The following is a 57,671-nucleotide window of genomic DNA, read 5'->3' as shown; positions in this document are numbered from 1 at the left end:
CCACTTTGCCGCCCCCGTTGATGCTAATGAACCACCGCGCCGTGCGGCGACTGTGGTGTCATATGGTACGCAGCAATTCCCAGCGACCCCGTTTCTAATCGGGGACACACGCGGATTTGAGGCCGAGGGGAAAGGCGGAACAACAACACTTTTTGTGATGCAACCGAATGGCGATGCTGTGGTCAGCAACAGCCTTGCCGGCACGCGGATCACAGGAAAATGCACCATCCGAAAGGATGAGAAATGACGACGAAGGGTCTGATTTAATGGACTATTTAAACGCGCTAGTCGCATTGGCGAATTTTGTGATCGTACCTGGTCTAGCCTATGGTGCCCAGCTTGCGATCGGCGCTTTGGGCGTCACGATGATCTACGGCATTTTGCGATTTTCGAACTTTGCCCACGGCGATACGATGGCTTTCGGGACTGCGATCACCATCTTGTTCACATGGCTGTTCCAGTCTTGGGGCATCTCATTGGGGCCGTTGCCGACCGCCCTTCTCGCTTTGCCGTTCGGGATCGCGGGTTGCGCGTTGTTGCTGCTTGGCACTGACAAAGTGGTCTACAAGTTCTACCGCGCTCAGAAAGCCAAGCCTGTGATCCTTGTGATCGTGTCGCTTGGCGTGATGTTTGTGATGAACGGCATCGTCCGCTTTGTGATCGGTGTCCGCGATATTCGGTTTGCAGATGGCGAACGTTTCATCATTTCCGCCCGTGATTTCAAAGAAATGACGGGTCTGCGCGAAGGTTTGGCGATTAAGTCCACGCAAGCCATCACGCTTGTCGTTGCGATCATCGTCATGGCGCTGTTGTTCTACTTCCTCAACAAAACGCGCACAGGCAAATCCATGCGTGCGTTTTCTGATAACGAAGACCTCGCGCTGCTGTCCGGCATCAATCCAGAACGGGTTGTGATGGTTACGTGGTTGATCGTTGCCGCCTTGGCCACGACTGCGGGTGTGTTGTACGGTTTGGATAAGTCTTTCAAAGCGTTCACCTATTTCCAATTGCTTCTTCCCATCTTCGCCTCTGCGATCGTAGGCGGGATTGGTAATCCAGTGGGCGCGATTGCGGGTGGTTTCACAATCGCCTTTGCAGAGGTGACGATCACTTACGCTTGGAAAAAGATCCTCGTGTACATCATGCCCGAGAACCTCGAGCCCGATGGGCTCGTCCAATTGATGTCCACCGATTACAAATTTGCCGTCAGCTTTGCGATTCTGATCATCGTGCTGCTGTTCAAACCGACCGGCCTGTTTAAGGGGCAATCGATATGAGCCTTTCATTGCGTAACACATTCCTCGTTCTGTTCGTCGCAGGTCTATACCTGCTGGAAGGCACAACCGAGTATTGGATTTTCAGTGGGTCACCGGATTCCGCGCTTAAGATGCTGAACTTCGCGCTGATCGCTGCGATCATGGCGCTTGGCGTGAACCTGCAGTGGGGTTTTGCTGGTTTGTTCAACGTCGGGATCATGGGCTTTGTGGCCTTGGGTGGCTTGGCGGCCGTTCTGATTTCGATGCCACCAACCGAAGGCGCGATGGCCGCAGGTGGCTGGCGCGTGTTGCTGGGTCTGCTTATGGGCGCGGCAACGATTGTTCTGACGGTCCTTGCCCGTGCAAAAATGGCGCCGGGCCGCTTGCGGACACTAACCACATTGGGCATTCTCGTCGTTGGCTTCTTCGTATTTCGTTGGGTGTTTGACGGCGGCGTTGCGGGCGTTGAGGCGATTAATCCTGCATCGACAGGCAACATCGGTGGTCTGAACTTTGGTGGTGAAAACTACAAAGACTACGGCTGGATGGCGATTGTTGCTTGGCCTGTTGGTGGTCTGTTCGCCGCAGGTGCCGCTTGGGTCATTGGCAAAACAGCGCTTGGGCTACGGTCAGACTATTTGGCGATTGCGACTTTGGGCATTGCCGAGATCATCCTTGCCGTTATCAAGAACGAAGACTGGTTGTCGCGCGGCGTGAAGAACGTCACCGGCCTGCCCCGTCCCGTCCCGTATGAAATTGATCTGCAAAGCGATCCGACCTTTATTGAACGCGCTGCAAGCTGGGGGCTCGATCCAGTCACAGCGTCCACCTTGTGGGTCAAGATCGGCTATTCATTGATCTTTACCGTTTTCTTGGTTGTGCTGTTGGTATTGGCCCAATTAGCGCTGAGTTCACCGTGGGGCCGCATGATGCGCGCGATCCGTGATAATGAGACCGCGGCCGAAGCGATGGGTAAAAACGTCACCGCACGGCATTTGCAAATCTTCATCCTTGGGTCTGCAATTTGCGGGATTGCTGGCGCGATGATCGTCACGATTGATGGTCAGCTGACGCCAACGTCATATCAACCCCTGCGTTTTACGTTCCTAATCTGGGTGATGGTGATCGTTGGTGGGTCGGGTAACAACTTTGGTGCCGTGCTTGGCGGTTTCCTGATCTGGTGGCTTTGGGTCATGGTTGAACCTTTGGGGCTTTGGGTCGCGGAAGTTACCACCGCAGGTCTTGATCCGACAAACTGGTTCGCGGTCCGCATGTCCGAATTCGGGGCACATATGCGGCTGTTGACCATGGGTGTTGTGATGCTGCTGGTCTTGCGGTTTAGTCCGCGTGGTTTGATGCCCGAAAAGTAGTCGAAACCAAGGAGTGGTCCTTGGTTTCACGAGGCGTTACAAGGCCCGAAGCAAATAACGTTAAAGGTTACACATGGCGCTCGTTTTTCGGTGGCTGATGCGGTTCATTACTGGGCTGATTGCGTTGTGTGTGGTCGTGTTTGTCCTCGCCTATTACTTCGCGTCCCGGTCATTGCCGGAATACACCGCTGACGTAGCCGTCTCCGGCATTATCGCGCCGATCGAAATCGTGCGCGATAACGCGAATGTGCCGCATATTTTTGGCGAAAACGACGCGGATGTGTATTTCGCGCTCGGCTATGCCCATGCCCAAGACCGTATGTGGCAGATGACGATGCTGCGCCGCACTGCGCAGGGTCGGTTGTCCGAATTGTTCGGGGAACGGACGCTGCCGATTGATAAGTTGCTGCGTCACCTCGATCTTTACCGGACTGCTATTGATTCCGTTGAAGATCAGGACGACCAGACCCGTGTCGCGCTTGATGCCTATGCTGACGGCGTAAACGCTTGGCTGGGTAAAGTGAGTGAAGGCGCACGAGGCCGCGGTGCGCCCGAGATGTGGATGTTCAACCATGCGATTGCGCCGTGGCAGCCAGCAGACAGCATTGCGGTGATCAAACTGATGGCTTTGCAGCTGTCGTCGCATCTTGAGAACGAAGTTTTGCGGGCCCGCACATCGTTGATGTTGCCGCCTGACCGGGTCGTCGACATCTTGCCCGATGATCCGGGGATGGGCATTGCGATGTTGCCGGAATACGCGTCTCTTGTCCCAGATGTCCCGCGCTATGCCGCGAACACGCGGGCGCCGTTTGATCCTTTGTCCCCCGTCAAACCAGCCCCATTGGCTGGTGCGTCAAATGCTTGGGCTGCCGGACCAACACGATCGGCAACAGGTGGTACCTTGCTTGCCAATGACCCGCATCTAGGACTAACCGCACCAACCGTCTGGTATCTGGCGCGGCTTGAGCTTGCGTCAGGCGGTGTGATCGGCGGCACGATCCCGGGGGTTCCAGCTGTGATGACTGGCCGGAGTGATCAAATCGGTTGGGGTATCACATCCAGCTATCTCGATGATCAGGATCTTTTCATCGAAGAAATTAACCCTGATGATCGCACCGAATACCGCACGCCGGGTGGTTGGGCGCCTTTCGCGACACGTGACAGCATCATCAACGTCCGTGAAGGATCGGCCGTGACTGTGCGCTTGCGGGCGACAGAGAACGGGCCGGTCATTCCGGCTGATCAATTCGATCTATCGACGATCACGCCGCCGGGGCATGTTGTGTCATTGGCGTGGACAGCATTGTCGCGCGATGACACCACGATGTCCGCCGCGATCAAAATGATGCAGGCTAAGAACATAGCGGACGCCTTTGAAGCTGCAGAAGACTACATCGCGCCGTCGCAGAACCTAACGGTCGCAGATCGCACCCGGATCGGACTAAAGACCATTGGCGCGATCCCTGCCCGCACGCCCAACCATCAAAGCGAAGGCCGTCTGCCAAGTTTCGGTTATATCGATGCAAACCGTTGGTATGGCCGACTGTCCTATGCTGATAACCCTGAATTCACCGACCCGTCAGGTGATATCTTGGGTAACACAAACAACAAAACGTCGGATGCCCCGTTTCCGAACCATGTGTCTTACGTGTGGGGCGACACCCAGCGGATCAAACGGTGGCAGCGCCTGATGCAAGCGCGCGAAGTGCATACCCGCGAAAGCTTCATCGAGGCGCAGTTGGATACCGTCAGCTATACCGCGCGATCACTGCTTCCTTTAATGGGCGCTGACCTGTGGTTCACAGGTGAAGCAGCCCCCGATGGCACCCCTGAACGCCGCAGGCAGCAAGCGTTAGAGCTGTTGGCCGCATGGAACGGCGAAATGAACGAACACCTGCCCGAACCATTGATTTACGCCGCTTGGTTGCGAGAATTGCACAAGCGGCTGACACGCGATGAACTAGGGCCTCTTGCATCTGAGTTCACCCATGCAGACCCTGTCTTTATTGAGCGTGTACTCCGCGACATCGACGGCGCATCTGTATGGTGTGACGTGGTGCAATCTGCGCCTGTTGAGACCTGTACCGATATTTCACGCCTTGCCCTTGATGATGCGCTAATCTGGATCGATGAAAACCATGGAACAACGGTTGCAGCGTTGCGTTGGGGCGATGCCCATCAGGCAACACACGATCATCCGGTTCTGGGGAATGTGCCACTGCTCAGCTGGTTCGTGAATATCCGGCAGTCCACCTCTGGAGGTGATAACACGCTGCAACGGGGTAAAACGTCAGGCACGGGGCCGAACCCGTTCCAGAACGTGCATGCGGCGGGGTATCGCGGTGTCTATGACTTTGCCGATCCCGATAGTTCGGTCTTTGTCAGCGCCACTGGACAGTCAGGGCATCCGCTGTCGCGTTATTATGACAACATGGGTGAGCTTTGGCGACGTGGTGAATACGTGCCAATGTCATTTGATCCGGCACTTGCACGGGCGGCGGCGGTCGGCGTGACGTCTCTGACGCCAACGGGGCAGTAGCCTTATCAAGTTATTAAGAACGCCAAGCTATCTGGAATGGATGACTTGGTTAGACAAATTGATACCGCGGCTCGTGGCGGGTTTTGCGATAAAATCCTGGCGAGATCTTGTGCTGAAGCTGGTCCTGTTCTGCGTGCTTGTGACTGCGGTATCTTATCTGTCCAGTGTCGACCTGTTTCCAAGCGTTGGCGCGTTGGGCTGGGCGTCTGAATTTTGGGTATTCATTCTTGCGGCGGCACCTGTACTGGTCTTCCAAATGAGCGTCGTGACCTATCTAAGCCATCTGCAACGCCGTCTTGAAGGAGCTGAATTGGGCGACGCGCTGACTGGATTGCCAAACCGTCTTGCGTTCATCAACCGGACCAAAACGATGCGATTGCTATACCCGCAAGGAGTTATGGCACTGTTTGACGCGGATAATTTCGAACGTATCAACGACGCCTACGGTCATGCGTTCGGTGATCAGTGTTTGCGTCAGATAGCCGAAGTCCTGCGTGAGAATACAACGGATCAAGATGTGATCAGCAGGCTGAGCGGCACAGAATTCGCGGCTTTCGTTCCGGTCCAGTCAAAGACCGATGTCAAAGCGCTGTGCGATACGATGTCGGATGAAATATCGCGAAAGGCACAACAAACGCATGCAATGGGGGGCCGCAGCGTGCGGTTAACGATGTCTATCGGTGTAGTCCAAGCCGGTCCGCATCATCCCATCGATCTGTTGCTTAGTCGTGCGGATACGGCACTTTATGGCGCGAAAGATTCTGGCCACGGACGAATTGTGCATTGGAAAGACGTGCCGTCCACCATGCGGCAGGCATCGTGATCAAAGACGAGAGAACCGTTCTTTTTGCAGCGATGTCCAGAAGACCGTCAGTTTATACCCATCGTCCGTCTGGGTATCATCGGTGACGATTCCTTGATCAAACAACCAAGCGCGTTCGCGTCCCTGAGCAAAGCTGAGTTCAAGCACGGCTTCACTGCGCGGGTCTTTCAGTTTGCTGGCAAGGTCATCCAGCAGCCTCGCCATTCCTTCGCCAGTAATCGCGGACACGGCATAGAGATCATCGGTGCGATCTGCCGTTTTAATCATCGCTTCACGGGCTTCGTCGTCGACGCGATCAATCTTGTTCCACACTTCGATCAGCGGTGACCCTTCGGCGACACCAAGTGATTCAAGAATCTGCATGACATCGTGGGATTGTTCTTCGCTTTGCGCATGCGAAATATCACGAACGTGGACAATCAGGTCGGCGTCCAACACTTCTTCCAAGGTGGCGCGGAATGCGGCGACAAGTTCGGTCGGCAAGTCACTGATAAAACCCACGGTATCCGACATGATGACATCGTCACCGGACGGCAAAGTAATTTTGCGCATCGTGGGGTCGAGCGTCGCAAACAACATGTCTTTGGCAAAGACTTCCGCACCGGTCAGTTTGTTGAACAGCGTCGATTTGCCTGCGTTGGTGTAGCCGACAAGCGCTACAATCGGGAATGGCACCTTCGCGCGCCCTGCCCTGTGCAACGTGCGGGTTTTCACAACCTTTTCAAGGTTTTGCCGCAAGGCCTTCAACTGCATATCAATGGCGCGACGGTCGGCTTCGATCTGGGTTTCCCCCGGACCACCCACGAACCCAAGCCCACCACGTTGGCGTTCAAGGTGAGTCCATGCACGGACAAGTCGTGTCCGTTGATACGACAACGCGGCCATTTCGACCTGCAAAACACCTTCAGCGGTGCGCGCACGATCGCTAAAGATTTCGAGGATCAGACCGGTACGGTCTAGCAGTTTTACGTCCCATGCTTTTTCAAGATTGCGCTGCTGCACGGGGCTAACGGGCCCGTCCACAAGAACGAGCTCGACTTCCGCTGCTTTGATCCGCTGCTTCAGTTCTTCGATCTTGCCTTTGCCAAATAGCATACCCGCATGCATTTTTGGCAGGCGCACAACTTCTGATCCGACCACTTGAAGGTCAGGCAAAGCTGCGGCCAAAGACACCGCTTCTTCCAAAGCGGGTTCAGCCAATCGGCGTGAATGGTTTGACTTTACGTCTGGGTGCAGCACCCAAGCCCGTGTGATGGGCCGGTCGTGTTCAAGCAAAGTTACTCTTCGCCTTCATAAAGTGAAATTGGCTGCGCTGGCATGATCGTTGAGATCGCGCTTTTGTAGACCAGTTGTGACTGACCATCACGACGCAGAAGTACGCAGAAGCTATCGAACCAAGTAATCACGCCCTGAAGCTTGACCCCGTTCACCAGAAATATGGTGACAGGTACTTTCGCCTTACGCACGTTGTTCAGGAAAGCGTCTTGCAGGTTGGCTTTATCTGAGGCCATAGGTGAACCCTTTATTGTTATTATGGCCACGCATGGCCGTCCTCATCTTCGTTGATGGCAGTATGTCCTGCGCTACGAAATTGTTAAACCCCCGAAATTGAGGGCCGTCTTTGATTAGTTCCGCCAGATTTCTGGATTAAACAATGCAATAATCGCTAACGTTTCCAGCCGACCCAATACCATTGCCATGGCAAGAATGACTTTGGCGAGGTCTGGGATGCCGGAATACGCAATTGGTGTCTCTGCGGCCACAATCGCTAAGGGGCCTGTTGTGGAAAGCGCCGATACGGCAAGAACCATAGCGGTTTCGAACTGCACACCTGTCAATGATAGCAAAACCATCACCGCCGCGATGCTGACGCAGAACAGCATAAAGAAAATCCACGAAATATACGCGCCTTTCCGTCTGATACGTCGGGCTTCACGGCCACCACCACCTACAGAAGATGGATGGACCAAACGTTCGAGTTCGCGGCCACTGTGACGATACAACGCATACACACGCAGCAGTTTGATGCCGCCAGCCGTTGTCGCCACCCCGCCACCGATCAAGGCGAGGCCTGCCAGCAGCAGTCCCGGTGTTGGCAAACCCGTCCAGTTGGTTGTTTCCACCCAATCTGCCGATTCAAAACCAGTCGTCGTCAGAAATGAGGCAACGGTGAACAACGCGCCCCAGATCGCTTGAAAACTATCCCCCAGTTCGGTCTGGGTAGTTTCATCGATGGCCGCAACAAAATGGCGTAGAAATAGGAACGCTGATGCGAGAACGATCAGCGTGATACCGATGCGAAATTCGGGATCATGAAACCAGCCTTCGTCGTTTTCACCAGCAAGACCCTTGCTGAAAATAAGGCGGCTGATTGCGATCACGAAGAAACAAAAGACCAGCACTTCGCCCCAGAACCCTGAAGCGGCGTAATAGAAGCCGCCAATTGGTGTGATTCCGGAAGTCGATAGCACCGCCATTGCATGGCAAAGGGCCACGTAGGAATATTCCCCAAGCAACGTCAGCCCGCCCCAGAGCGCCACGGTCAGTGCCACGTAAAGCGGCGTGAGTTGCAGCGCATAGCGTGTCAAACGTTCGCCCGCATCAACCGCGCGGGCTTCTTGTGCGGCCCCATAAGCAGTGCCCCTGCCCGCGACCGACGTAGCACGCACTTCGAAACCACCAAGGTTCATCGGTGCAAAGATCGAAATCGCCGCGATCCAAACCAGAAGCCCGCCAAGCCACCCGACCAACGACCGCCATAGGTGCAGCGCTGGCGTCAGTCGGCCTGCATTATCGTAAAGTGTCGCGCCTGTGGTTGTCAGGCTCGACACCATTTCGAACCACGCGTTCAGGATCGTTGTGTTTCCAACGGCCTCGTAGAACGGAATAGCCAACATAAACGGAAGGACCGTGAATGCGGCAAGCAGCGATAAAAGCTGGCTGCGTGCGACATTCTTTGGTTCATAGCCCGCGGTTGCCAGCCCCATGACAAGCGTGAGCGTACCGAACAAAATGAAGCCGTAAAAGAAGACGCGCATGGCGACGTAATCGCCCAACGACAGGCCAAAGCCCGCAGGGACGATCATCGCTAGCGACCCGATCCCCATCAGGATGACGAAAAATGGAACGCGGGACAGGCTTTTTATCATTAGAAGAAGTCGATCGTCACTTGCAGCAGGCGTTCGACCTCTGGAACGTCCGCTGACATCGCGAAAATGGAAATCACGTCCGCTTCTTCGATGCGCGTTTCACCGGTTGGTTTCACAAACTTATCGCCCTTTAGAACCGCGCCGACCAAGACACCTTCCGGAAATGCAACGTCTTTGATCTTTTTACCGGCGATCGACGATGTGCTAAGCACTTGGGCTTCGATGACTTCGGCCTCGGCGTCACCAATCGAATAGACGCCGCGCACACGTCCATGACGCACATGGCGTAAGATTGACGAAACGGTCGTCGCGCGTGGGTTGATGTAGGCATCAACGTCTAGCGGGCCCATCAACGGGATCAGCGTCGGATCATTGATCAGACAAATCGCCATTTTGCAGCCCATTTCCTTGGCGCGGACGGACGTCAAAAGATTGGTTTTGTCATCATCCGTGACGGCGAGAATGGCGTCAGCATTGGTGATGTTCGCTTCTTCCAGAAGGCTGGAATCGAGCCCGTCGCCGTGCAGCACGATTGTGCGATCCAGCGCATCGGCGGCGTTTTCGGCAATCTTGCGATCCTTTTCAATCACTTTCACCCGAACGCGTTCAGTTCGTTCTTCCAGAACCTTGGCGACACCTAGCCCAACGTTACCGCCGCCGACGACGACGATGCGTTCCTGTTTTGCATGTGTTTTACCGAAGATTTCGAGCGTCCGTGTCAGGTCTTTTGTATCTGTGAAAATGTAGCAATCATCTTCTGGAAAGATTTGATCGCCGGGGGCTGGCACGAACAAAACCCCATCGCGCCTGATGCCAACGACAATGGCACGCAAAGTCGAAAAGAGGTCGGTAAGCTGCCGTAAAGGCGTATTAATGACCGGACAGTCTTCGTCGATTGTGATGCCGATCAACTGCGCGCGGCCCTCAAGGAAGCTTTCCGTGTCGAAGGCAGCAGGAGATGCGAGTCGCTGCAATGCGGCCTCTGCCACTTCCTTTTCCGGCGAAATGACCACGTCGATGGGCAGATGATCGCGGCGATAGAGATCGGAATAGATAGATTCGAGATAATTCTGTGCCCGTAGCCGCGCGATTTTACGCTGCACTTTGAAAACCGAATGCGCGACCTGACATGTGACCATGTTCACTTCGTCCGAATAGGTCGCGGCGATGATCATATCCGCATCGCGCGCGCCTGCGCGGTCGAGCACGTCGGGGTAACTGGCAAAGCCCGCAACCCCTTGCACATCAAGCGTATCTGTGGCGCGGCGCACCAGTTCGGGGTTATTATCAACGACGGTTACATCGTTGTTTTCCCCGGACAAATGGCGGGCAATTTGCCAGCCGACCTGTCCCGCGCCGCAGATAATGACCTTCACGCTTCTTCACCTTCCACGTAAGCGACGCGTGCGCCTGCTTTGGATGTTGTTGCCACACCGAGTGACTTCAGCTTGCGGTGCAACGCAGAGCGTTCCATGCCCACAAACGACGCCGTCCGGCTGATGTTGCCGCCAAAACGGTTGATCTGGGTCAACAGATATTCACGTTCAAACAATTCGCGGGCCTCGCGCAGTGGCAATGTCGCCAAACCACCTGACAACACGATCCGACCTTCGTCAACGGGGCCTTCTTCTGCGGATGGCAGTTCTTTCGCGCTGATGTCGCTGCTGCCTTCGCCAAGGATCAACACGCGTTCGACAACGTTTTTCAACTGACGCACGTTGCCCGGCCATTGCATCGTTTGCAGCAAAGCACGGGCGTCATCGGCCAGCGCGCGCAACGGCAGGCCCTGCGCCTTGTTCAGCATGTCGATGAAATATTCGGCCAGCAGCGGAATATCTTCGCGGCGTTCTTCAAGGCTCGGCACTGCAATCGGCACGACGTTGAGACGGTGGTAAAGTTCTTCACGGAAGACACCCGCATCAATTTCAGTCGGTAGGTCTTTGTTCGTGCTGGAAATAACACGCAGATCAACTTGAATCTTTTCAGTCCCACCCACACGCTGGAATGTTTGATCAACCAAGACCCGCAGGATTTTTGATTGTGTCCCAAGTGGCATATCCGCGATTTCATCGAAGTAGATGACGCCGCCATTAGCTTGTTCGAGCAGACCTTTTTCGACACCATTTGTTGGCGTCTCGCGTCCAAACAGCACCTCTTCCATACGCTCTGGTTCAACAGAGGCGGAACTGACAGTGACAAACGGTGCATCCGCACGGTTTGAATTTGTATGGATATACCGCGCCGCGATTTCCTTGCCTGCACCGGCCGGACCGGTCAGCATAACGCGGCCATTGGATTTAGTGACTTTATCAAGGTTGGCTTTCAACGTGCGGAACGCCGCGCTGTCACCCAACATGTCGGTCGCGCCGGAATCGCCGCGCTTGAGTGCCACGTTTTCACGGCGCAGACGGGACGTTTCCATTGCACGCCGGATAACGACAAGCAGTTGGTCGATGTTGAACGGTTTCTCGATGAAATCGTAAGCGCCCTGTTTGATCGCAGCGACTGCAATTTCGATGTTGCCGTGACCTGAAATGATCACAACAGGCACGCCCGGATGGTCGCGCTTGACGGTCTTGAGGATATCAATCCCGTCCATGTTGCTGTCTTTGAGCCAGATATCGAGGATCATCAGCGCAGGCGTTTCCGCCTCGATCTGCGCCATGCATTCGTCCGACGTGCCCGCAAGCCGCGTTGTAAAGCCTTCGTCGATCAGGATTTCCGAGATCAGTTCCCGAATATCGCGTTCATCATCAGTGATCAGAATATCGCCCATTTTGTCCCTCATGCTGTCATTTTATTGGCCCGCACACCAATTGGTGTCACCGGCAGTGTGATGATGGCGCAGGCACCCGCGTGGGTGTGGCCGTCAAATATTGTGGCGTCCGTCAACGTGAGCGTACCGCCATGTTCTTCGATAATTTTCTTCACGATTGGCAGGCCAAGGCCCGTACCTTTGTCGCGTGTCGTCACGTATGGTTCAAACAGCCGCGCTCGATCTTCGGGCAGCCCGATGCCATTGTCTTGGATAGTGATCTGACACATGTCTTCGGCCACCATCATCATCACGCGAATTTCTGGATGCAGGATCGTCACGTTGCCTTTTTCCTGAGCGCTTTCAATCGCTTCACCCGCGTTCTTGATTAAGTTGGTCAGCGCTTGGCTGATCATCGTACTATCGATGTCTGCCTTTACAATCTCGTCCGGCAAATCAGAGATAATCTTAACGTCAGGCTGTCCTGCTTCCTGCAAGGTCACGGCATCTCGGACCAACGACACTAGATCGTTCTCGCGCAGTTCAGGTTCTGGCATCCGCGCGAATTTGGAAAACTCATCAACGATGCGTCGTAAGTCATTGGTTTGCCGCACAATCACGTCGGTCATTTGGTCCAGCTTGTCTTGATCTTCACCGACCTGATTGCGGAATTTCCGTTTGATCCGTTCGGCAGACAGTTGGATTGGGGTCAGTGGGTTCTTGATTTCATGCGCGATGCGACGTGCCACATCACCCCATGCTGCCAAACGTTGTGCGCTGACGAGGTCCGTCACATCATCAAAGGCGACAACGTAACCTTCCAGATCCCCCTCTTCATTCCGACGCGGCGCCATGCGGACCAGCAGACTTTCTTGCTTGCCGTCGCGGATCAAATTGACTTGTTCCTGCACCGCCGCGCGTTCGCCAGACACCAATTGACTGAACAGCGGATCGAATTCCGGAACAGTGACAGCGAGCGCGCCGTGTCTTTGGTCGGGGCCAACATCCAACAGACGCTCGGCTGATTTGTTCACGAACGTGACATCGCCGTTGGGACCAAGGCCTACAACGCCTGATGTAACAGAGCTTAGCACGGAATCGAACAAACGGCGACGTCGTTCAGTCGCATCATTGGTTTCCAGCAGCTCGTCACGCTGGCCCTTCAGCTGCGTGGTCATCTGGTTAAAGTAATGTCCCAGTTGGGCAATTTCGTCATCACCATCGTCTTCGATCACACGCACATCGAGATCACCGGCACCGACGCGCTGTGACGCCGTAACAAGCCGTCCTACAGGACGTGACAAACGTTCGGCAAACCAAAGACCCAACCAGATCGCCGCAAGGATCAGAATGACGGCAAAGCCCAAGTACAGAAGGCCAAATTGAAATAGCCATCGACCACGTTCGTTTTCTAGCTGATCGTAAAGCGCATAGGTTTCTTTGGTTTCGTCCAGCAAGGACAGAACCGATCCGTCGACTTCTCGGGTAATATAAAGGAACCGATCAACGAAGGCCGCCAACGGGATCAGCGCACGGAATTCGTTGTTTGCCGCGTCTTCGATGATCACAATGCCTGTGTCTAAGGCTTCTTGGTATTGCCCCGCTTCCGGAGCTTCAAAATCGAATGCGTATGAATTTTCGTCGCGGGCAACAATTTCGCCGCCGCTGTCGATGACAAATGCTTCGGTCAGACTGCGGTCGATTTGCGATTGTACGGACCGCAAAGCCTGGATGGTTTCGGCTTTGCTCATAAAGAACGTCGCTGCGCGTTCAGCGTTAAGGTACCGTGCCAGCCCGATGCCATCACGCGTCAATTCACTGCGGTGTTCATTCTCGTAAGCCTGCGCAGTCGAAAGCGATGTGCTGACAACATTTCGCACACGGTCCGAGAACCAGCTTTCAAGGCCAAGGTTTATTGAAAGCATCGCAAAAATCGCGACCAGAACCGTCGGGATCAGCGCAAGCAGACCAAACACACCCGTCAGACGCAAATGCAGTCGTGAACCGGCTGATTTTGCCCGTCGTGCCGCGATCATTTGTGCGACCCGCCGCAGCACCAAAACAGCAACGACAAGAATGTAGATAAGGTCAGCCAGCAGCACCAAGCGCAATGTTGGTGATGATCCGCCCTGTTCTAGCGGCCCCAATACATAAAACGTCAACGCAGCCAAAATCGGGCCAAGCAAAACCAGCCCAAGCGTGAACGCGTTTTGGACCCGCCGACGACGAGACCAGCGACTGAGTCGCGAGAAATCAATGCCCAAAAGGGTACGCTGCACGCGCATTGCCCTGTCTTCCCACGGGGTTTCCCCCGCATTACCGCCGTTTTTATGTGGTCCTTTCCAAAAGCACTGCGCTTTTGGGGCCACGGTTATGTTGCGGTTTTACATCAACTTGCGGCGGCGTGTCACGCGAATATCGAGGTCTGTGATCTTCTTGCGCAGGGTATTTCGGTTAATTCCCAATAAATCTGCGCATTTCGCTTGGTTTCCTGCCGTGGCGTCAAGCGCGATCTCAATCAACGGGCCTTCGACTTCGCGTAAGATTCGGTTGTACAGGCCGGGTGCTGGCAACTCTCCACCGTGCAAATCGAAGTAGCGGCGCAGGTGTTTGGCCACCGATCCTGACAGTTTGTCCGTGTTGCTTGCGGAAATGTGCGGCTCCATGGCCGGCTGATTCCCGAGAACCATTTCGACTTCGGTCCGCGAAATTTCCTCTTCGCTGGCAGTAAAGACCAGACGTTTCACTGCATTTTCAAGCTGACGGACGTTGCCCGGCCAGCTATAGGCGCGGATCAACGTCGAAGCCCCGTCGCTGAGACGGCGCAAGGGTGCCCCTTCGCGTTCAGCGCGGTTCAAGAAATGTTCGGCGAGCAGTGGAATATCGTCCACACGTTCACGCATCGGTGGCACTGCGATGGTCACACCGCCTAACCGGTAAAACAGATCTTCGCGGAACGAACCGCTTTCCATCAAGCCGGACAGGTCGGACCGCGATGTTGCCATGATCCGCGGCGCGGTATCGCCGAGGCTGTCGAGCATTCTGACGATCTTGGCCTGTGCGACATTGTCCAGATCACTGACCTCATCGAAAAGGATAGACCCTGCTCGTGCGCGTGCAAGCACGGCACTTGGTCCATCCATGCCTTCGAGGTCTTCTGCTGAAACCGTGACAAAAGGCAGATTGCGACGATCCGAAAAATCATGGATGGCTTTCGCGATCAGTGACTTCCCTGTCCCGCTTTCGCCTGTGATCAAGACGGGCATCGCCGTGTTCATCACGCGAGCAACAAGGCGGTAGAGTCCCTGCATCGCGGGTGTCCGTCCGACCAACGGTAGATCAGACGCTTCATCGGCGGGTGCTTCCGCGCGTTGTTGTGGGACACGCCGTTTGATTTCGAGCGCACGGGCAGCCCGTTTCATTAGGTCCGGTAGATCGAAAGGTTTCGGCAGATAATCGTAGGCTTCGGCTTCGGCGGCTTGGATCGCTGTCATGATGGTGTTCTGGGCCGAAATGACGATAACTGGCAATCCGGGCCGTGCGGCTGCAATCAACGGAAGTTGTTCCAGACCATTTCCGTCTGGCATGACAACATCTGAAATCACCAGATCGCCTTTGCCTTCCTCAACCCAGCGCATCAGCGTCACAAGTGACGACGTTGCGTGCACTTTACAGCCCGCGCGGGTCAAAGCCTGGGTCAGGACTGTCCGGATGGTCCGGTCATCATCAGCGACAAGTACAGTTCCGTCCATCAGCTGTCTCCCTCGTTCTCTTTTATGTTATGTTTTGATACTGGCAGCGACACGCGGAACACGGTGCGCCCGGGTACGCTGTCAACCGATATCCAGCCGCCCTGTTCGCCGACGAGCTTCGAAACTAAGGCCAGCCCCAGTCCGGTGCCGTTTTCACGCCCTGATACAAAGGGTTCGAAGATGTCGTTTGCGATGTCGGCAGGTAGGCCGGGTCCGTCGTCGATAATCTCAATCTGCAATGGCAGCCGTGCAGAAGTGCCATCCAGTCGCGACACGCGCAGCGATGGATCATAGAAAGTGTGCAATGTGATTTTGCCACCCGGACCGCCGGCTTGTGCGGCATTCTTGATCAGGTTCAACAGCACTTGGAGCAGCTGATCACCGTCAGCATAGGTTGACGGCAAAGACGGATCGTAGTCTTCGACAAACATCATGTGTGCTGCGACGCCAACTGACGCGGATTGCCGCGCACGGTCTAACACGTCGTGAATATTCACCGATGCAAATTTGGGCGGCTGAAGGTTGCCGAACTGTTCGACCTGTTCCAGCAGTTTCACGATCCGACGGCTTTCTTCGACGATCAAATCGGTCATTTCCTGATCTTCGGACGATAACCCCATCGACAAAAGCTGGGCAGCGCCCGTGATCCCCGCGAGCGGATTTTTGATTTCGTGGGCCAACATTTCGGCCATGCCGATGGCTGACTTCGCGGCCTTAGATGAGTTTTCGTTCTGGACGAGGCGACTGGCGATTTCGCGTGGACTGATCATCATGATCATTGAGTCTTCTGTGCCTTGCAGCGGTGCGATCTGCACGTTGCAATGCATCGGTGCCCGCATTCCGGACCCCACATCCACGTCATTCACAAACAGCGAGGTGCGGTTGCGGCGCGCGCGGGCAAATGCCTGCTCTAACGGCGCATTGATCATGACCTTGTCCCACAGGTTTGCGCCATTCAACGCTTTTGCGGACAGGTTCAGAAACGTCTCAGCAGCGCCATTGCTAGCAGTGATGACGTCATCACCGTCCAACAGGATGGCCGGTACGGGCAAGGAAGCCCAAAGCGAAGTGTCGGTAATCATGCCGCTTCCTGTCCTTGTCTATCCAACGCGTCGGGCAAAAGCCGCAGGACCGCAGTTGGATCTTTTTCGGTCAGTACGGCTTTGCGCAAACCCGTCGGGGTCGCGGCATCATCCATGTACCAACCCAAATGCTTGCGGGACACTTTGCGCCCCAGCTCCGCCCCGTAGAACGTCAACATCGCCTCGTAATGCTTTGAGACAAGGTCAATTAAATCGGCTCCAGTCGGTGCGACCGGGCCGCTTCCACCCGCAAGTTCTGCCGAAACCTGCGCCAGCTTCCACGGACGCCCCTGCGCGCCGCGTCCGATCATAATGCCGTCGGCGGTTGATAAGTTCATCGCTTGCGCACCGGTTTGCGCATCAACAATGTCGCCGTTCGCAATAACTGGTATCGAAACGGCGTCTTTGATGTCTTTGATCGCAGCCCAATCCGCTGATCCTTTGTAGAATTGGCAGCGGGTCCGACCGTGGATCGTCACCAGCTTTATGCCTGCGTCTTCCGCACGTTTTGCCACAGATGCCGCGTTCAGACAGTCGTGATCCCATCCCAGTCGCGTTTTCAACGTGACCGGCACGTCTACTGCGTTCACGACGGCCTCGATCAGCGTTAGCGCGTGATCTGGGTCTTTCAGCAAGGCTGAGCCGGAATAGCCTGTCGTGACCTTCTTCGCGGGGCACCCCATGTTGATATCGATGATTGCGGCACCGTTGTCCGCGACCATCTTCGCGGCCTCAGCCATCCATTGTGCATCGCGTCCGGCAAGCTGAACGGCAGTGCCATCTTGATCAAAACCCAATTCGGCCCGTTCGCGCACGCCGGGCTTGGCTTGCACCATTTCCTGCGACGCGACCATTTCACTGACGACCCAAGACGCACCGAAGGACGCAACCAACTGCCGAAACGGCAGGTCCGTGATTCCGGCAAGCGGCGCAAGAACAACAGGCGTTGATGCGGCCTGACCGTTCAGGATATTAAGGAAATCGTTACTCACAGTGTGGGTGGCCTTCGTTTTAGTCGTGATCAAAAATTAGCCGCGCGGATCAGTGGCGACAATGCGGTACGCCCAAAAATAGTGCGCCATACACAAGTTGCACAATTTTTAATCGCAGGTAAGGGTCAATTGTTGGAATTGCGCCTTCGGCGTGCAGGTCGTACACCTTGATCTGCGAAAAGGAGACGACATGACCACCACTGCAATACTCGTAGCGGCCGGCCGCGGCACCCGTGCGGGGGGCGATATTCCCAAGCAATGGCAAAGGCTTGGCGACCGCAGCGTGGCAGATCATGCGATTACGACCTTTGCGGATCATCCTGATGTCGCCCATGTCGTGCTGGTTGTGCATCCTGATGACGCGGAAAGTGATCACTGGAATGACTTTGAAGGCCTTGTCGTGGTGCACGGCGGGGCCACGAGAAGCGAATCCGTGCAAAATGGATTGAATGCGGCGCCCGACGGAACAAAGTCCGTGTTGATCCATGATGCCGCTCGCCCACATATTCGTCAGGGCGTGATTGATGATGTGCTTTCAGCGCTAAAAACTCATCCCGCTGCTGCACCCGCCCTTGCCGTTACTGATACGCTTTGGCGTGGTGATGGCGGTAAGGTTGATGGGACTGTGCCTCGCGATGATCTGTATCGTGCGCAGACCCCGCAAGGGTTTCATCTTGATGCGCTTTTGGACGCCTATGCCAAACACCCCGAAGCAACGGACGACGTGACAATCGCGCGCCTTGCAGGGCTGGACGTTGCCATCGTGAACGGCGATGAGGATAACATGAAAATCACCGGCCCGGACGATCACGCCCGCGCCGCCCGAATATTGGGGACCCAGATGGACGTCAGGCTTGGCAACGGATACGATGTGCACCGCTTTGGTGACGGAGATCATGTGTGGCTTTGCGGGGTGAAAGTCCCGCACACGCGCAGCCTACAGGGGCATTCTGACGCCGATGTTGGCATGCATGCCGTCACCGACGCGATCTATGGCGCGTTGGGGCAAGGCGATATCGGTCAGCACTTTCCACCCAGCGACCCACAATGGAAAGGTGCGGACAGCCGGATTTTCCTAGAGCACGCCGTAGCCCTTGCGCGATCGCAGGGGTTTGAGATTTCCAATATCGACTGCACATTGGTGTGCGAATACCCGAAGATCGGCCCGCACCAATCTGTAATGAAAGACAAAATGGCGGAAATCATGGGACTTGATCCATCAAGGATCAGCGTCAAAGCCACAACATCCGAACGGCTTGGCTTCACTGGACGTTCAGAAGGGATCGCGAGCTTGGCAACAGCCGCGTTAATCAAGCAATGACAAATCTGATCGCGACGTTCTTTTACATCGGACATCTACGCCCCGCCCCCGGCACGTGGGGGTCATTCGCCGCCCTGCCCGCCGCCATGGTTCTTTATGCGCTTGGCGGGCCTTGGTTGGTCGTCATTGGTGTTTTCGCATCCTACGGCTTGGGGCTTTGGGCGACGATTGAAGAAACGCGTGGCAAAGTAAACCACGACCCGTCCGAGATCGTCATTGATGAAGTTTGCGGCCAATGGATCGCACTTCTGCCTGTTCTTTTTGGGGCCGCGAAAAATGGCGTCGCGATCTTGGACCTTTGGCCCGGCTGGATCGCGGCCTTTGTTTTGTTCCGCCTCTTTGACATCACAAAACTCGGACCAATTGGGTGGGCAGACCGCAAGGACAATGCAACCGGCGTGATGTTGGATGACGTTATTGCCGGAGTTTTCGCGGCGATTGGCGTGATGTTCCTTGCGGCACTTTATCATGTGGCGCTGGTGTGACCGTCTCTGCGGCGGACATTCTGGAGGTCGCCAAACATCGCGGCGTGATGATCGCGACGGCTGAAAGCTGTACGGGCGGTCTGATCGCCGGCGCACTGACGGATGTTCCCGGCAGCTCCGCCGTATTCGATCGGGGTTTTGTGACTTACAGCAATGAAGCCAAAGCGGAAATGCTTGGCGTTGATATGGCGCTGATTGAGACACACGGCGCCGTTTCACGACCTGTCGCAGAGGCGATGGCGGCTGGTGCGCTTGATAAGTCAAACGCAGCGATCACCGTGTCCGTGACAGGTGTCGCAGGACCGGGCGGGACTGTCGCTAAGCCCGAAGGCATGGTGTGTTTCGGGATCGCGACGGCAACTGGCGTCCGGTCAGAAACCCGGCGGTTCGGGGCTATCGGGCGGCATCAAGTCCGTGCTGAAACGGTGAACCATGCGCTGAAGCTTCTGCTAAATAGCATAGCTACTTTGTGATCAATACTTAATCAAACGCGCAATATATTGCCCAATTATTAATCATTACGCCAACTGCACAACAATTGCGCAACACAAAACCCAGACGCTTCTTTTCCTAGCGCTCCGAATCCCGCACTGCCCCGCGTTAACGGGGAAACCCCATTATCGGAGGGATGGATATGAACGGAGCGGATACCGCTTGGATGATCGTGGCAACAGCACTGGTGCTGTTTATGACTTTGCCCGGTCTTGCCTTATTTTATGGTGGCCTTGTGCGGTCACGCAACGTGCTTAGCGTGTTTATGCATTGCTACGCCATCGCCTGTTTGATGAGCATTCTTTGGTTCGCTTTTGGCTATTCAATTGCGTTCGGCAGTGGCACCAGCGGCTACTGGGGCGGTCTGGACAAGATGTTCTTGAATGACGTCGATCTGGAAAGCCTTTCTGGCACGCTTCCTGAAATTCTATTCTTCGCCTTCCAGATGACATTCGCCATCATCACACCTGCGTTGATCGTCGGTGCCTATGTGGAACGGATCGGCTTTGGCTTTGTGTTGCTGTTCTCATCTTTGTGGATGCTTTTGTGCTACGCACCGGTTGTTCACTGGGTCTGGGGCGGAGGCATGCTGGCCAACGGAATGTTCTTTGAAACAGCCGTTATGGACTTCGCAGGCGGGATCGTTGTTCACGAAACAGCTGGCCTCGCGGCCTTGATTTTGGCCGTGTTCCTTGGCGCACGTAAGGTGGACAACAAACCACCGCACAATCCTGGCATGGTAATGATCGGTGCTGCGATGCTTTGGGTTGGTTGGTTCGGCTTTAACGGCGGATCACAACTGGCTGCTGATGCGGGTGCTGCTATGGCACTGACCGTGACGCATTTGTCCGCTGCTGCTGCGTCCCTGACGTGGGCGCTGTGGGAAAAGATCAAGTTCGGTAAAGCGTCCTTGGTTGGTATCGTGACAGGTACAATTGCTGGTCTCGCGTCTGTGACACCGGCATCCGGTTTCATTAACCCGATCCAAGCGCTGATCATTGGTGCTGTTGCTGGTATCCTTTGTCAGGAAGCCGTGAACCTGATCCGCAACAAGGTGAAAATCGACGATACGCTGGACGTTTTTGCGGTACACGGTGTTGGCGGTATCTTCGGGACAATCATGATTGCAGTCTTCGGGATCGGGTCATGGGCATCCCAGTTGGGGGCGCTGGCGATCGTTGGCATCTTCACAACTGTTGTCACGGTTGCGCTAATCTACATCTGTAAAGCCATCACGCCGTTGCGCGTCGACGAAGAAACCGAAGTCGGTGGTCTGGATCTGGCCGTGCATGGTGAACGTGCCTACGACATCACAAGCTAATCGACCCAACAGGTCAGACGATTGGGGCGCCTTCGGGCGCCCTTTTCTGTTTTTAGGTATGGTTTTTGGCTTTAAACAACGTCAAAGATCGCGTTGGTGTCATGCGTGGCAAGCGCGTCCCACAGTGCAGATGCTTTCGTGGACCCAAGTAATGCCCCCGCTTTATCGCGCAGACGTACCTCGCGGGCTTCCAGCGTCATCGGCGTGTTGAGGTCATGGCTTTCGGTCAGGCCGCTGCCATCTTTCAACGTCACTTGCACGCGTGCTTGCATTTCGCTCAGGCTTTCATCCGCCACGACGGTTACTTTATCGCGGAATGCGATCAGCAGTGGATCGCGGGCTGTCGCATCGCTGTAGCTGGCAATGTTTGCCGTCGAAATCCCGTGGACCGCCATCGCAGCCGTATGCCGATACGAAAACTTCACACCGAGCCCGGTGTCCGGTGACGGCAGATTGCAGACGCTCATCCAGCGTGGATGAGTAGTAATCGTCATGTCCGCGATATCATCGCCGTCGACGCGCATATCACCGATAGCCTCCAGTGCTGCATGTAAACCATGACAGCAGGCGTGGAATTTGTGGCTAATCCGGCTGATCATCCAAGGGTCTTCGTCGGTCCAAGCGGCATCATCGCGCATGCCGTGGTGTGTGGTTGCAAAACTTTCCAATCCTTCAGGATCAGACGTCATGCCCGCCTTTGCCCATGTGACTGCTTCGATTGCGGTACGCGCTGCCAGTCCTGCGTTTAGCGGTTTCCCCATGGTCCCGAACTGCCCCTTCAGGCCGGACGCCATGGTCGCCGTCAATCCTAGTGCATGGTGGATTTGGGGGCGTTTGAGTTGCATCAACCGAGACAACGCAACAGTTGCGCCAAAAGCCCCAGCGGTCGCTGTTTGGTGATACCCAATTTGGTAATGATCGCGACCCAGCCATTTACCGACCCGCACTGCGGCCTCGGACCCGACCAAAGCTGCATCCAACACACGACTTGTGCCATCCAACATTTGATCCTGCGCCATAGCCAAGACAGCGGGCATGATCACAGCTGATGTGTGACCAATATGGTCGAAGTGCGTGTCGTCGTAATCAAGCGCATGTCCCATTGTCCCGTTGATCAAAGCGGCATTCGGGGCGGACATTGGAAAACGTCCAAAGACTTGTGCAGCCCCTTCGCCTTCGGGCTGCAGCAGTTTCGCAGCAGGCTCATCCATGCCAGCTATCGCGCAAGCAATCCAATCATACAGGCACAAATACATCAGGCGCGACGGACCATTGCCAAGCCAGCCTTGGGCCAGCCGGATAAGTTGGTCCTGTGCGCTCATCCGTAAAGCTCTGCGGCGCGGCGTTCAAATGATCTGACAACCATATTCATAGCTTCATTAAAGAACATTCCTGCAGCACCTTGCAACAACCGGTTCTTGAATTCGAAATCGACCTCGAATGCGACTTTGCAACCGTCATCCAAGTCTTTGAACGTCCATGTGCTTTCCAGATGCTTAAATGGGCCGTCAATATAAGCCGTGTCGATCTGTTTGCGATCAGGCCATAGCATGACGCGGCTGCCGAACTTTTCGCGGAACACTTTGAACGATATGACGAGGTCCGCCAGCATGACCTGATGATCCCCTTCATCGGTGGTCGATCTGATCCGCGCCGCGGCCGTCCAAGGCAAAAACTTGGGATAATTCGCCACATCAGCGACAAGGTCATACATCTGATCTGCAGTGTACGGCAGAACTTTTGTTTCGGAATGAGCAGGCATTAGCGGCTTTCGGTCGTGTACTTCACCTGATGATGTCGTAGAGTTGGACCGAAATTGCAAGACTTGGGGACCTCATGTCACATCGCCCTTACGTGATTGATCAGATGATCAGTGCGAAATCTATCGCGGCTCGGATTGAAGAGCTATCGACCGAAATCGAAACCGACTTCAAAGACACCGACAAGCTGGTGGTTGTCGGACTGCTGCGTGGATCGTTTGTATTCATCGCCGATCTAGTCCGCGAATTGGACCTGCCAGTCGAGGTCGATTTTATTGAGGCATCGTCTTACGGCGACGCGATGGAAAGCAGCCGCGAAGTCCGGATTTTCAAAGATCTGCGCGGCCGGATTGAAGGGCGCGATGTGCTTGTCGTTGAGGATATCATTGATACAGGTCACACGCTGCATCATGTGATGGAATTCCTTGAGGCCAAGCACCCTGCCCGCCTGAAATCGATCGCTTTGCTCGACAAACCCGCGCGTCGCGAAGTGGATTACAAACCCAATTGGATTGGCTTTGAGATTCCGGATGAATTTGTCGTGGGCTACGGGATCGATTTTGCGCAACGCAACCGCAACTTACCCTACATCGGCAAGGTCCGCTTCACGGATGACGCTTCGTGAACCCGATGTGGCTATTGCGGGCAAAGCGGTGGGCGCAAAACCCGCCGCCTTTGTCGCGAGTCCTGTTGGTATTTGGGATCATTGCCGTTTGCGGGGCGCTTTACGCGATTGAAGTGATCTGGGGATGGCCCGACGCGCTGACGGTAACGCCGCTTCGGCGCTGATCACCTCAGACACATTTTAGATTTTACGCGTTGCTAAGTTCTGTTCCGGTACACCTGCTGAGGTAATTGTTCTGCCGGTGAAACATGTTTCTTCACGATCCTGCTCAAGAACTGCCCGATGACGTCATCGATGATGCGCTTGAAGCGGTGCGGCTGCATCTTGGTATGGATGTGGCCTACGTATCGGAAGCCTATCCGGACAGTGTCGTTTTTCGGCACGTGTCGGGTATCGACACGAACAACTACGTGCAGGTCGGTCGAAAAATCCCTGCAAATCATATCTTTTGCAACAAAATCGCTGTGGGTGATGTGCCTTGCATCATCAACGATACCGCCAACATTCCACAAATCCAAAATCTACCCTTTGTCCGCGAAGCTGATGTTGGATCCTTTGTTGCGGTTCCGATTGGACAAAGCCGAAGCGGTTATTTCGGGATGTTTTGTTGTTACGCACATGCGCCTCGCGATGACATCAGCGAACGCGACATCGCGACGGTATCGATGTTCGCTAAACTGACAACGCGGTCGCTAAAACAACACTTTGACGCGCAACATGAGATTAATGCGCTGAAGAAACAATTGTCCCGCGTCATCCAAGATGATTCCCTATCAATCCACCTGCAGCCCATTGTATCGCTGAGCGATGGGCGTCCCATGGCCGCTGAGGCGTTGTCCCGTTTTTCTGTTCATCCGGGACTTGGGCCGGAATGGTGGTTCGCGCAGGCCCAACGCAGCGACATGCAAATCGAACTTGAAGTGAAAGCGATCCAACTGGCGCTGACCCATCTACCAGAAATGCCAGCGAAGGCCTACCTGAGCGTGAATGCGTCGCCGCTGACGGTTGCGTCCCCGCTGTTTATGGACGCGATGCAAGGCGTGCCGACCGACCGGTTATTGGTTGAACTAACCGAACGGGAAATCATTGTCGAAACCCCGCAATTGATGCAGGCGCTGACAGTTTTGCGCGACAAACGGATCGGTATTGCCATTGATGATGTGGGCGCGGGATATGCTGGGTTGAATACAATCGTCAGCCTTAAGCCCGACGTGATCAAGCTTGACCGATCACTCGTTTCAGCGATTCACAGCTGTACTGTCAAACAATCCTTAACGAAAGCGATGGTCCATTTTGCCAATGAAATGAACGCATTTCTTGTCGCTGAGGGCGTCGAAACCGAAGCGGAACATGTATCACTCAAGGCGCTTGGTGTACGGCTTGGCCAAGGTTTCCATTATGCCCGCCCCGCAGAAGCCGCGATCATTGCACGACAAATGCGGGACTATAGTAAATCGAACCCTACTTTGCGCTCAGTTTCTTGAGCCGCGCAGCCCGCAATTGTGCGAAATCGTCACCGGCATGGTAGCTCGACCGTGTCAAAGGTGTTGCTGAAACCATCAAGAACCCTTTGCCATAGGCCGCTTTTTCGTAAGCTGCGAATTCTTCTGGAGTTACGAAACGATCAACAGCGTGGTGTTTCGGCGTCGGTTGCAAATACTGGCCAATCGTCAAGAAATCGATGTCAGCGGCACGCATGTCTTCCATGACCTGCACAACAGCTTGGCGGTCCTCGCCCAGACCGACCATGATGCCGGACTTCGTAAACATCGACGGATCAATTTCTTTGACCCGCTGCAACAAACGCAAAGAATGGAAGTAACGCGCGCCGGGCCGGACTTCTGGATACAGGCCAGGCACCGTTTCAAGGTTGTGATTGAAGACATCAGGCTTCGCATCAACAACGATTTTCAAGACGCTTTCATCACAGCGAATAAAGTCGGGCGTCAGGATTTCGATGGTTGTGCCGGGCGATTGACGACGCACCGCGCGGATTGTCTGCGCGAAATGTTCCGCGCCGCCATCTTCCACGTCGTCGCGATCAACAGATGTGATGACGACGTGGTTCAAGCCAAGCTTTTTCACCGCATCAGCCACCCGACCCGGTTCAAAAACGTCTAGCGCCTCTGGCGGTTTACCAGTTGCAATGTTGCAGAATGTACAAGCCCGTGTACAAACCTCGCCCATGATCATCATGGTCGCGTGTCCTTGGCTCCAGCATTCGCCAACGTTGGGACAGCCTGCTTCTTCGCAGACTGTCACAAGTTTGTTTTCACGCATGATGTCGCGGGTCTGTTTATAGCCTTCGGACGTTGGTGCTTTGACCCTGATCCAGTCCGGCTTCTTCGGCTGAGGCGCATCTGCGCGTCGCTGTTTTTCCGGATGCCGCTGGGCAGGTATTTTGAGGTCACGCGTGGCCATAGGATATCCCCTTTTGTCACATGTTACCTAGTGTCATGCGGGGACAATGTCCAACAGTCCGATACGGTTGCATGTCAGAACTGCGCGGCACGCATAGTGGCTAGCCAATCATCGGACCAAACTTGCCTTGCGTCGTTTCGTAATGGACCTTGAGACGTTGCAAGGCGATGCGCAGCACGATCTTGCCGGACCGTGCCGACCAACCAAGATTGCGTTCTGTCACTTCAAGACCTTCAAGCAGGCAGCAACACCGCAGTACTACATCCCCAAGCCCCAAGCCCAAGTCCTGCATGGCGGCCTGTACCCGTTCGCGCGCTTTGATCGCTCCTTCCGGGATCATACTGTCTTTTGGCACCTCAATCGTTTCCATGAAACCATCATAGGTCCGCACACCCGGACCACCAATCTGTGACAATTCAAAGTCTTCGCGCAAACGTTCGCCGGCTTTCACAAGATCGTTTGTCAAAAATGGTGATCCATCGCGGTCCTTACGTCGCGCCAGTCCCAGAAGCGGACTTTCTGTCGCGTAGTAACGGGACCGACTGCGCATGCCGTCGGTTTCCTTCGGGAACGTCCAGCCGTCCAGATCAGGATCGAAAGTACCGCGCTGTTCTGCAAACCCATGCGCTTTGTTTTCGTCTGCTGCCGTCAGGCGTCGCAATGCAGCCCGCCCCGAATTGGTGATGAAGTACCGTCGAATGCGGCTGCCATCGTCCGGGCAATTGATCCATTCCTTCAACGCCATGGCCTGCGCAATTTCGCGGTCCACAATGGCGGTGCGTAAGCTTTGACCTTCGTCGTTCTCGCGGGCAACAACGGCCGTTTCCATTTCGCGGGCGACCGCCAAAACAGCGCGTGGTTCACACATACGGCGCAAGATACGCTTTGCTTCGCTGTCGATACGTTCTTGCGTCAGCGCTTGATCAAATCCACCGGACATTTTCATCTGTTTGGTCTCTTGTTTTACATTTTTTCCGTCTGTTTGTTCTGCAAGCGATTTAAGCGCCGCGTCGATCAACGGGTCATCCCGTCGCCCTTCGAACCGGCGGACTTGCCGCAGAATTGTGGATGGATGGCAGTCAGTGGCACGAGCAAGGGCGCGTATGGAAAGCCCGTCTTCTGTATGTGCTAGGTAATGTCGGGCGGCTGTTGGCACCCACTTTGGTAAGTTGTGACACGATTCAACATTCGTCATGTTACGCATTCGTTTCCCTTCCCACACTTCGCTTGCTTCGCCAAAAGAACAGGCGGAATCCCCAAGCGTACAACTTAAGCGTGTATTGTTACTCAATGGTTAATAGTTTGTTCACACCACAACCATTGTTTCGAAAAGGTAAAACTTTCTGAGACCATCGTTCTACAAAAACCACGATTGCGCAACACCCTACAATGTCATGCGAAGACAATCTGGACCTGCTGAATTCAATATCAAGTGAGAACCAGAAAATGAAAGACATTAATAGCTACATCAATGACTTACGGCGCCCTAAACTATTGGTCCATGCCGCCCGTCACGGCCTAGCCGGATACGATAGAACAACACATCTGGCGCGCTACATGCCGATCGACCCGGTACCGGAGCCCGGTGTTGCTTTAATGAAATTGTTCGATTTGGAACGAGAAATGAATGATACGCGCTTGGCAAAGACGGGCACATACATGCCGTCTCGCCATATTCATATTCTCGTCGCGATCATGTCTGAATCGCAACTGTTGCGTGCGACAAGCCAGCCGCGGCTGGTGTTTGGTTAGGCCCCAGATCAGGAAAATGCGTCTGGCATCGACGCCTTTTTGGCCGCGACGTAGGCACGCAGATTCGCTTCGATTTCGGGATCAAGTGCCGGCTGTTGGTAAGTATCCAGCATCTTTTTGACACGCGCAGTTGCGAGCGTTTGGGTGTCTCGTGCGCCTTCTTCGTCCCACGTCTCGAACGGTTTGTAATCCAAAAGATCGGACCGCCAGAACGCGTCTTTGAAGTTGGCTTGCGTGTGTTCACAACCAAGGTAATGACCACCCGGACCCACTTCAGCGATGGCCCCCATGGCTTGGCCGTTATCTGACATATCCACGCCCTTCGCAAAGTGATGCAAAGTGCCCAGCTGATCTGCGTCCATCACAAACTTTTCGAATGAAGCGACAAGCCCACCTTCCAGCCAACCGCAAGAGTGCAGCATGAAGTTCACGCCAGACAACAGCCCCATCTGTAGGCTGTTTGCTGTCTCGTAAGCCGCCTGCGCATCCGGCAATTTCGATCCGCAGAACGAGCCCGCTGACCGGTATGGCAAACCTAAACGCCGTGCCAATTGCCCTGCCCCGTATGTGATATGTGACGCCTCTGGTGTCCCGAATGTCGGTGCGCCAGAGTTCATATCAATAGACGTCACAAATGTCCCCATGATCACGGGCGCGCCCGGTCGTATGATTTGGGAATATGCGACGCCTGCCAGAACTTCGGCCAAGACTTGCGTCAATGTCCCCGCGATGGAAACCGGTGCCATTGCCCCGCCGACGATGAACGGGCTGATGATGCTGGCTTGGTTGTTCTTGGCAAAAACCTCTAGCGCGCCCATCATGATGCTGTCGAATGTCAGGGGCGAGTTGATGTTAATCAACGAAGTCATCACTGTATTGTTCTGAACGAAATCTTCGCCGAACAGAATGTTACACATATCCACCGAATCTTGCGCCCGCGATGGTTCGGTGACGGACCCCATAAATGGCTTATCGCTGTAGACCATATGCGCTAGTAACATATCGAGGTGGCGCTTGTTCACGGCTACGTCAGTCGGTTCGCAGACCGTCCCGCCAGAATGGTGCAGCCATTTGGACATGTAGCCCAGTTTCACGAACTTTTCGAAATCATCCATTGTGGCGTAGCGACGCCCGCCTTCGGCGTCCCGTACAAATGGAGGTCCATAAACAGGAGCCAGAACAAGGTTCTTGCCGCCGATCTCGACATTGCGTTCAGGATTGCGAGCGCATTGCGTAAATTGGCTCGGGGCTGTTGCACATAATTTACGGGCCAAACCACGTGGAATACGCACCCGTTCGCCTTCGACAGTGGCCCCGACGGATTTCCACCGTTCGAGTGCTTCGGGATTATCGACAAAGTTCACGCCAATGTCGGCCAGTACCGTTTCAGCGTTGGCTTCGATCACATCCAGCGCTTCTTCGGTCAATACTTCGTAGTTGGGTACATTCCGTTCAATATACTTGGCAGTCTCGACGCTCACCGCAGTCCGTGCGGCGCGACGGGCGGCACCTCCGCCTCCTCTGGCGCGGCGTGTTGGGGCTGCTGGGGCTGTGGTGTCAGACATGACGGCATCCTTAAGGCTTTTGTGTTGGCCCCGTGATAGCGACCTGTCCATTCAAGCCCTGACGTTTTTGCGTCCTATAAAGGGCAAAACCGACATTTTGGTCAGAAGACTTTAAAGCTTGCGACAAATGGCAGATGATCTGACACTTCATCTTTGAACCGCTCTCGGCCCATGTCCATTGTCCAATGCATCGGAAACAGGCGTAAAGAACCACGCACGTAGTCTTTGGAATACGCCCGAGAAACAGCGAAACCGTCCAACAGATTCGCACGTCCTTTGTCCAGAATGTGACTAAAGCGGTCTTGAAGGTCCCAACAGGAAACGAAATCCATCACGTCATCACCACCGAGATGATGGAAATTGCTGACGTCTTGACCGGGAATCATGTTGAAATCGCCCATTAACAGGATGGTGTCGCGCTTGTATCCGGGAGTGTCGCGCAGATCATCAATCCACTTCCCGATGACCTTGCACTGACTATCCCGCAATCTTTGATCTGCTTTGTCGCGTCCGGCCTTCAGGTGAACACCGATGAGGGTGGCGGCGAATTTGCCAATTTTGACATCAATCGCAACAGCACGCCGTCCGCGGGTGTAGTTCCCTTGGGACCCGTTAATCATACGCAAATGGCTGACGTCGACGCCTTTCTTGAACAGAAATCCGGTGTGCAGATTACCCGGTTGTTCGATGATCGCGACGTCGTATTCGATACCATATTGCGCGATTTCGGCGGCGAGTGCGTAGATATGACTGACCGGATTGACTTCGACCAATGTCACCAGTTCCGCATCCAGTAACGCCAAGCCTAAGGCTTGCTGTTTCATTCGTGGTTCTTTGATCCCGCCAAACCCCGCGAGGTTCCAGACTGCGACGCGTGCCAAAGCATGTTGAAAGACTTGCATAGGTTCATCCTCCGATGGCGCAATCATACCCGAAAATACTTTGGTCGTTAGTCAGGGTTTCCACACTGCCCCTTGCGCAAATGCCCGCGTGGTTTTACGAGACGATCATGGAAAATATGCATCATGAACGCCTGCTGATCATTGATTTCGGTAGCCAAGTCACCCAGCTGATTGCCCGCCGCCTGCGCGAGCTGAATGTCTACTGCGAAATCCACCCTTACCAGAACGTCGACGATGCGTTTTTGGCCGCATTCGGGCCAAAGGCCGTGATCCTGTCTGGCGGTCCCGATAGCGTAACCCGCGAAGGGTCGCCACGCGCACCCGAAAGCCTTTGGGGTATGGGTCTGCCTGTTCTTGGGATTTGTTACGGTCAGCAGACGATGATGACGCAATTGGGCGGCAAAGTCGAAAGCGGTCATGGCACGGCCGAATTCGGACGCGCGTTTGTGACGCCGAAAGGTAAACTATCGTTGTTGGAGGGTTGGTTCGCAGCCGACAAAGAACAAGTTTGGATGAGCCATGGCGATCATGTCTCTGAAATTGCGCCTGGATTTGCGGTTTATGGCACGTCGCCAAATGCACCGTTCGCGGTGACCGCAGATGTGGCCCGCAATTTCTATGCGGTCCAGTTCCACCCTGAAGTTCACCACACACCGAACGGTGCAAAGTTGTACGAAAACTTCGTCCGCATTGCAGGCTTCACCGGCGATTGGACGATGGGCGCGTACCGCGAACAGGCTATCGCCGCGATCCGCGAACAGGTTGGCGACAAGCAGGTGATCTGCGGTTTGTCCGGTGGCGTCGATTCGTCTGTGGCTGCCGTATTGATCCACGAAGCGATCGGTGATCAATTGACCTGTGTGTTCGTTGACCACGGATTGCTACGCCAAGGTGAGGCTGAAGAAGTCGTCACCATGTTCCGCGACCATTATAACATGCCGTTGATCCATGCCGACGAGCAGGAATTGTTCTTGGGCGAGCTTGACGGTCAATCAGACCCCGAAACCAAGCGCAAGATTATCGGCAAGCTGTTCATCGACGTATTCCAGAAGTACGCAAATGGTATCGAAGGCGCGGAGTTCCTCGCGCAGGGTACATTGTACCCAGATGTGATTGAATCCGTTTCGTTTTCTGGTGGCCCATCAGTTACCATCAAGAGCCACCACAACGTTGGCGGCCTGCCCGAGAAAATGGGCCTGAAACTGGTCGAACCACTGCGCGAATTGTTCAAAGACGAAGTGCGTGCGCTAGGTCGCGAGCTTGGTTTACCTGCGTCGTTCATCGGTCGCCACCCGTTCCCCGGACCGGGTCTTGCGATCCGTTGTCCCGGTGAGATTACCCGCGAGAAGCTGGAAATTCTCCGCAAGGCCGATGCGGTTTATATCGACCAAATCCGCAAGCACGGGTTGTACGACGATATCTGGCAGGCGTTTGTCGCGATCCTGCCTGTGCGTACCGTTGGTGTGATGGGTGATGGCCGGACTTATGATTTCGCCTGCGCGCTTCGTGCTGTGACATCGGTGGATGGAATGACAGCCGATTACTATCCGTTCAGCCACGAGTTCTTGGGTGAAACCGCAACGCGGATCATCAATGAAGTCCAAGGCATCAACCGTGTGACTTACGACATCACATCGAAGCCTCCGGGAACGATTGAGTGGGAATAATCAAGCACTTACAGTCTGATATTCATCCTTTATAGGCGCGGAGCAACAGCTCTGCGCCGAATTCACCGGCTGCACAATCCTGCAAAGTTGCGGCCGCTTGGCCCCGCATAAACCGCGCGTTGCGACCGTCCAATCCAATCGACACCTGCGGCCCGACACGCAGCGGATCACGCCCCCAGTGGGTGCCGGTGAAAGGTTCCGCGTTAAACCAATCGGTCAAAGAGGCACCTTGTTGCCCTGCCCGCGCCATCAAAAAACCAGCGATACATTCGACCTGACTAGCAACATACCCCCGAAGGGTCGGTTCTTCGGCGCGGCGCGCTCTGATCTCGCGAAGCGCTATGTCTGCGATCCCGTGCTGGACCTGTACCGCGTGCCCTATTACGTGGGCGACTAAATATGGCGCTTCCGGCCGCGACGCTGCGGCTTCGCTCAGCAAAACAACGTTGCGGGTTGCGCAATATGCGACGTCTTGGTTCACGTCACTGTCTGCGCCACATGCGCCTTCAATGCGCGCGACACGTTCTAACCGCGGCATCCGGTCAAAGGCATTCGCTGCAGCCTGCATCACGTCATCGACGGCATCCGCCGACGCGGCAGTTCCGAACATCAAAATTGGTAGCAACCATCGCAACATCTGACGTTTCCTTTTGCTTTACTTGAGATACCGTAGCGGTGTTCGGGGACAAAGGTCCACGCAGTCGTGTGAAGGATTCTCAGACATGTCACCCACGCTTCGCGCCGCATTTTGGATGATCGGGTCCATCGTGTCGTTCACTTTGATGGCCGTCGCTGGCCGTGAAGTCAGCAATAGCTTGGACACGTTTGAAATCATGTTCTTCCGCAGCCTGACCGGACTGTGCATTATGTTCGTCGTGATCACGGCAACGGGCGCTTGGTCAAACATTACAACCAAAAACTGGAAGCTGCACGGCATTCGGAACCTCGCCCATTTTACCGGACAAAACTTGTGGTTCTATGCCATCACAGTCCTGCCGCTGGCCCAAGTTTTCGCCTTTGAATTCACCACACCAATCTGGGTGATTCTCTTGTCGCCGCTTCTTCTCGGCGAACGAATCACACGCGTTGGGATCGCTGCAGCGGTATTAGGTTTTATTGGCGTTCTGATCGTCGCCCGCCCCGACCCAACGGAAATAAGTCCAGGTTTGGTGGCCGCCGCAAGTTGCGCGATTGCATTTGCGCTGACAGCGATCCTCACGCGAAAGCTGACCCGAACCGAAACCATTGCGACAATTCTGTTTTACCTGACGGTCACACAATTGGTGTTTGGCCTGATCAGCGCGGGCTTCGATGGAGACATCGCAATCCCGACAGGAATCGCTGTCTTTTGGGTCGTTGGGATAGGCTGCGCAGGGCTTTTGGCGCACTTCTGCCTGACAACGGCCCTATCGCTCGCGCCCGCAAACATCGTCATGCCAATCGATTTCGCGCGGCTGCCCACGATCGCGATTGTGGGCATGGTTCTGTATCGTGAAACCATCGATATCTGGGTTTTTGTCGGCGCGATCATCATTTTTGGCGCGAACTACATGAATATCACGCTACAAAATCGAAATCGGGCAGCTAGTGCCTAATTGCACCGTTTCCATCTAGGCAAACCTCTGACGCGGCGTCATTAATTGACGCATGCGGCATTACGTCCCTAGGCTGACCTAGGGAGACACTTTCATGACAGGGATGGAGACATGAAGAATACACTTAAATTGACAGCGGCTTTGATGCTGACAACCACAGCAGCAACTGCCGGTGGTATCGAGCGCGGCGGCAACAACTATTCAGTATTGTTTGAGGAAGGTAACTACGTTGCTTTGTCATTCTCATCAGTACGTCCAGACGTATCTGGGGATTACCCTGCCACTTTGGGCGGCGGTTCCACGGACAACATGTCTGAAGACTACACCAACCTTGGTGTGGCGCTGAAATATGAACTCAATGAGCAGTTCGATGTGGGCCTGTTCTTGAACCAGCCATATGGTGCAAACGCAGACTACACAGCTGGCGCATATACTGGCCTGGGTGCCGATTGGGATAGTAACCAAGTTGCTTTGGTTCTGAAGTATCAGGCAACGCCAAATATCTCCGTCTACGGGGGTGTTCGCAGCGTCGAATCCGAAGCTAACATCGCAATTCCAGATGCATTGGTCCGTGGTGGTCTTGCCGCTGCTGCTGCTGCCGGTAATGCACAAGCGGGCGCTTTGGCTGCTGGGGCCCCAGCTGGCACACTCGGTTATACTGCTGAAACAGATGCGAACCGTGAAACAAGCTATATTGTTGGTGCTGCATATGAGCGTCCAGAAATCGCACTGCGCGTCGCACTGACATATGAAACAGGTTACACGCACACATTCGCTGGAACAGAATCCGTTCCAGCCGTGCCAACTGTCAGCGGTACATCTGATTTCGAAATCGAGATGCCGCAATCTGTGACACTTGATTTCCAATCCGGCGTTGCTGCCGACACATTGGTCTTCGGTTCGATCCGTTGGGCTGAATGGTCTGTTTGGGAAGTACGCCCGAATGGTTACGAAGCATTGACTGGTGGCGGTCGCGTTACTGGTATCGACGACGACGTGACAACACTGCGTTTGGGTGTTGGTCGTAAGATCAATGATGATCTGTCGGTATTTGCACGCGTCACATACGAAGACGGCAACGGCGGTGAAGCCTCCCGATTGTCACCAACTGACGGTTCAACCGCATTTGGTTTCGGTGGGTCGTACACGTACAACAACGTCAAATTCACTGGCGGTCTTGAGTATGTCAAATTGGGTGACGCGACGGACGCATCCGGTGTTGAATTCGCTGACAACTCTGCAATCGCGGTTGGTCTGACAGTCGGCTATCAGTTCTAAGAACACCGACGATTACAAACAATAGCCCCGTCGCATCACGCGGCGGGGCTTTTTCGTGGGCGTTCCGCATCTTTCGGGTTGCGTAGAAAGACCCGCGCTTCCCATATGTTGGCATGATCAAACAACAAACCATGTCCGCACGCGCCTGGATCGAACTTTGTCTGCTGTCGCTTATCTGGGGCGCATCGTTTCTTTCCATCCGCATCGCGCTTGATGAAATAGGCCCTTTGACTGCCGTGGCGCACCGCACAGTTTGGGCAATGCTCGTCCTATGGATTGTTGTCTATTTCAAAGGATTTGCAGTTCCTCGGGATCCACGCGTTTGGTTTGCGTTCCTGATTATGGGGCTGTTGAACAATGTGATCCCGTTTTCATTGATGGCTTGGGGTCAGCTGCATATCGAAACGGGACTAGCGTCGATCCTGAATGCCGCGACAGCCGTTTTTGGAGTGCTTGCGGCGTCTATGTTCTTTTCAGATGAGAAACTAACCCTCAGACGGGGGATCGGCGTGACTGTTGGCTTCTTTGGCGTCGCAACTGCGATCGGCTTGGATGCCTTTTTGTCGTTTGACCTTCGGTCGCTCGGCCAGCTTGCGGTCATCGGCGGCACGATCAGTTATGCCCTAGCCGGTGTTTGGGCCAAGAAACGGTTGGTTGGGCTATCACCCCATGTAGCGGCCGCAGGCATGTTAACGGGATCGAGCGTCATCATATTGCCGCTAGCGTTGATCTACGAAGGGCCGATCCGTTTTGACCTGCAACCTGTCACTTGGGCTGCAATCGGGTACTACGCCTTGATCGCCACGGCACTGGCATACCTTTTGTATTACAGGGTGTTGAAGATGGCCGGCGCCGGCAACCTGATGCTTTGTACGTTATTGGTAGCCCCAGTTGCCATCATTCTAGGTGCTATAGTTCTAGGTGAAGAACTGCCTATAAGATCTTATTTTGGCTTTGCAATTCTGGCTGCAGGCCTGATCATTCTAGATGGTCGTCTATTGCAACGCCGCAAGGACCGAACGAGCTGCCCGTAGTCCGGGGGCTTCGCCGCCTTGCCCTAGCCGTTTCATTGTTAGCTGCATGGCATCTAGCTGTGCGGACGGGTCATCAAGTACTTTCAAAAGCGCCGCCGCCATCTGATCTGGCTGACACGCTTTGCCAACAAACTCTGGCACGACCCGCGTGTCAGACACCAAGTTGACCAATGTGACCGTGTCGACCTTCAGCATCCGCCCGATAATAATCCGCGATAACCACGCCATGTCGTAACCGATGACCATAGGCGTCTGATTGGCCGCCAGTTCTAACGATACGGTGCCGGATGCCGCCAATGCGACGTCTGCCGCCCGAAATGCAGCACGTTTCGTCGCTGTCGCTTGGGCTGGGATCAAAAGCGTGGTCACTGGCCAGCTGTGCGTCAGTTCTCGCACCAATGTCGTTACAGGGGCCGCACAAGGGACCACAACTGTCGCGTCGGGATGGGCTTGCGCCACCTGCCCCAATGTTTCGCCGAAGCGTTCGGCGAGGCGTGTCACTTCGCCCTTCCGCGACCCCGGCAATGCAAGGATCAACGGTCCGGTGACATCGTGTTTGTCGCGAAATGCACGCGCTTCGGCATCAGTGGCAATTTGTTCCGCCACAACCGGATGCCCAACAAAGTCGCAAGTCATGCCAGCGGCTTGCATCAGCGGCGGTTCAAATGGGAATAGTGCGAGGACATGATCAATGTGATGGGCCATTTTTGCCGCACGGCCTGACCGCCACGCCCACACGGTCGGTGCCACGTAATGGATTGTGGGAATGTTTGTCGCAGCTTTCACAAGCTTTGCCACGCGCAGGCAAAAATCAGGGCTGTCGATCGTGATCAGGACATCGGGTTTCGTGTCGATCACGGCCTGCGCCATTTGATGAACACGTGCTTTTAAGGCTTTGTATTTAGGTAGTATTTCGGCCAAGCCCATAACGCTGAGCTCTTCCATCGCGAAACGGCTTTGCAAGCCTTGCGCTTGCATCAAGTCACCACCAACCCCGTCGAACCGGACATCGGTCAAGCTGTGCAAGCCCGCCATCAACGCGCCACCTAACTTATCGCCAGATACCTCGCCCGCGATGATAAAGACCTTCATACCGCCCCCTTGGGACGCACCCAAAGAAACATGCCATGTAGATCGAGCGTTTCCACAACACTTGGCAGATCAAGCACCATGACACCGCCCGCTTCGATCACGATCCCTGCAAGTCCTGCTTCTGCTGCGCCTTTTACGGTTTCGAAACCAATCACGGGCAAATCGGCACGCCGATCTTGGTCTGGTTTCGGAGCTTTGAAAAGGATTCCATCGTCGGCCGTCACGGCTTCGGGGGGCGTGTCTTTTATCTTGTCCAATATGGGCTTAAGCGCGTCCCCGACAAAATCAGAGAGTTCGGCAATCAAGCCATTGGGTTCTTCACCGTCACGGTATTCTTCATGAAATTTGGCCAGCATCGCATCTGTGCCATCGGCGACTTCTTTTGCCGCGACTTGCCCCTTCCGAATGACGCAGGCTTGTCCGATGTCCCCTTGGCCCATGGTCGCGACAGTCGCCTGACCGACCATTGCGTCGGCTTTGTGCCAGTCAGACGGCTGAACCTGCGTGGGAACGCCTTCAGGCGGCAACAGATCAGGTGCAATGTCATGTGCGGCGACAATCGCGAAACCATGTTCTTCGAAGATCGCAATGACTTCGCGCAATGCACCGTCATCGCCTTTTGCAATTGCTGCCTGAATACGTGGCACCAATGGCATAGTCGCGGCATCTATGGCAGCTGGATCAACAGGTGGCCTCTTGATCGCGCCTGCCATGCAAATTTCCGTCACACCACGCTCATGCAAAGCCTGAAGAAAGCTCCCTAAGCGTTCAATACGAAACGATATATCGACGTCGATGTTTGGGGTGAATCCTGCCAATGCACAGACCACGACAGGGTTCTGTACGCGATGCAAAATCGCAGCCGGCAAATCGCCCGTTCCTGCAATCAACGCAATCATTACTTCGGCGTCAGAAAACCACGGTCGCTAGTGCCAAGGATAAAGCGGACCATATCCTGCACAAAAGCGCTGTCGCTTTCCTCTTGCAGCTTTTCGGCGCGATCGTGGAACGTGCCTTCACCATCTTTGAGCATCTGGAACGCCGCGCGCAAAGCCGTGATGTCGCCACGTGCCACGCCTTTGCGTTTCAGGCCAACAAGGTTCAACCCATCCAATTCGCCGCGCTGTCCCATCACAAGCCCATGCGGGATAACGTCTGACGTGACCATCGACAAAGCGCCGATAATCGCACCTTTTCCGATCCGGACAAACTGGTGAACGCCACAAAGCCCGCCGACAATCACATCGTCTTCGAGCACGCAGTGACCTGCGATCGCGCTGTTATTCACCACGATGACACGGTTTCCAATATGCGCGTCATGCGCGACGTGGCAGCCCGCCATAAATAGGTTGTCATCACCCACTTGCGTCATCCCACCGCCACCGGTGGTGCCAGTGTTCATGGTGACATGTTCGCGAATACGGTTCCGTGCCCCAATGCGCAGTTTCGTCTTTTCGCCGTCGAACTTTAAATCCTGTGGGATCTCACCAAGTACAGCAAACGAAAACACCGTAGTTTCATCGCCAATATGCGTATCACCATCGACAACAACATGGCTATTCAACGTGACACCGCGCCCAAGCACAACGTCGGGTCCGACGACGCAAAACGGTCCAATGATGCAATCAGGCCCAATGCTGGCACTTTCGGCGATCACAGCACTGGGATGAATACGGGCCATTAGCCTTGCATGTCCATCATCGCGGTAAATTCAGCCTCAGCTGCCATTTCACCATCAACAGTTGCCACGCCTTTGAATTTCCAGACTTTGCCGCCTGCTTTGCCGCGTGTTGTTTCGATCTTCATTTCAAGAATATCGCCGGGAATAACCTTGCGGCGGAACTTACAACCATCGATTCCCATGAAGTACACCAGCAAATTGCCTTCGGTCAGGCCCATGGTCGTGCCGACCATCACGGCGGCAGTCTGCGCCATCGCCTCAACAATCGTCACACCAGGCATAATCGGTGTGCCCGGAAAATGACCCTGAAAATGCGGCTCGTTCATCGTGACGTTCTTGATGCCCACAGCAGAAGACGTCCCGTCGATGTCACGCACCTTATCAACCAACAAGAACGGATACCGGTGCGGTAGAATAGCCTGAATCAGGTGAATATCGGCGAATGTTGGTGTCTCGGACATCGGGATTTCTTTCTTGGTCTTCGGGGCCGCACGACTTGCACCACCCACTGCTTTAGACTTGTTTACCTAGTCACTCAGATTGCGGCAAGTCGTCTTGCGGCAATGGCAGCTCTAGAGCGTCATCAGCGATAATCGGCGCAACCTCTGGCAAGCCATCTGTATCGCCGATCGGTCGCAAGGTAGGACGTTCGCTGGGGTCGCGAGAACCATCACCGAGGGTCGTATCAATCAAGCTTACCGCATCTTCGGTCGCATTTGCGCTGCCGATTGCTTGAATGACGGCGCGGCGATCCATGGACACCACAGCCCCGCGTTCCAACATCAGTGCCAAAATGATCGGGCGAATCCGTTCAAGAAACTGCGACCGTTCCGTATCGCGCAATTGGACCAACTTGGCTTGTTCGGCCTCACGGTCCATACGGACCGCTTGTGCGCGTTCGTTGAACGCCCGCGCTTCATCGCGGAACGTGGCAGGGTTCATTGTGGCGCGCGCTTCGGTCAGCGCTGTTTCTTCGGCCAGAAGTTCGGCGGCGATACGATCGTTGTCGGCCTGTACACGCGCCCGTTCTTCAGACACCATTTCAGAAATCCGCTGACCATACAGCGTTTCAACAAAAATGCGTTCAAAGTCGACGACCATGATGGGCGAAGGCAAGACGACCGTCTGATCTTGAGCCATCGCAGGTGAACCAAGGAACGCCGCGATGGTGAAAGAGCAGATACGCGCAAATCGCAGCATTAGAAGTTTGTCGAAATTGTCACGTCGAACGATTTCGTCTCGTCTTCGGATTGTGCATCAAGGGCTTCTGTAAAGTTGAAGCGCAGAGGACCGATTGGCGTTGTCCAGAAGATCGTCGCACCAACAACTGTCCGCGCCGTGTAATCGTTGTACAGAACATCAGCGTCAAAGGTATTGCCAACGTCCCAGACTGACCCGTGATCGACGAACAGACCGCCTGAGATTCCGTATTCTTCTGGCAAACCAAGCGGGAATTCCGCTTCAAGACGCGCGACCGCGAATTTGTTTCCGCCCAATGCGTCACCGGTATCCGCGTCACGTGGGCCGATACCACCGGCATCAAAACCACGCATCAAACGCGACCCAAGGAAGAAACGGTCGGTCACGCGGCTGTTGTTGTTTGCGTAGTCCAAGCTGCCGCCTTCGATCGTGGCCCGCAGAGTCAGTTCTTCGCTTAGAACCTTTGTCTCCACAGCAGCCAGTGCAGTCGTCTGGATATAATCCGCGTCGCCAATCCCGAATTCCTGACCAAAGCGGAACACGAAACTTGTCAGCGGATCGATCCCGCCGCGGCGGCTGTCGTAGCTGTATGTGTAACCCAAGGAATTTGTAGAGATGGCACCAGAAGCCGCCTCTTCTTGGATGACCTGACTGACGGTATCAGACACGTCCGTCAAATCCTCGTAGCTGAACGCATAGAATGTTGTCAGACGACCATTGTCACTGACCGGGAAGTTCAACGATGGTCTTAGCGTGAACCGTTCCGTATCGAAGTTTGCGTTTTCGTTGTCGGTCGTTTGGTAGTCGATCCCGATACCGGCACGCAGATCGCGCCCCAAGAAGTTTGGTTCAGAGAAATCAAAGTTGAAGACGCGGTTTGTCTCAGCTGTCGAAATTTGGAAATCCAATCGCTGACCGCGACCGAGGAAGTTTTGCTGCTTGTAGCTGGCCAAAAGGCCCAGACCCACGTCCGTGTTAAAGTTCGCACCAAAGGACAACGAACCTGTCGGCCCTTCCTCAACATCAACGTCTACGATCACCTGATTGGCAGAAGACCCTTCGCGCGCATTCACGGCAGCGTTCTGGAAGAAACCCAAGGCGCGGATACGTTCTGCGGACTCGCGGACTTCACGCGGGTTAAACGGATCGCCTTCGACCACACGGAACTGGTTCCGGATGACGCGATCTAACGTGGTAGAGTTTCCTTCGATGTCGATGCGTTCGACAAAGATGCGTTCCCCACGCACAAGCGCGAATTCGACGTTTAGGCGCAGATTGCGGTCATCACGCGTAATGCGCGGTTCAACCTGCAAGAAATTGATACCCATGCGCGTCGCCAAAAGCTCTAACCGCGAAATATCACTGTCAAGCATTTCTGGGGAATAAGTGGCACCAGACCGCGTTTTCAGTGCATTTCGGAAAACGGCGGCATCGGCTTCAGGGATCGCGCTGCTGACGGTCACGTCACCAAATTTGAACTGCTGCCCTTCTTGGACGTTGAACGTCACCAGATAGGCGTCGCGTTCACGCGTCAGGGCCACATCCACGTTCTGGACCCGGAAATCTGCGTAACCGCGCGATTGGTAGAAATCAGTAAGAACACGACGATCAACCGCAATCCGGTCGGCCGCAAAAGTGTCGCGTGAAATCACGCTGCGCAGGATACCCGCCTGTTTCGTTTCAAGCACACGGCGCAAACGGCCTTCAGAATAAGTCCGGTTACCCACAAAAGAAATGCGTTCGACTTCCGTCAGGCCAGCCTCGACCACTTCGAACACCAAATCAACGCGGTTATCGGACAGCGGAATGATGCGCGGTGTCACCACGGCATTGATCCGACCTAGGCTTGCATACACTTCGGTAATAGCAGCGGTGTCGGCTTCGGCTTGGGTCGGCGTATAGACGCGACGAGGTTCGGACCGGACCACCTCAAGCAGCTGCGCATCGCGGACTTGGCTGTTGCCTTCGATGTTGATGCGGTTGACCGTCGGGAATTCAACGACGTCAATAACAAGCGTGTTGCCCTGCGTGCGCACATTTACTTCTGAAAACAGGCCAGATTCGCGAATACGTTGGCTGGCATCGTTCACTGTCGCCGCAGTCACCTGTTCGCCCCGCGCGATTCCCGCAAAAGTCAGAATGGTTCCGTCGGCAACCCGCTGGTTGCCGCTGATTGTCACAGCATTGAATGCAAAGTTTTGCGCAAGAGCCGGATCAGCTACGCCACTGAATGCCCCAACTAAACCAACAATCGCGACAGTCCGCATAAGTGAGTTAAAACGCCCAGAGGCATACCGCGATTTGAGGTGCATTCGATCGTCCGCTTTGACTGTGTTTATTGCCCGAAGGCGTACCCTGTCCGAACAGGGTTGTCAAAAGCACAAAACGCACCCGTTGGGGTGCGTTCGATCATCGTCCACATCATTTGGTGAAAGAATTAGCCAAGCATAATGTAGGCTCCAGCATACAGTGATCCAATCACTGTCGCGGTCGTCAAAATACGGTCCCAGTTGAGTTCAACAAGAAGGGAAACGCTTTTGTAGCCTTGTGCAATCGTCTGCATTGGTCACTCCTGTGCATTGCTGAGCACACTGTGACCGCGAATTAAGGCAACATCTGGGCAGCCCTGTGACCGATCAAGGGCAAAGGATCAGATCATTCAGCAATGCAAAGATCATCAGTGTCGCAATGATAGCCAGCCCACCGGACATCAGTACGCGCAATGCAAATTCGGACGGTTTCCGGCGTGCGACGGCCTCGTAGGCATGGAAAACAAGGTGCCCGCCGTCCAATACGGGAATCGGGAACAGGTTCAAAAGACCCACGGCGGCGGACAGAATGCCGATAAAGAGAACAAAACTCCCTGCCCCTTGCTGTGCCATAGAACCGGACGTTTGCGCGATCCCTACGGGTCCCGACAAGTTACAGCTGGAAATTGCGCCCGTCATAAGATGCCATAATCCTGACAACGACGTTGTAATCCGCCACCACAACTGCTGGGTTCCGGATTTCAAAGCGGTCCACAGCCCGACAGAATCGCGTTCTGCTTCGAAGAAGATGCCACCGTTGATGCCGATCAAGAACCGTTGTTCGAACCCGCCTTCGGGCAACGGCAGATCGACCGCGCGTGCAGCCATGGACAACGTCAGCGTTTCGTCGCCACGCAGGACGGTCAATTCCAGCGGTTTTTCGCCTGCCGCATCCTTCGCCGCAACAAGATCACGGAACGCAATGATGGGTTCACCGTCTGCGGCAAGAATAAAATCGCCGATCCGCACACCTGCATCATCAGCGGCAGACCGTGGCGCAATGCCACTTACCAATGGTAAAATCGGGAACGGACCTTGCACCGTCATGTCCACGCCATCCCGACGGATGTCATAATCAACTGTCGGCGATACAGGAATGTCATCCAACGTGCCCGTTGAGGCATCGTTGTCGTTCATTGGGATGCCACCGATTGCGATAATCTCGTCGCCGCGTTGCAGCTCTGATTGATAGATCGCAGGCAATTCGGGGGCCGCCCCATAAGTCAGCGGCGTTTTGTCCGCCCCTTGCCACATCAAGTAGCCAGCGAAGATGGCAATGGCGAGAATGAAGTTAAAGATCGGACCCGCGGCAACCGTCGCAGCCCTTGCCCACAGGGGTGCACCCGTCATTGTCCGGCGCATATCAGCTTCCGAGACTGTGCCGTCTGACCCGACACTTGCCGCGTTCGCATCGCCTAGAAATTTCACGTATCCGCCGAATGGTAAGGCCGCGATTTGCCAAACGGTTCCGTGTTTATCCGTACGCGCAAAAATCACAGGCCCAAAGCCGAGGCTGAACACCTCTGCGTGGATACCAGACCAACGCCCAACGATGTAATGACCGTATTCATGGATCGCGACGATCACCGAAAGGGCGATCACAAAGAAGATCAATGTCCACGCCGTACCCCCAAGGGCAGGCAAGATTTGTGTCAGGTCCAAAGGTCTACCTCAGTGTTTTTGTGATCTCAATCGCACGCACGCGCGCAAGTTGGTCTATTTCATTGACCGTATCTAATGTCATTTTGACATTTTTCAGCCCGTCGCGCGACGTCATGGTGTCCAAAGTTTTAGCCACAACCGGCGCCATGTCCATAAAACCGATATCGCCCGCGATGAAACTATCAAGTGCTTGTTCCTTGGCGGCCGTAAACGCAGCGCCCATAAGACCGCCTTCGTCCATCACGTCACGCGCGATTTGCAAGGCGGGATAGCGTGCAGCTTCGGGCGCTTTGAAATTGAGCGATCCTATTGCGGCAAGGTCCAGACGTTGGACGGGCAAATCTTTACGCACAGGCCAGTTCAGCGCGAACCCAATCGCGTGCCGCATATCGTGCGGACCGACATGCGCCATCAGCGCCCCGTCGGCAAAACCAACAAGCGCATGGATCAAGCTTTCGGGATGGATAATCGTTTCGATCTGATCAGGACGGACGCCGAAAAACTCTTTGGTTTCGATGAGTTCCATCGCTTTGTTAAACATCGACGCGCTGTCGATCGTAATCCGCTGTCCCATGTCCCAATTCGGGTGGTTTGATGCTTCGGCCAAGGATGCGTTCGGCAAATCCTCGAGCGGCCAATCACGGAATGCACCGCCTGACGCCGTGATGATGATCCGTTCGACTGCTGCGATATCTTCACCGATCAACGCCTGAAAGACGGCAGAATGTTCACTATCGACGGGAAGCACCGTGGCCCCGTGCTGGTTCGCGTGATCCATGAGTATGGGGCCAGCGGTCACAAGCGATTCCTTGTTCGCTAGCGCCAGCGTTTTACCTTGTTCCAATGCAGCCCAACCTGGGGCCAAGCCTGCTGCACCGACGATCGCAGACATTGTCCAATCGCACGGCCGCTTGGCCGCTTCCACGATTGCTGCACTGCCAGACGCGGCTTCGACATTGGTCCCCGAAAGAAGGTTTTGCAGCTCGGCGTAGCAATCCGGATCGTCGATGACTGCAACATCTGCATTTAACGCAATCGCATCTGCAGCCAGTTGCGTCACATTGCTACCACCGGTTAAGGCAACAACATCATATGCTTGTGGATCGCGCTTAATCAGGTCGAGCGTATTTTGACCAATCGATCCTGTCGCTCCAAAAACGCTGACAGTCTTCAAAAGGCCACTCCGGGAACATTGAAGACGTAAGCGACCAACAGCATAAACAGCGCCGCACCGAGCAATGCATCGAACCGGTCAAACAGGCCACCGTGACCTGGGATCAGGGCCGAACTGTCCTTAACCCGCATCCGCCGCTTCAGCGCGCTTTCCGCGATATCACCCATTTGGCTGGCAAAGCTGAGCACCATCGAAATCCAAACGATGGACCAGCCGGCATTGGTAAACAGCGTAAAAATGAACCCGACGACACCGGCGGCAATCCAACCTGCGGATGTCCCGCTCCATGTTTTCTTGGGGCTAATCGACGGCCAAAACTTCGGCCCACCGAGCGTACGGCCTGCGAAATAGCCAAAAACGTCCGTCGCAATGACGACAGTCATTAACCATAAAATCCAAGTGAACCCGTAATCGCTGCGAAAACTAACCAGTCCCCAACCTGCGACTTGGATGCCGAGCGCGAAGAAGAAGAATGTGACCTTTTCCTTGCGCAAATAGAATGCGCCGACGCTGGGGACCACGAGGAACAATGCAAGACCAATCCATGTTTCGTCCAGCAATTGGCCCGACATCACTGAAGCCACCAATGCTGCCAACAACATGCCCGAGGTTGCGGATTCGGGTCGGATCATCATCCACAGTTCCCAGACCATCACAGCCGTCACAAAGACGACCATCATCTGGAACCAATGCCCGCCGAGGATCACGCCGACCGCGCCGACAAATGTCATTATGACAGCGGATGTGATCCGAACGGTCAGATCATCCCATTTTGCCGCTTGGGCAGGCGTTTCGTCCGACATCTTAGGCAGAAACCGCGCCATAACGGCGTTCGCGGCTGCCAAAATTGCCCACAACATTACCAAATTCCTCGGCAGAGAAGTCCGGCCAAAGCGTGTCGACAAATTCGTATTCCGCGTAAGCAGATTGCCAAAGTAAGAAATTCGAAATCCGTGCTTCACCGCTTGTACGGATCACCAGATCCGGATCAGGCAGGAACTGCGTATCGAGGAATTTCGCAAGGGTTTCCGCATCAACATCTTTATGCGTCAAACGACCCTGTTCGATCTCAAAAGCCATCTTTTTGGCGGCGCGTGTCACTTCATCACGACCGCCATAGTTCAGCGCAATCGTCAAATGAACACGGTCATTGTTGGACGTGAGAAGTTCGAGATTATCCATCAGAGTCACGAGTTTTGCATCCAGCTTCATCCGGTCACCGATGAAACGAACGCGCACGCCTTCTTCCAGCAAATCACGCGCTTCGCGTTCAATGTAACGACGGAACAGACGCATGAGGCCCGAAACTTCGGTTTGGGTCCGTTTCCAGTTCTCAGTCGAAAAAGCAAAAATCGTCAGGTATTTGACACCGATGTCTGGACAAGCATTCACGATTTCACGGACGCGTTTTGCGCCTGCGTGGTGACCGAACAAGCGCGGGCGATTCCGCTGTTGCGCCCAGCGTCCGTTGCCATCCATGATGATCGCAACGTGGCCGGGGCCGGTGTGTTCGGGGTTCAGGTCTTTGGCCATCTTGTGGCCTCCTTCCAGTGAATGCTCGGTTTGGATCAGCTAAAGTCGACTTAAACCTGCATGATCTCTTCTTGTTTACTTTCAACCGTTTGATCAACGATTTTGATGTATTTATCAGTTAAGTCTTGGACTTCTTGTTCCCAGAACTTCTGATCGTCCTCGGACATCCCGTCGGCCTTGGCTTTCTTGATCTGGTCCATACCGTCACGACGCAGGTTCCGCACAGAGACGCGCGCGTTTTCGGCATAGCCACCAGCAACCTTGCCCAGCTCGCGGCGACGTTCTTCGTTCAGCTCAGGAATGGGCAACATAATGATCGTGCCGTTCAGCTGCGGGTTAATGCCCAAACCGCTTTCGCGGATCGCTTTTTCGACTTTGCCGACAAGGCCCTTGTCCCATACGTTGATCGTCACCATCCGTGGTTCAGGCACGTTCACGGTCCCGACTTGGTTGATTGGGGTCATTGACCCGTATGCGTCAACCATAACAGGTTCCAACATAGAACCGGACGCGCGGCCCGTCCGCAAGGACGCAAGTTCGACGCGCAAGTTTGCAATTGCACCATCCATACGGCGGCCAAGGTCGTCGGTATCAAGTTCAAAATCGTCTGACATGTGTTCTGCTCTTACTTCTGGGGCTTGTGCCCCGCATGATTTCCGTCGCTATACGTTAAAAAACGTCATCTGTATAGGATGCAACAATCAGCACCCTATAAGAGTTACGCAAGATTTGGCCTAAAGTTGCACGTTAGTCGTGCACAACCGTCGAAGTACCCGTTCCCGCAAGGATACCGCGGAAGCCACCCGGTTCATCCAAGCTGAAAACAACAATCGGAAGGTGGTTGTCGCGGGCAAGCGCGATTGCGGATGCGTCCATCACGCCAAGGTGCTTTTGCAGAACTTCGTCATAGCTGACTTTATCATAGCGTTCTGCATCATCGTGCTTGGCTGGATCTTTGTCGTAGACGCCATCGACCTTCGTCCCCTTAAAGATCGCTTCGCAGTTCATCTCATTGGCACGCAAAGTCGCCGCAGTGTCTGTCGTGAAGTACGGGTTGCCCGTTCCGGCTGCAAAGATACACACACGTTTCTTTTCAAGGTGGCGCACGGCACGGCGACGGATGTAGGGTTCCGCCACTTCGTTCATCGTGATCGCGGAAATGACGCGTGTGTGGATGTTGAGTTCTTCCAAGGCGGATTGCATCGCAAGCGCGTTCATCACAGTGGCGAGCATCCCCATGTAGTCAGCAGTGGTGCGCTCCATCCCTTGGGCAGAGCCCTGAAGTCCGCGGAAGATATTACCGCCACCGATCACCATGCAAATTTCGACGCCCATGTCGTGGACAGTTTTCACTTCCTTAGCGATCCGCTGGACTGTTGGCGGATGCAGACCAAAGGCGGTGTCGCCCATCAAAGCCTCGCCCGAGATCTTCAACATCACCCGTTTGTATGTTGCTTTTTCGGTGTCCGCCATGATGTGTGCCCCTATGATCAATGCGTGTCTTCCAACTTCGCGCAAAATGTCGCAAAAACGGCTTGGGTACAATGGCAGAGTGACGGAAATCCCTATTGATCGCGATTGATACGACCACGCCACACGACAAACCGCCACAGAAGGCCTAATCGATTGACATGATTACAATTTCGAAAGACAGGCCAGTTGTGATCGCGGGGCCGACGGCGTCAGGCAAGTCCGCCCTTGCGCTACATATCGCCGAGACCCAAGGCGGCGTGATCGTAAATGCTGATGCATTACAGGTATTTGATGGCTGGCGCATCGTGACGGCACGACCAGACGATGCGGATCTCGCGCGTGCGCCACATTCACTATACGGGCATGTTCCGTTCGATGGCAACTATTCAGTCGGGCATTGGCTGCGCGACGTGGCCAAGCTGTTAGACGGGGAACGTCCGATCATTGTGGGGGGCACGGGTCTGTACCTGACGGCATTGACCGAAGGTTTGGCAGATATTCCGCCAACACCAGCCGACGTACGCGCACAAGCAGATGCCCAAGACTACAGAGCTTTATTGGCTGAACTTGACCCCGAAACAACCGCACGGATCGACACAAAGAACCCGGTCCGTGTGCAGCGTGCTTGGGAAGTTCTGACGACCACCGGACGGACATTGGCCGATTGGCAAGATAATACCCCTGCCCCTTTACTGCCATTGACAGACGTTACACCTATCGTTTTGGATGCACCGAAAGAATGGCTAACGCCAAGGATCGAACAGCGCTTTGATTTGATGTTGGAAGCGGGTGCGCTTGCCGAAGCAGAGGCGATGTTACCCGCTTGGAATCCCGATCATTTGTCGTCGAAAGCAATCGGTGCCCCGGAGCTGATAGCGCACCTGAAAGGTAAGATGTCGCTCGCCCAAGCACGTGAAGCCACTATCATTGCCTCGCGCCGATACGCAAAGCGTCAAAGAACCTGGTTCCGCGCACGAATGAAGGATTGGGCAACAATACCGATTTCATCCACAGATTTGTCCACAGATTTCACATTTCAAACATGAATTCCCCATTGTTTTAAGGGTTCTTGCTTGGCAGAATTGTACATAGCTGCTGTGGGGACATGCAATGACACTGCCAAGATCACAACCGTCGGTTAAGACGATGCAATCTACTTCGCTTTCCATGACACCAATTGCGTACAACCAATTGGCTGGCAACTGGCGTACAGAAGCCATGCGGAGTCACGCGTCGCCCCGTCTTCTGTTCATCACCAAAGGACAGGGCCGGATCACGGTCGCCGGCATGACGCATGGCTATGGGCCAAACAACCTGATCTATCTGCCCGCAAATGTGATGTATGGATATGAGGCAGGTCCAACCGTTTTTGGCACGATACTGACCATTCCAAACGCGATGGCGGGCGAATGGCCTGATGAACCGGTTCATCTGCGGCTCCGCGACGTTCAAGGCCAAAAACAGGCCGCCACGATGTTCGAAGCAATCGAACAAGAACTCACCGCTACGCAACAGACGCATTCCCGCGCGGCTCATTACCACTTGGGACTGCTGTCCGTTTTCTTCGAACGTCAAATGGCGCTCACCCAAGTGCGGGCCGTCGATGATCGCACTGAAGGCACAGCTGCGCGCCTGGTTGCGGCTTATACGGACTTGATCGAACGGGACTACAAGACGGCACAGGGTGTCGCGGATTTTGCAGCCGCACTCGGCGTAACACCAACCCACCTGACCCGCTGCTGTAATCAGACATGCGGCAGATCGGCGCTGGCACTGCTGCGCGACCGGATCACCTACGAGGCCTGCCTGCTTCTGCGCGAAACGGACACGCCTGTCGCTGACGTTGCCAAAGACCTTGGGTTTCGATCCGCTGCTTACTTTACGCGCAGCTTCCAGGCCAAAATGGGCCACACACCATCGCATTTCCGCAAGAACGGCGCAGGCAAAGGGTTGCGGCCTGTTTAATCAGCTACCGAAAATGACGCGCACATAGTTCTGGGTTTCATTGTATGGGGGAATGCCGTTGTACCGCTCAACGGCACCCGGCCCTGCGTTGTAGGCTGCAAGTGCGAGACGCCAATCACCGAATTTATCGTATTGCGCCTTGAGGTAGCGTGCGCCGCCTTCGAGATTTTGCGCGGCGTCACGTGGGTCAACGCCCAAGCCGCGCGCCGTATCTGGCATCAACTGGGCGAGGCCAAGCGCGCCTTTGACCGAAACCGCATTGGCATTCCAGCCGCTTTCCTGCTGAACAAGGCGCAAGAACAAATCTTCTGGAATTTGGTGCCGCTGTGCGGCAGATCGCGCGACATTCAGAAACGGGCCTTTGTAAAGACCGGTATATGCAGGCGTCTGCGGCTGCGCCGATGGCACAATGGCCCGAGGCGGTTGAAGCCGGATCGAACTGGAATATTGTGATGTCGCGCGACCATCCAAAACGGATAACTGGCTTTGCAACAGCCCTGAACGGGTACGGGTCGACACGGTATCAGCCCAAACGACGGATCCCGCAAACATCCCGAAGGTCGTCAAAAACACGGTTACTTTTTTCATAAACAGGCGCCTTGCAATGTGTCGCTTGCGGCGAACCTAATAACTTTTCCAGAAATTGCCAATCTCTCGTGTCAACGGACTATTAACTCTGAGCGGAGAAACGTAGATTGCGCCAAATCGAATATGCAGAATCGCTGGGGAGTTTAGACATGGCTGGATCGGTCAACAAAGTTATCTTGATTGGGAATCTGGGCCGCGACCCTGAAGTCCGTTCGTTTCAGAATGGCGGAAAGGTGTGCAACTTGCGCATCGCGACGTCTGAGACTTGGAAAGACAAAAACACAGGCGAACGCCGCGAAAAGACTGAATGGCATTCGGTCGCGATCTTTAATGACGGCCTTGTCCGTATCGCTGAGCAATACCTGCGTAAGGGATCCAAGGTATACATCGAAGGCGCTTTGCAAACACGTAAATGGCAGGACCAGTCCGGTCAGGACAAATATTCAACAGAAGTTGTCCTGCAAGGTTTTGGCGGCGTACTGACGATGCTTGACGGCCGTGGTGACAACCAAGGCGGTGGCGGTGGTGGCGGCTACGGAGGTGACAGCGGCGGCTACGGAGGTGGTAGTGGCGGCGGATATGACAGCGGCCCAAGCGGTGGCGGTCGCGATTCAGGTGGCGGCGGCAGTAGCAGGTCCGACCTGGACGATGAAATCCCGTTCTAAAAAATATCAGGGGCCGGCTTCGCCGGCCCCTTTTTTGATGCGGGCAGAATTTTCGCCAGGTCAAATCAGACCCGCCAAGGTAGCAAACGACTCGACTAGCGCATCGCACTCCCAAGCTTGACCCATTGCGTGTCGTTGGCACAAAGCCGACACGCGACAAGGTCACGGATTATTCAGAGCTGCTTATTAAAATCAAACCGGTCAGGCCCATACAGGATTGATGCAACGTTTTGCGCAATCGTCTGTGCGGTCGCGCTGATTGGCACCGGGTACTTTTGCAGCCAATAGTGACGCACGCGAGCCGGAATGCGTGTCGGACCATGCAGCCCAACTTTCCCCGCAGCGGCCCCTTGAGACGCATTATAGATCTGCGCCTTGCCCCCAATATTCTTGATCAAGTTGATGCTACAAATTTGTAGGTTCGTGAACGTACGGCAAGTTTCGGGATATCCAATCGGATTAATGACGACGATGGACAGGTTCGTAATTTTGGGCTGTTTATTGTTCGCGAGATCATCGTCCATGGACTTGAGAAGCGCTGGCAATTCGACATTCGTGAAAATCTTATCGGGCGATGATTGCAAACCGTACATTTGTACGCTGGTCACGTGGCCGGTCGCACCGCGCCCCAAAGCCGTGGACGCCGCGTCAAAATAGGTCTTGCCGCCCCCCGTATTCCAGTCGCCTCCCAAAACGCCATCCATAAAACGCGTATCTGTTGTCGCTTCAAGCTGGCCGAACATCTTCGTCGGATGTTGTTTGTTCCACGTCGAGATCAGGTACCGGAGCTTGTTGCGGTCCACGCCTGTCCAAAAGACACTGCCATCCTCTGGCGTCGAATGGTCAAAGTTTTTGACAATCATTTGGATTGTCCGTGCCATTGCTGCCGGATCGGCAGTCACGACACCAACACCTGCCTGCTGCTGCGCCAAAGTTTGGGTTCCTTCAATCGTTCCACCTGCAAGCCGGTACGCAGAGCGCATTGCAAGCAATTTGATCTGATCATTGCGGGGTATCTGATCCAACATCGATTTAATCTGCTTGTCGGACTGACCACTCACTTCCTGGCCCTGCTCTTCCAACAGGCGCCGTGCAAACTGGATCAAGTCCGCTTGCATGTTGTTGCTGCCTTTAATCGTATCGTTCATCTCTAATCCCCCAAACTAAATACAAAATGGCTGACAGGTTTCGGAGGACAGGTCACGTAATTTCTGTAAACGTGCACGATACCTTGAACTAAAGACTCGAAAATGAGCTCGTTCAGTCCAACTGTAGAAACAATCAAACTATGGAAATTATCGTTGATGGGGAATGGCGGACAGACAGGGATTCGAACCCTGGAGACGGTCTCCCGCCTACACACTTTCCAGGCGTGCGCCTTCGACCACTCGGCCACCTGTCCGTTGCGCGGGGTTTATCGCCAAGCGGGGGCGGTTTGCAAGACCCTAAGTTCCAGGTTTTTGCACCTTTTTCGAAAGTCTTACCGATGACACGATTAGTGCCTATATTGCGCATGTCGTCGCCACCAACTAAGCCGGACATATGCAGCCCAAACTTGATCCTCAATCTCACAAGCAAGGCACCGTCGATTTGGCGCGGGTCCAATCTGCTGCGTTGATCATTATCGCCTTTGCCGTGGTTCTGTTCTTGTTGGTACAGGCCCGGTTCATGCTTGTGTCGCTGGCGACTGCGATTGTGTTGTTTAGCCTGACCAGTGCTGTGATCGACTTTATCGCGCGTCAACGCCTTGGTCCGTTCCGGGTGCCGGATGTTGTCGCGAGTATTGCAGCCCTTGTTTTGATTGCAGCCGCGTTGATGGCGGCATCAGGCTTTATGCTCACCCAGATCAACAACGTCCTAATCACGACGGTCAGTTTTGCAGAACAGGCGCCGACGGCAGTCGCGTCTTTGTTTGGTTTCATGGGTGAAGGCACCGAAGCTGCGATTCTCAGCGCCTTACAGTCTTTCGACGTTGGCAGTTACGCGCGGACCTTGGCCGGACGCGCCAGTGATGTGACCCAAGCAGCGGTTCTTGTCATCTTGTTTGTTGGATTTCTTTTTGCTGAGCGGATTTGGTTCGACATCAAGCTAGTGAACCTCATTGGCGATCCACAAAGAGCGGCACGTGTCAGTAAGATCATCTCGTCGATCATTTGGCGTGTGAACTACTATCTTTGGGTCAAAACGGTTGTCAGTGCTTTGACAGGCCTTATGACATACGCCTTGGCGGTGACCTTCGACATCGAATTGGCTGTTGCGATTGGTTTGATCACTTTCATGCTGAATTTTCTGCCCAATGTCGGGTCGATCATTGCGACTGCGCTCATAGCGCTCATAGCGCATGTTCAGTTTCACGATCCTGCCACCACAATTGTGATCGTCAGCATCGCGGGTGTCATTCAGTTCATCAACGGCAATATCATTGACCCGATGATGATGGGACGCGCATTGCGGCTGTCGTCCTTTGGGATTATCTTGTCACTTGCGTTCTGGGGCGCTGTTTGGGGTATTCCGGGGATGTTCCTGTCTGTCCCGATCATGGTCATGCTCTTGGTTGTCTGCAGCCATGTGCCTGCCTTGCGCCCTATTGCGATCCTGCTATCACGTGAGGGATTGCCGGAGGAAGAAACAGCGTTGTACCGCACGCCAGACCGGCAAAGACAGCCGCACGGTGCTGCCCGCTAGGCCCTAGGCCCTAGGCCCTAGGGCTGATGTACCAGAATGCAACGGCGATCAACAGTTCACCGACTGCCGCTAATAAAACGACCGACGATGCGATCCCACCAAGGAACGCAGAGATACCCGTCAAGGCGACACCCGCAAACGTTATAATCATACAAATACAAACCACGCGCTGCACATCGCGGTCTTGGTTCTGGCTGAGCCCCCATAACAGTACCGCCAAACCTAAGAATAGCGGACTGGCCCTGTGGCCCATGAAACTGCCGCCCGCATCTGCAGCGACGCCATAGGTTGCGGTGTAATTGCCCGGAACTGCGACAAGAATGACGAACAAGATTAGGCCAACCAAGGCCGTAATCCGACAGGCCAATTGGAAGGTCATTCGCCTTCGACCCCGTAATACGTCACATCCTCAACAAAATACTGATAGCTATCAGCGTTGATCAACGCATTTTGGGGCGCATCAATCGCCATTTCAGTACAGACTTCGCGCGAATAGCAGATATCATCGGTTCCGGCGACGACTGTGAAATGTGTGATCTCGTGGATAAGGGTCCCTGCCCGCGTTCCATTCCCCGCAGCCGCGCTTTCGTCGTCGAGTTCTTTCATCGTTTGCATCTGGAAAAAGCTCGGGCAGAGTTTCACTTCGTAATGTTCGTCAGGATCGACGAAGGCATAGGTGTCCTGATCACAAAGGCCGACACCGTGATTGACACAGGCTGCACTGACTTGACCGGTCCGGACTGCTGACACTACCGCTTTGAGGTTCCGCCGAACTAAATCGCCGTTGCGCGGACTAAACTTGCCAAACCACCTTGTGTAAACCGGCGTTGGACCAACCGCGGTCGCTGCCGTGAGGACTAGCCGTTTCGACCGATCCAGTGCTGCAATGATGATCCCACGTTCCGCCTTTGTGCAGCCCTCGAATGTTTGGGCGGCGGCGGGTGTCGCGGCAAATACAGTGATAGCAGCACCAAGAAAGATCGCTGACCGGATCACGTGTCGAGGTGCAAATAAACCCGGCGGTTCTGTTTGCCCTTCTTTTCGATTTTGCCAAGCCGCACGCGTCCGATTTCCGATGTCCGCGATACATGCGTGCCGCCGCAAGGTTGCAGATCAGCCGTGTCATCACCGACGCCAATGCGCACCAACCGCACTCGTCCAGTCCCGCGCGGTGGTTTCACACGAAGCGTTTTCACGAGCCCGGGGTTGGCATCCATTTCGGCGTCCGTGATCCATTCTTCGTTCACGGCGAAATCACAGTCGATCAACATATTGAGCGTCTTTTCGATCTCTTCGCGATCCTCTGGCGCTTCTGGCATATCAAAGTCCAAACGCCCTTTGTCCGGCGAAATGGACCCGCCTGTCACGGGCAAGGGAATGACAACCGACAGCAGATGAAGCGCCGTGTGAACCCGCATATGTTTGTAACGGCGATCCCACGCTATTTCCTGTCTGACCAACGTCCCTTCAGGCGGCAATGCGGACGGTTCTGCTGGCACCAATACGATCTGGCCATCGGTACCTTTGACGGTCGTCGCAATCTCAATCGCGTTTTCGTCTTCGGCAAGCCCCCAACGCACAACACCGCTATCACCGGGTTGGCCACCTGAAGTCGGGTAAAACAAGGACGCATCTAGCACAATCCCGCCTTCATCCGTGATTTGGGTCACACGCGTTGCGGCTTCACGGCGATAAGCGTCTTCAAGGTACAACGGCGTCGTCGTCATGTGGTATCCCCAGCATCCGGATCAGACATTTCAACATCTGGATGCGGTTCTTGTGCGAATTTCGGTGTTTCGGTCATATCTTTACTGTCATCGGCTTGTTTCCCGCTATCAGCTTGGCGCAAAACTTCCGGATTGCGCAACCAAATGTCACGTTGGGCGAACGGAATTTCGATGTTTTCGGCAGCAAAGCGGCGCGAAATCTCAAAATTCAGCTCGGAGCGTACGGAAACCACAAAATTGACGTCCCGCAAAATCGCTCTAATTTCGAATTCCAACGCATCAGCACCAAAGTTCACGAACATGATCGCCGGTGGCGGTGTCATAATCACCATCGGGTGCGCTTCAGCGATGTCTTTCAGGATAGCTGCGACCTTATCAACGTCCGTTCCGTAGGCCACGCCGATGGATAGGATCAGACGTCCCGCAAGATTTCCACGCGTCCAGTTGATGACCTGATTGCTGATCAGGTCGGCGTTCGGAACGATCACGTCGGATCTGTCAAAGGTCTCAATGCGAGTAGACCGCACCGAAATATTACGCACATACCCCATGCGGTCGCCGACCTCGATCCAGTCGCCTTGGCTTACGGGGCGTTCGATCAAAAGGATGATCCCCGATACAAAATTCGACACGATTGTTTGCAATCCAAAACCGATCCCGACGGACAAAGCACCCGCCACAATCGCAAGGTTCGACAAATCAATCCCCGCACTGGTGATTGCGATGACCGCAGCAAGAAAAATCCCGACGTATCCGAAACCCGCGACAATCGCATCTTGCGCCCCTAGATCCAGCGACGTGCGCGGCAAAACCGATGACCGCAATGACGTCTTGATGAATCCAGTCAAAAGGTACCCGACGCTGAATATCAGCACGAACGTCAAGAAATCAGATGGGGAAATACTGGTTTCGCCGATGGAAAAACCGGCCGTGAACCGAGACCAGAACGATAGCAAATCAGACCGTTCGGCACCCCAAATCAACGCAAAGATCGGCAGTGAAACGATGAACAGCACAAATCCTACGACAACGGGAACAAGTGCCTTTTTGCGTCCTTCCTCGATGCCGTACAAAAGGTCGTAGACCCTGTAGCACAGTGACTGCAAGTAAATGATCACCCCGATAAGCCCTAGCGAAATACAGGTCGGGAACAACACAGCCCTTGCTGCGGCATCGTAACCGAATAGGCCCAGAACGGGCGCTGCGATGGCTACCAATTGCACCACACGCCCCACAACAGACCGCGTCCGCCCGACGCTGATGTCTTCGCCAGCCGCAGCGTCAGGCGCGTGGCGCAACAACGTCGAAAACCGGAATAGAACAATGGCCACGACCAGAATGAATGGGAAATAAAGCACCGATATCGCGTCTGGGCTATCTGATCCGGACGATACAAACGCAGAATACGGCCACCAGAGCCCTACGAGCCACGCCAGAATGATAGCCGTGCGGCGGGTCTTGATCCGAACCTCTGTTGGTTGGTTCAAGGGGCCGTATTTGTCCCCCATTGGAAAGAATTGCTTGCCCAGCCAAGACGCCAAAATGATGGTGCTACCTGTTAGCGGCAGTTCACGCAGGACGGTTTCCCCCCGCACACCAAACACATCTAAAGTCGTTAACCCGTACGTCAGTAGAACAAGTCCAAACAGCGGGATCAATGCCTGCAACACCGTACCAAAGAAATCCGATACCAGATGCCCCGCCCCGTCCGCAGTGGACGCCGTACGACTATCCATAAATTTTTGCGTACGTCGGAACAGCAGAATTGAACCGCCAATCGCAATCAACGCCCAAAGTAATCGCCCTAAATTCGTGCTATTCCATTGGCGGTTCATCACACCAGCAGTAATTTCGTTGCCGATGGCTTTGACGCCATCAAACAGATGCAACGCCGCATCAGGCCAATAGACTGGGTTTAAGGGCGATACACTGCGCACCATCAATGCAACCGTTTGACGTGCACGCAATTGGGATTCGACTT

General features: G+C 54.6%; 55 protein-coding genes and 1 tRNA gene (2 of these 56 running past the window's edge). 20 read left to right on the top strand and 36 right to left on the bottom strand.

Features of this window, described 5'->3' with window-relative positions; genetic code table 11:
• From MWU61_RS05135 to MWU61_RS05115, 5 genes are all read left to right on the top strand, one after another.
• Positions 1-247, top strand: the 3' portion of a protein-coding gene (locus tag MWU61_RS05135) for a hypothetical protein (protein WP_247127163.1). Its footprint begins 80 nt before the window's first position; the window shows 247 of its 327 coding nt (coding positions 81-327); the start codon falls outside the window, past its left edge; the stop codon is at positions 245-247.
• Positions 248-266: 19 nt separating this feature from the next.
• Entirely contained in the window at positions 267-1,277 is a 1,011-nt protein-coding gene (locus MWU61_RS05130; protein WP_247127162.1) for a branched-chain amino acid ABC transporter permease, read from the top strand.
• Positions 1,274-2,626 carry a branched-chain amino acid ABC transporter permease gene (locus MWU61_RS05125; RefSeq protein WP_247127161.1) on the top strand — a complete coding sequence of 451 codons (1,353 nt, stop codon included), beginning with the start codon at positions 1,274-1,276 and terminating at the stop codon, positions 2,624-2,626. Before MWU61_RS05130 ends, MWU61_RS05125 begins: the two co-directional genes overlap by 4 nt.
• Before the next feature lie 73 nt (positions 2,627-2,699).
• The gene (locus MWU61_RS05120) at positions 2,700-5,165 is read left to right on the top strand and encodes a penicillin acylase family protein (protein ID WP_247127160.1); all 2,466 of its coding nucleotides are present in this window, start codon (positions 2,700-2,702) and stop codon (positions 5,163-5,165) included.
• A 109-nt stretch (positions 5,166-5,274) separates the two neighbouring features.
• Positions 5,275-5,988, top strand: a complete 714-nt coding sequence (locus tag MWU61_RS05115) for a GGDEF domain-containing protein (RefSeq protein WP_247127159.1) — start codon at positions 5,275-5,277, stop codon at positions 5,986-5,988.
• Here MWU61_RS05115 and hflX read toward each other — a convergent pair whose 3' ends face one another.
• The 9 genes from hflX to dusB form a co-directional block, all read right to left on the bottom strand.
• The gene (hflX, locus tag MWU61_RS05110; RefSeq protein ID WP_247127158.1) at positions 5,989-7,263 is read right to left on the bottom strand and encodes a GTPase HflX; all 1,275 of its coding nucleotides are present in this window, start codon (positions 7,261-7,263) and stop codon (positions 5,989-5,991) included.
• Positions 7,264-7,265: 2 nt separating this feature from the next.
• A complete protein-coding gene (gene hfq, locus MWU61_RS05105; RefSeq protein WP_183527674.1) occupies positions 7,266-7,499 on the bottom strand; it encodes an RNA chaperone Hfq in 234 nt (77 codons plus the stop codon).
• Between the two features lie 114 nt (positions 7,500-7,613).
• Positions 7,614-9,137: a potassium transporter TrkG gene (locus MWU61_RS05100; RefSeq protein WP_247127157.1), complete on the bottom strand. Its 1,524-nt coding sequence runs from the start codon at positions 9,135-9,137 to the stop codon at positions 7,614-7,616.
• Positions 9,137-10,513: a Trk system potassium transporter TrkA gene (gene trkA, locus MWU61_RS05095; RefSeq protein ID WP_247127155.1), complete on the bottom strand. Its 1,377-nt coding sequence runs from the start codon at positions 10,511-10,513 to the stop codon at positions 9,137-9,139. The genes MWU61_RS05100 and trkA overlap by 1 nt, the downstream gene beginning before the upstream one ends.
• The gene (locus MWU61_RS05090; protein WP_247127224.1) at positions 10,510-11,913 is read right to left on the bottom strand and encodes a sigma-54 dependent transcriptional regulator; all 1,404 of its coding nucleotides are present in this window, start codon (positions 11,911-11,913) and stop codon (positions 10,510-10,512) included. The genes trkA and MWU61_RS05090 overlap by 4 nt, the downstream gene beginning before the upstream one ends.
• A gap of 8 nt (positions 11,914-11,921) precedes the next feature.
• Positions 11,922-14,171 (bottom strand): PAS domain-containing sensor histidine kinase, encoded by a 2,250-nt coding sequence (locus MWU61_RS05085; protein WP_247127154.1) that lies wholly within the window; start codon positions 14,169-14,171, stop codon positions 11,922-11,924.
• Between the two features lie 105 nt (positions 14,172-14,276).
• Positions 14,277-15,644: a response regulator gene (locus MWU61_RS05080; RefSeq protein ID WP_247127153.1), complete on the bottom strand. Its 1,368-nt coding sequence runs from the start codon at positions 15,642-15,644 to the stop codon at positions 14,277-14,279.
• Positions 15,644-16,726, bottom strand: coding sequence for an ATP-binding protein (locus MWU61_RS05075; RefSeq protein WP_247127152.1), 1,083 nt, complete (start codon positions 16,724-16,726; stop codon positions 15,644-15,646). Before MWU61_RS05075 ends, MWU61_RS05080 begins: the two co-directional genes overlap by 1 nt.
• The gene (gene dusB / locus MWU61_RS05070; protein WP_247127151.1) at positions 16,723-17,718 is read right to left on the bottom strand and encodes a tRNA dihydrouridine synthase DusB; all 996 of its coding nucleotides are present in this window, start codon (positions 17,716-17,718) and stop codon (positions 16,723-16,725) included. Before dusB ends, MWU61_RS05075 begins: the two co-directional genes overlap by 4 nt.
• Before the next feature lie 190 nt (positions 17,719-17,908).
• On the opposite strand from dusB, the gene MWU61_RS05065 reads away from it, so the two are divergent.
• The 4 genes from MWU61_RS05065 to MWU61_RS05050 all read left to right on the top strand — a co-directional run bounded on the left by MWU61_RS05065 (position 17,909) and on the right by MWU61_RS05050 (position 21,337).
• On the top strand, positions 17,909-19,039 hold the full coding sequence (locus MWU61_RS05065; RefSeq protein WP_247127150.1) for a bifunctional 2-C-methyl-D-erythritol 4-phosphate cytidylyltransferase/2-C-methyl-D-erythritol 2,4-cyclodiphosphate synthase: 1,131 nt from the start codon (positions 17,909-17,911) through the stop codon (positions 19,037-19,039).
• Complete coding sequence (locus MWU61_RS05060; RefSeq protein WP_247127149.1) at positions 19,036-19,524, top strand: phosphatidylglycerophosphatase A; 489 nt, start codon at positions 19,036-19,038, stop codon at positions 19,522-19,524. The genes MWU61_RS05065 and MWU61_RS05060 overlap by 4 nt, the downstream gene beginning before the upstream one ends.
• The gene (locus MWU61_RS05055; protein WP_348645572.1) at positions 19,521-19,997 is read left to right on the top strand and encodes a CinA family protein; all 477 of its coding nucleotides are present in this window, start codon (positions 19,521-19,523) and stop codon (positions 19,995-19,997) included. The genes MWU61_RS05060 and MWU61_RS05055 overlap by 4 nt, the downstream gene beginning before the upstream one ends.
• A gap of 161 nt (positions 19,998-20,158) precedes the next feature.
• Positions 20,159-21,337, top strand: coding sequence for an ammonium transporter (locus tag MWU61_RS05050; RefSeq protein WP_247127148.1), 1,179 nt, complete (start codon positions 20,159-20,161; stop codon positions 21,335-21,337).
• Between the two features lie 71 nt (positions 21,338-21,408).
• On the opposite strand, the gene MWU61_RS05045 is transcribed toward MWU61_RS05050, so the two are convergent.
• Positions 21,409-22,659, bottom strand: a complete 1,251-nt coding sequence (locus MWU61_RS05045; protein WP_247127147.1) for an MmgE/PrpD family protein — start codon at positions 22,657-22,659, stop codon at positions 21,409-21,411.
• A complete protein-coding gene (locus MWU61_RS05040; RefSeq protein WP_247127146.1) occupies positions 22,656-23,099 on the bottom strand; it encodes a type II toxin-antitoxin system RatA family toxin in 444 nt (147 codons plus the stop codon). Before MWU61_RS05040 ends, MWU61_RS05045 begins: the two co-directional genes overlap by 4 nt.
• 74 nt (positions 23,100-23,173) lie before the next feature.
• Between MWU61_RS05040 and hpt the strand changes: the two genes are divergently transcribed.
• Positions 23,174-23,722 carry a hypoxanthine phosphoribosyltransferase gene (gene hpt, locus MWU61_RS05035; protein ID WP_247127145.1) on the top strand — a complete coding sequence of 183 codons (549 nt, stop codon included), beginning with the start codon at positions 23,174-23,176 and terminating at the stop codon, positions 23,720-23,722.
• A gap of 248 nt (positions 23,723-23,970) precedes the next feature.
• Positions 23,971-25,206 carry an EAL domain-containing protein gene (locus MWU61_RS05030; protein WP_247127144.1) on the top strand — a complete coding sequence of 412 codons (1,236 nt, stop codon included), beginning with the start codon at positions 23,971-23,973 and terminating at the stop codon, positions 25,204-25,206.
• On the opposite strand, the gene lipA is transcribed toward MWU61_RS05030, so the two are convergent.
• The gene (lipA, locus tag MWU61_RS05025; RefSeq protein WP_247127143.1) at positions 25,184-26,143 is read right to left on the bottom strand and encodes a lipoyl synthase; all 960 of its coding nucleotides are present in this window, start codon (positions 26,141-26,143) and stop codon (positions 25,184-25,186) included. The two genes, MWU61_RS05030 and lipA, sit on opposite strands and share 23 nt — an antisense overlap.
• A 100-nt stretch (positions 26,144-26,243) precedes the next feature.
• Positions 26,244-27,347: a DUF6456 domain-containing protein gene (locus MWU61_RS05020; protein WP_247127142.1), complete on the bottom strand. Its 1,104-nt coding sequence runs from the start codon at positions 27,345-27,347 to the stop codon at positions 26,244-26,246.
• A gap of 242 nt (positions 27,348-27,589) precedes the next feature.
• Between MWU61_RS05020 and MWU61_RS05015 the strand changes: the two genes are divergently transcribed.
• Positions 27,590-27,895 carry a DUF6477 family protein gene (locus MWU61_RS05015; protein WP_247127141.1) on the top strand — a complete coding sequence of 102 codons (306 nt, stop codon included), beginning with the start codon at positions 27,590-27,592 and terminating at the stop codon, positions 27,893-27,895.
• 8 nt (positions 27,896-27,903) lie between these two features.
• On the opposite strand, the gene MWU61_RS05010 is transcribed toward MWU61_RS05015, so the two are convergent.
• Positions 27,904-29,460 (bottom strand): trimethylamine methyltransferase family protein, encoded by a 1,557-nt coding sequence (locus MWU61_RS05010; RefSeq protein ID WP_247127140.1) that lies wholly within the window; start codon positions 29,458-29,460, stop codon positions 27,904-27,906.
• Positions 29,461-29,561: 101 nt separating this feature from the next.
• Positions 29,562-30,362: a GMP synthase gene (locus MWU61_RS05005; protein ID WP_247127139.1), complete on the bottom strand. Its 801-nt coding sequence runs from the start codon at positions 30,360-30,362 to the stop codon at positions 29,562-29,564.
• Between the two features lie 107 nt (positions 30,363-30,469).
• Between MWU61_RS05005 and guaA the strand changes: the two genes are divergently transcribed.
• Positions 30,470-32,029 (top strand): glutamine-hydrolyzing GMP synthase, encoded by a 1,560-nt coding sequence (gene guaA / locus MWU61_RS05000; protein ID WP_247127138.1) that lies wholly within the window; start codon positions 30,470-30,472, stop codon positions 32,027-32,029.
• A 22-nt stretch (positions 32,030-32,051) separates the two neighbouring features.
• Here guaA and MWU61_RS04995 read toward each other — a convergent pair whose 3' ends face one another.
• Positions 32,052-32,666: a neutral zinc metallopeptidase gene (locus MWU61_RS04995; RefSeq protein ID WP_247127137.1), complete on the bottom strand. Its 615-nt coding sequence runs from the start codon at positions 32,664-32,666 to the stop codon at positions 32,052-32,054.
• 85 nt (positions 32,667-32,751) lie between these two features.
• Between MWU61_RS04995 and MWU61_RS04990 the strand changes: the two genes are divergently transcribed.
• The 3 genes from MWU61_RS04990 to MWU61_RS04980 all read left to right on the top strand — a co-directional run bounded on the left by MWU61_RS04990 (position 32,752) and on the right by MWU61_RS04980 (position 35,936).
• The gene (locus tag MWU61_RS04990) at positions 32,752-33,624 is read left to right on the top strand and encodes a DMT family transporter (protein ID WP_247127136.1); all 873 of its coding nucleotides are present in this window, start codon (positions 32,752-32,754) and stop codon (positions 33,622-33,624) included.
• 111 nt (positions 33,625-33,735) lie between these two features.
• The gene (locus MWU61_RS04985; RefSeq protein WP_247127135.1) at positions 33,736-34,902 is read left to right on the top strand and encodes an outer membrane protein transport protein; all 1,167 of its coding nucleotides are present in this window, start codon (positions 33,736-33,738) and stop codon (positions 34,900-34,902) included.
• Between the two features lie 113 nt (positions 34,903-35,015).
• A complete protein-coding gene (locus MWU61_RS04980; protein ID WP_247127134.1) occupies positions 35,016-35,936 on the top strand; it encodes a DMT family transporter in 921 nt (306 codons plus the stop codon).
• Here MWU61_RS04980 and lpxB read toward each other — a convergent pair.
• From lpxB to pyrH, 13 genes are all read right to left on the bottom strand, one after another.
• Positions 35,898-37,028, bottom strand: a complete 1,131-nt coding sequence (gene lpxB / locus MWU61_RS04975; RefSeq protein ID WP_247127133.1) for a lipid-A-disaccharide synthase — start codon at positions 37,026-37,028, stop codon at positions 35,898-35,900. The two genes, MWU61_RS04980 and lpxB, sit on opposite strands and share 39 nt — an antisense overlap.
• Complete coding sequence (gene lpxI, locus MWU61_RS04970) at positions 37,025-37,927, bottom strand: UDP-2,3-diacylglucosamine diphosphatase LpxI (protein WP_247127132.1); 903 nt, start codon at positions 37,925-37,927, stop codon at positions 37,025-37,027. The genes lpxB and lpxI overlap by 4 nt, the downstream gene beginning before the upstream one ends.
• The gene (lpxA, locus tag MWU61_RS04965) at positions 37,927-38,709 is read right to left on the bottom strand and encodes an acyl-ACP--UDP-N-acetylglucosamine O-acyltransferase (RefSeq protein WP_247127131.1); all 783 of its coding nucleotides are present in this window, start codon (positions 38,707-38,709) and stop codon (positions 37,927-37,929) included. The genes lpxI and lpxA overlap by 1 nt, the downstream gene beginning before the upstream one ends.
• Positions 38,709-39,170 carry a 3-hydroxyacyl-ACP dehydratase FabZ gene (fabZ, locus tag MWU61_RS04960; RefSeq protein WP_247127130.1) on the bottom strand — a complete coding sequence of 154 codons (462 nt, stop codon included), beginning with the start codon at positions 39,168-39,170 and terminating at the stop codon, positions 38,709-38,711. The genes lpxA and fabZ overlap by 1 nt, the downstream gene beginning before the upstream one ends.
• Positions 39,171-39,240: 70 nt before the next feature.
• Positions 39,241-39,909: an OmpH family outer membrane protein gene (locus tag MWU61_RS04955; protein WP_247127129.1), complete on the bottom strand. Its 669-nt coding sequence runs from the start codon at positions 39,907-39,909 to the stop codon at positions 39,241-39,243.
• Positions 39,909-42,176: an outer membrane protein assembly factor BamA gene (gene bamA / locus MWU61_RS04950; protein WP_247127222.1), complete on the bottom strand. Its 2,268-nt coding sequence runs from the start codon at positions 42,174-42,176 to the stop codon at positions 39,909-39,911. The genes MWU61_RS04955 and bamA overlap by 1 nt, the downstream gene beginning before the upstream one ends.
• 170 nt (positions 42,177-42,346) lie before the next feature.
• Entirely contained in the window at positions 42,347-42,472 is a 126-nt protein-coding gene (locus MWU61_RS19730; RefSeq protein ID WP_281501939.1) for a hypothetical protein, read from the bottom strand.
• Between the two features lie 73 nt (positions 42,473-42,545).
• Entirely contained in the window at positions 42,546-43,880 is a 1,335-nt protein-coding gene (gene rseP / locus MWU61_RS04945; protein ID WP_247127128.1) for an RIP metalloprotease RseP, read from the bottom strand.
• Between the two features lie 4 nt (positions 43,881-43,884).
• Positions 43,885-45,054, bottom strand: a complete 1,170-nt coding sequence (dxr, locus tag MWU61_RS04940) for a 1-deoxy-D-xylulose-5-phosphate reductoisomerase (RefSeq protein WP_247127127.1) — start codon at positions 45,052-45,054, stop codon at positions 43,885-43,887.
• On the bottom strand, positions 45,051-45,857 hold the full coding sequence (locus tag MWU61_RS04935; protein WP_247127220.1) for a phosphatidate cytidylyltransferase: 807 nt from the start codon (positions 45,855-45,857) through the stop codon (positions 45,051-45,053). Before MWU61_RS04935 ends, dxr begins: the two co-directional genes overlap by 4 nt.
• Position 45,858: 1 nt before the next feature.
• Positions 45,859-46,587, bottom strand: coding sequence for a polyprenyl diphosphate synthase (uppS, locus tag MWU61_RS04930; RefSeq protein WP_247127126.1), 729 nt, complete (start codon positions 46,585-46,587; stop codon positions 45,859-45,861).
• 50 nt (positions 46,588-46,637) lie between these two features.
• Entirely contained in the window at positions 46,638-47,201 is a 564-nt protein-coding gene (gene frr / locus MWU61_RS04925) for a ribosome recycling factor (protein ID WP_247127125.1), read from the bottom strand.
• 133 nt (positions 47,202-47,334) lie between these two features.
• Positions 47,335-48,060: a UMP kinase gene (pyrH, locus tag MWU61_RS04920; RefSeq protein WP_247127124.1), complete on the bottom strand. Its 726-nt coding sequence runs from the start codon at positions 48,058-48,060 to the stop codon at positions 47,335-47,337.
• Between the two features lie 158 nt (positions 48,061-48,218).
• On the opposite strand from pyrH, the gene miaA reads away from it, so the two are divergent.
• Together miaA and MWU61_RS04910 are read left to right on the top strand one after the other, a co-directional pair.
• Positions 48,219-49,106, top strand: a complete 888-nt coding sequence (miaA, locus tag MWU61_RS04915; protein WP_247127123.1) for a tRNA (adenosine(37)-N6)-dimethylallyltransferase MiaA — start codon at positions 48,219-48,221, stop codon at positions 49,104-49,106.
• A 64-nt stretch (positions 49,107-49,170) separates the two neighbouring features.
• The gene (locus MWU61_RS04910; protein WP_247127122.1) at positions 49,171-50,025 is read left to right on the top strand and encodes an AraC family transcriptional regulator; all 855 of its coding nucleotides are present in this window, start codon (positions 49,171-49,173) and stop codon (positions 50,023-50,025) included.
• On the opposite strand, the gene MWU61_RS04905 is transcribed toward MWU61_RS04910, so the two are convergent.
• Complete coding sequence (locus MWU61_RS04905) at positions 50,026-50,613, bottom strand: lytic transglycosylase domain-containing protein (RefSeq protein WP_247127121.1); 588 nt, start codon at positions 50,611-50,613, stop codon at positions 50,026-50,028.
• A gap of 149 nt (positions 50,614-50,762) precedes the next feature.
• On the opposite strand from MWU61_RS04905, the gene MWU61_RS04900 reads away from it, so the two are divergent.
• The gene (locus MWU61_RS04900) at positions 50,763-51,278 is read left to right on the top strand and encodes a single-stranded DNA-binding protein (protein WP_247127120.1); all 516 of its coding nucleotides are present in this window, start codon (positions 50,763-50,765) and stop codon (positions 51,276-51,278) included.
• Between the two features lie 173 nt (positions 51,279-51,451).
• Here MWU61_RS04900 and MWU61_RS04895 read toward each other — a convergent pair whose 3' ends face one another.
• Both MWU61_RS04895 and MWU61_RS04890 read right to left on the bottom strand, forming a co-directional pair.
• Entirely contained in the window at positions 51,452-52,426 is a 975-nt protein-coding gene (locus MWU61_RS04895; protein ID WP_247127119.1) for a hypothetical protein, read from the bottom strand.
• 164 nt (positions 52,427-52,590) lie between these two features.
• A tRNA-Ser gene (locus MWU61_RS04890) sits at positions 52,591-52,680 on the bottom strand.
• A 140-nt stretch (positions 52,681-52,820) separates the two neighbouring features.
• Between MWU61_RS04890 and MWU61_RS04885 the strand changes: the two genes are divergently transcribed.
• Positions 52,821-53,963: an AI-2E family transporter gene (locus tag MWU61_RS04885; protein ID WP_247127118.1), complete on the top strand. Its 1,143-nt coding sequence runs from the start codon at positions 52,821-52,823 to the stop codon at positions 53,961-53,963.
• 10 nt (positions 53,964-53,973) lie between these two features.
• On the opposite strand, the gene MWU61_RS04880 is transcribed toward MWU61_RS04885, so the two are convergent.
• The 4 genes in view from MWU61_RS04880 to MWU61_RS04865 are tightly spaced (each overlapping or abutting the next) and all read right to left on the bottom strand, a layout consistent with a single transcriptional unit that may run on beyond the window.
• Positions 53,974-54,342: a hypothetical protein gene (locus tag MWU61_RS04880; RefSeq protein WP_247127117.1), complete on the bottom strand. Its 369-nt coding sequence runs from the start codon at positions 54,340-54,342 to the stop codon at positions 53,974-53,976.
• Positions 54,339-54,959 carry a M35 family metallo-endopeptidase gene (locus MWU61_RS04875; protein ID WP_247127116.1) on the bottom strand — a complete coding sequence of 207 codons (621 nt, stop codon included), beginning with the start codon at positions 54,957-54,959 and terminating at the stop codon, positions 54,339-54,341. Before MWU61_RS04875 ends, MWU61_RS04880 begins: the two co-directional genes overlap by 4 nt.
• A complete protein-coding gene (locus tag MWU61_RS04870) occupies positions 54,956-55,690 on the bottom strand; it encodes an alanyl-tRNA editing protein (RefSeq protein WP_247127115.1) in 735 nt (244 codons plus the stop codon). The genes MWU61_RS04875 and MWU61_RS04870 overlap by 4 nt, the downstream gene beginning before the upstream one ends.
• Positions 55,687-57,671 carry the 3' portion of a DUF3772 domain-containing protein gene (locus MWU61_RS04865; RefSeq protein WP_247127114.1) on the bottom strand. Its footprint extends 490 nt past the window's final position, so 1,985 of the gene's 2,475 nt are visible here — the last part of the coding sequence; the start codon falls outside the window, past its right edge; its stop codon occupies positions 55,687-55,689. The genes MWU61_RS04870 and MWU61_RS04865 overlap by 4 nt, the downstream gene beginning before the upstream one ends.

Origin of the sequence: Loktanella sp. F6476L (assembly GCF_023015725.1) — a bacterium.
Lineage (GTDB): Bacteria > Pseudomonadota > Alphaproteobacteria > Rhodobacterales > Rhodobacteraceae > Yoonia.
The sequence above is the reverse complement of the archived record's forward strand: the minus strand, read 5'-3'. Positions and strand labels throughout refer to the sequence as shown.

Bases quoted from the DNA above. Each gene is read 5' to 3' on its own strand.
- MWU61_RS19730 (WP_281501939.1), bottom strand. From the start codon at position 42,472: ATGCAGACGATTGCACAAGGCTACAAAAGCGTTTCCCTTCTTGTTGAA.
- MWU61_RS05015 (WP_247127141.1), top strand. From the start codon at position 27,590: ATGAAAGACATTAATAGCTACATCAATGACTTACGGCGCCCTAAACTA.
- MWU61_RS05030 (WP_247127144.1), top strand. From the start codon at position 23,971: ATGTTTCTTCACGATCCTGCTCAAGAACTGCCCGATGACGTCATCGAT.
- MWU61_RS04900 (WP_247127120.1), top strand. From the start codon at position 50,763: ATGGCTGGATCGGTCAACAAAGTTATCTTGATTGGGAATCTGGGCCGC.
- bamA (WP_247127222.1), bottom strand. From the start codon at position 42,176: ATGCGGACTGTCGCGATTGTTGGTTTAGTTGGGGCATTCAGTGGCGTA.
- pyrH (WP_247127124.1), bottom strand. From the start codon at position 48,060: ATGGCGGACACCGAAAAAGCAACATACAAACGGGTGATGTTGAAGATC.
- hfq (WP_183527674.1), bottom strand. From the start codon at position 7,499: ATGGCCTCAGATAAAGCCAACCTGCAAGACGCTTTCCTGAACAACGTG.
- lipA (WP_247127143.1), bottom strand. From the start codon at position 26,143: ATGGCCACGCGTGACCTCAAAATACCTGCCCAGCGGCATCCGGAAAAA.
- miaA (WP_247127123.1), top strand. From the start codon at position 48,219: ATGATTACAATTTCGAAAGACAGGCCAGTTGTGATCGCGGGGCCGACG.
- MWU61_RS04895 (WP_247127119.1), bottom strand. From the start codon at position 52,426: ATGAACGATACGATTAAAGGCAGCAACAACATGCAAGCGGACTTGATC.
- MWU61_RS05010 (WP_247127140.1), bottom strand. From the start codon at position 29,460: ATGTCTGACACCACAGCCCCAGCAGCCCCAACACGCCGCGCCAGAGGA.
- hpt (WP_247127145.1), top strand. From the start codon at position 23,174: ATGTCACATCGCCCTTACGTGATTGATCAGATGATCAGTGCGAAATCT.
- MWU61_RS04985 (WP_247127135.1), top strand. From the start codon at position 33,736: ATGAAGAATACACTTAAATTGACAGCGGCTTTGATGCTGACAACCACA.
- MWU61_RS05060 (WP_247127149.1), top strand. From the start codon at position 19,036: ATGACAAATCTGATCGCGACGTTCTTTTACATCGGACATCTACGCCCC.
- MWU61_RS05080 (WP_247127153.1), bottom strand. From the start codon at position 15,644: ATGGACGGAACTGTACTTGTCGCTGATGATGACCGGACCATCCGGACA.
- MWU61_RS04995 (WP_247127137.1), bottom strand. From the start codon at position 32,666: ATGTTGCGATGGTTGCTACCAATTTTGATGTTCGGAACTGCCGCGTCG.
- MWU61_RS05090 (WP_247127224.1), bottom strand. From the start codon at position 11,913: ATGGGCGATATTCTGATCACTGATGATGAACGCGATATTCGGGAACTG.
- MWU61_RS05125 (WP_247127161.1), top strand. From the start codon at position 1,274: ATGAGCCTTTCATTGCGTAACACATTCCTCGTTCTGTTCGTCGCAGGT.
- uppS (WP_247127126.1), bottom strand. From the start codon at position 46,587: ATGGCCAAAGACCTGAACCCCGAACACACCGGCCCCGGCCACGTTGCG.
- MWU61_RS05050 (WP_247127148.1), top strand. From the start codon at position 20,159: ATGAACGGAGCGGATACCGCTTGGATGATCGTGGCAACAGCACTGGTG.
- guaA (WP_247127138.1), top strand. From the start codon at position 30,470: ATGGAAAATATGCATCATGAACGCCTGCTGATCATTGATTTCGGTAGC.
- MWU61_RS04885 (WP_247127118.1), top strand. From the start codon at position 52,821: ATGCAGCCCAAACTTGATCCTCAATCTCACAAGCAAGGCACCGTCGAT.
- MWU61_RS05130 (WP_247127162.1), top strand. From the start codon at position 267: ATGGACTATTTAAACGCGCTAGTCGCATTGGCGAATTTTGTGATCGTA.
- MWU61_RS05020 (WP_247127142.1), bottom strand. From the start codon at position 27,347: ATGCGTAACATGACGAATGTTGAATCGTGTCACAACTTACCAAAGTGG.
- MWU61_RS04870 (WP_247127115.1), bottom strand. From the start codon at position 55,690: ATGACGACGACGCCGTTGTACCTTGAAGACGCTTATCGCCGTGAAGCC.
- MWU61_RS04880 (WP_247127117.1), bottom strand. From the start codon at position 54,342: ATGACCTTCCAATTGGCCTGTCGGATTACGGCCTTGGTTGGCCTAATC.
- lpxI (WP_247127132.1), bottom strand. From the start codon at position 37,927: ATGATTGCGTTGATTGCAGGAACGGGCGATTTGCCGGCTGCGATTTTG.
- fabZ (WP_247127130.1), bottom strand. From the start codon at position 39,170: ATGTCCGAGACACCAACATTCGCCGATATTCACCTGATTCAGGCTATT.
- MWU61_RS04910 (WP_247127122.1), top strand. From the start codon at position 49,171: ATGACACTGCCAAGATCACAACCGTCGGTTAAGACGATGCAATCTACT.
- MWU61_RS05100 (WP_247127157.1), bottom strand. From the start codon at position 9,137: ATGATAAAAAGCCTGTCCCGCGTTCCATTTTTCGTCATCCTGATGGGG.
- MWU61_RS05005 (WP_247127139.1), bottom strand. From the start codon at position 30,362: ATGCAAGTCTTTCAACATGCTTTGGCACGCGTCGCAGTCTGGAACCTC.
- MWU61_RS04935 (WP_247127220.1), bottom strand. From the start codon at position 45,857: ATGTCGGACGAAACGCCTGCCCAAGCGGCAAAATGGGATGATCTGACC.
- MWU61_RS05065 (WP_247127150.1), top strand. From the start codon at position 17,909: ATGACCACCACTGCAATACTCGTAGCGGCCGGCCGCGGCACCCGTGCG.
- lpxA (WP_247127131.1), bottom strand. From the start codon at position 38,709: ATGGCCCGTATTCATCCCAGTGCTGTGATCGCCGAAAGTGCCAGCATT.
- MWU61_RS05045 (WP_247127147.1), bottom strand. From the start codon at position 22,659: ATGAGCGCACAGGACCAACTTATCCGGCTGGCCCAAGGCTGGCTTGGC.
- lpxB (WP_247127133.1), bottom strand. From the start codon at position 37,028: ATGAAGGTCTTTATCATCGCGGGCGAGGTATCTGGCGATAAGTTAGGT.
- MWU61_RS04990 (WP_247127136.1), top strand. From the start codon at position 32,752: ATGTCACCCACGCTTCGCGCCGCATTTTGGATGATCGGGTCCATCGTG.
- MWU61_RS05120 (WP_247127160.1), top strand. From the start codon at position 2,700: ATGGCGCTCGTTTTTCGGTGGCTGATGCGGTTCATTACTGGGCTGATT.
- MWU61_RS05075 (WP_247127152.1), bottom strand. From the start codon at position 16,726: ATGATTACCGACACTTCGCTTTGGGCTTCCTTGCCCGTACCGGCCATC.
- MWU61_RS04955 (WP_247127129.1), bottom strand. From the start codon at position 39,909: ATGCTGCGATTTGCGCGTATCTGCTCTTTCACCATCGCGGCGTTCCTT.
- MWU61_RS04905 (WP_247127121.1), bottom strand. From the start codon at position 50,613: ATGAAAAAAGTAACCGTGTTTTTGACGACCTTCGGGATGTTTGCGGGA.
- frr (WP_247127125.1), bottom strand. From the start codon at position 47,201: ATGTCAGACGATTTTGAACTTGATACCGACGACCTTGGCCGCCGTATG.
- MWU61_RS04980 (WP_247127134.1), top strand. From the start codon at position 35,016: ATGATCAAACAACAAACCATGTCCGCACGCGCCTGGATCGAACTTTGT.
- MWU61_RS05040 (WP_247127146.1), bottom strand. From the start codon at position 23,099: ATGCCTGCTCATTCCGAAACAAAAGTTCTGCCGTACACTGCAGATCAG.